Source organism: Salmonella sp. 32010601201800023SM (assembly GCF_017572235.1).
Lineage (GTDB): Bacteria > Pseudomonadota > Gammaproteobacteria > Enterobacterales > Enterobacteriaceae > Salmonella > Salmonella enterica.
In genome coordinates this window covers 288,358-330,409 of sequence record NZ_JAGEQS010000006.1, presented here as the reverse complement: position 1 = coordinate 330,409, position 42,052 = coordinate 288,358, and the positions used below count along the sequence as shown (strand labels likewise).

39 protein-coding genes, 2 tRNA genes, 1 rRNA gene and 2 pseudogenes (1 of these 44 cut by a window edge) are annotated in these 42,052 nt (G+C 54.0%); 34 read left to right on the top strand and 10 right to left on the bottom strand.

Annotation, left to right across the window (positions count from 1 at the left end; genetic code table 11):
• The first annotated feature begins 118 nt into the window (after positions 1-118).
• The 3 genes from rrf (at position 119) to dkgB (ending at position 1,333) form a co-directional block, all read left to right on the top strand.
• Positions 119-234 (top strand): 5S ribosomal RNA (rrf, locus tag J4617_RS18775).
• Between the two features lie 54 nt (positions 235-288).
• A tRNA-Asp gene (locus tag J4617_RS18770) sits at positions 289-365 on the top strand.
• Between the two features lie 164 nt (positions 366-529).
• The gene (gene dkgB, locus J4617_RS18765) at positions 530-1,333 is read left to right on the top strand and encodes a 2,5-didehydrogluconate reductase DkgB (protein ID WP_000154885.1); all 804 of its coding nucleotides are present in this window, start codon (positions 530-532) and stop codon (positions 1,331-1,333) included.
• A 20-nt stretch (positions 1,334-1,353) separates the two neighbouring features.
• Here dkgB and yafC read toward each other — a convergent pair whose 3' ends face one another.
• On the bottom strand, positions 1,354-2,268 hold the full coding sequence (yafC, locus tag J4617_RS18760; protein WP_000648534.1) for a DNA-binding transcriptional regulator YafC: 915 nt from the start codon (positions 2,266-2,268) through the stop codon (positions 1,354-1,356).
• Between the two features lie 104 nt (positions 2,269-2,372).
• Here yafC and J4617_RS18755 point away from each other — a divergent pair, with 104 nt between their 5' ends.
• The 3 genes from J4617_RS18755 (at position 2,373) to J4617_RS18745 (ending at position 5,328) form a co-directional block, all read left to right on the top strand.
• Entirely contained in the window at positions 2,373-3,548 is a 1,176-nt protein-coding gene (locus J4617_RS18755) for an MFS transporter (protein ID WP_001127538.1), read from the top strand.
• 131 nt (positions 3,549-3,679) lie between these two features.
• Complete coding sequence (locus tag J4617_RS18750; protein ID WP_001230970.1) at positions 3,680-4,480, top strand: endonuclease/exonuclease/phosphatase family protein; 801 nt, start codon at positions 3,680-3,682, stop codon at positions 4,478-4,480.
• Positions 4,481-4,557: 77 nt separating this feature from the next.
• A complete protein-coding gene (locus tag J4617_RS18745) occupies positions 4,558-5,328 on the top strand; it encodes a class I SAM-dependent methyltransferase (protein ID WP_017466165.1) in 771 nt (256 codons plus the stop codon).
• A gap of 55 nt (positions 5,329-5,383) precedes the next feature.
• Here J4617_RS18745 and mltD read toward each other — a convergent pair whose 3' ends face one another.
• Positions 5,384-6,751 (bottom strand): murein transglycosylase D, encoded by a 1,368-nt coding sequence (gene mltD / locus J4617_RS18740; protein WP_000644706.1) that lies wholly within the window; start codon positions 6,749-6,751, stop codon positions 5,384-5,386.
• Positions 6,752-6,822: 71 nt separating this feature from the next.
• The gene (gene gloB, locus J4617_RS18735) at positions 6,823-7,578 is read right to left on the bottom strand and encodes a hydroxyacylglutathione hydrolase (RefSeq protein ID WP_001052773.1); all 756 of its coding nucleotides are present in this window, start codon (positions 7,576-7,578) and stop codon (positions 6,823-6,825) included.
• 34 nt (positions 7,579-7,612) lie between these two features.
• Here gloB and J4617_RS18730 point away from each other — a divergent pair, with 34 nt between their 5' ends.
• A complete protein-coding gene (locus J4617_RS18730; RefSeq protein ID WP_000801238.1) occupies positions 7,613-8,335 on the top strand; it encodes a class I SAM-dependent methyltransferase in 723 nt (240 codons plus the stop codon).
• Here the strand turns inward: J4617_RS18730 and rnhA are convergent.
• Positions 8,332-8,799 (bottom strand): ribonuclease HI, encoded by a 468-nt coding sequence (rnhA, locus tag J4617_RS18725; RefSeq protein WP_000917872.1) that lies wholly within the window; start codon positions 8,797-8,799, stop codon positions 8,332-8,334. The genes J4617_RS18730 and rnhA overlap by 4 nt on opposite strands.
• A gap of 63 nt (positions 8,800-8,862) precedes the next feature.
• Between rnhA and dnaQ the strand changes: the two genes are divergently transcribed.
• Positions 8,863-9,594, top strand: a complete 732-nt coding sequence (dnaQ, locus tag J4617_RS18720) for a DNA polymerase III subunit epsilon (RefSeq protein ID WP_001670675.1) — start codon at positions 8,863-8,865, stop codon at positions 9,592-9,594.
• 133 nt (positions 9,595-9,727) lie between these two features.
• Positions 9,728-9,804: transfer RNA gene (locus tag J4617_RS18715), tRNA-Asp, on the top strand.
• 320 nt (positions 9,805-10,124) lie between these two features.
• On the opposite strand, the gene J4617_RS18710 is transcribed toward J4617_RS18715, so the two are convergent.
• From J4617_RS18710 to tagK, 6 genes are read right to left on the bottom strand one after another with little or no spacing between them, the layout of a single operon-like run.
• Positions 10,125-11,180 (bottom strand): ImpA family type VI secretion system protein, encoded by a 1,056-nt coding sequence (locus J4617_RS18710; RefSeq protein WP_017466164.1) that lies wholly within the window; start codon positions 11,178-11,180, stop codon positions 10,125-10,127.
• A gap of 10 nt (positions 11,181-11,190) precedes the next feature.
• On the bottom strand, positions 11,191-12,186 hold the full coding sequence (gene tssG / locus J4617_RS18705; RefSeq protein ID WP_000145239.1) for a type VI secretion system baseplate subunit TssG: 996 nt from the start codon (positions 12,184-12,186) through the stop codon (positions 11,191-11,193).
• Positions 12,183-14,066 carry a type VI secretion system baseplate subunit TssF gene (tssF, locus tag J4617_RS18700; RefSeq protein WP_000371506.1) on the bottom strand — a complete coding sequence of 628 codons (1,884 nt, stop codon included), beginning with the start codon at positions 14,064-14,066 and terminating at the stop codon, positions 12,183-12,185. The genes tssG and tssF overlap by 4 nt, the downstream gene beginning before the upstream one ends.
• A 15-nt stretch (positions 14,067-14,081) precedes the next feature.
• Positions 14,082-14,576, bottom strand: coding sequence for a type VI secretion system baseplate subunit TssE (gene tssE / locus J4617_RS18695; RefSeq protein ID WP_000108007.1), 495 nt, complete (start codon positions 14,574-14,576; stop codon positions 14,082-14,084).
• On the bottom strand, positions 14,573-15,397 hold the full coding sequence (locus tag J4617_RS18690) for a type VI secretion system accessory protein TagJ (RefSeq protein WP_000750548.1): 825 nt from the start codon (positions 15,395-15,397) through the stop codon (positions 14,573-14,575). The genes tssE and J4617_RS18690 overlap by 4 nt, the downstream gene beginning before the upstream one ends.
• Positions 15,384-16,286, bottom strand: a complete 903-nt coding sequence (tagK, locus tag J4617_RS18685) for a type VI secretion system-associated protein TagK (RefSeq protein ID WP_017465832.1) — start codon at positions 16,284-16,286, stop codon at positions 15,384-15,386. Before tagK ends, J4617_RS18690 begins: the two co-directional genes overlap by 14 nt.
• A 367-nt stretch (positions 16,287-16,653) precedes the next feature.
• On the opposite strand from tagK, the gene tssH reads away from it, so the two are divergent.
• The 25 genes and pseudogenes from tssH to J4617_RS18560 all read left to right on the top strand — a co-directional run.
• Complete coding sequence (gene tssH / locus J4617_RS18680; RefSeq protein WP_017465831.1) at positions 16,654-19,293, top strand: type VI secretion system ATPase TssH; 2,640 nt, start codon at positions 16,654-16,656, stop codon at positions 19,291-19,293.
• Between the two features lie 99 nt (positions 19,294-19,392).
• Positions 19,393-19,935, top strand: a complete 543-nt coding sequence (gene tssB, locus J4617_RS18675; RefSeq protein WP_000996817.1) for a type VI secretion system contractile sheath small subunit — start codon at positions 19,393-19,395, stop codon at positions 19,933-19,935.
• Positions 19,936-19,958: 23 nt separating this feature from the next.
• Complete coding sequence (tssC, locus tag J4617_RS18670) at positions 19,959-21,467, top strand: type VI secretion system contractile sheath large subunit (RefSeq protein ID WP_017465830.1); 1,509 nt, start codon at positions 19,959-19,961, stop codon at positions 21,465-21,467.
• Positions 21,468-21,481: 14 nt separating this feature from the next.
• Positions 21,482-21,640, top strand: a complete 159-nt coding sequence (locus J4617_RS18665; RefSeq protein WP_001584850.1) for a BPSL0067 family protein — start codon at positions 21,482-21,484, stop codon at positions 21,638-21,640.
• 12 nt (positions 21,641-21,652) lie between these two features.
• A complete protein-coding gene (locus J4617_RS23210) occupies positions 21,653-22,099 on the top strand; it encodes an STY0301 family protein (RefSeq protein WP_020437319.1) in 447 nt (148 codons plus the stop codon).
• A 253-nt stretch (positions 22,100-22,352) separates the two neighbouring features.
• On the top strand, positions 22,353-22,838 hold the full coding sequence (locus J4617_RS18655; protein WP_000312802.1) for an Hcp family type VI secretion system effector: 486 nt from the start codon (positions 22,353-22,355) through the stop codon (positions 22,836-22,838).
• A gap of 67 nt (positions 22,839-22,905) precedes the next feature.
• A pseudogene (locus J4617_RS23105) lies at positions 22,906-23,098 on the top strand (type VI secretion system lipoprotein TssJ); the annotation flags it as partial.
• Between the two features lie 42 nt (positions 23,099-23,140).
• Positions 23,141-23,626, top strand: a complete 486-nt coding sequence (locus J4617_RS18645; RefSeq protein ID WP_017465829.1) for a type VI secretion system amidase effector protein Tae4 — start codon at positions 23,141-23,143, stop codon at positions 23,624-23,626.
• Positions 23,611-23,994 carry a type VI secretion system amidase immunity protein Tai4 gene (locus J4617_RS18640; RefSeq protein ID WP_000379146.1) on the top strand — a complete coding sequence of 128 codons (384 nt, stop codon included), beginning with the start codon at positions 23,611-23,613 and terminating at the stop codon, positions 23,992-23,994. The genes J4617_RS18645 and J4617_RS18640 overlap by 16 nt, the downstream gene beginning before the upstream one ends.
• Before the next feature lie 142 nt (positions 23,995-24,136).
• Positions 24,137-24,622 (top strand): Hcp family type VI secretion system effector, encoded by a 486-nt coding sequence (locus tag J4617_RS18635; protein ID WP_000119443.1) that lies wholly within the window; start codon positions 24,137-24,139, stop codon positions 24,620-24,622.
• A gap of 66 nt (positions 24,623-24,688) precedes the next feature.
• On the top strand, positions 24,689-25,225 hold the full coding sequence (gene tssJ, locus J4617_RS18630) for a type VI secretion system lipoprotein TssJ (RefSeq protein ID WP_001007105.1): 537 nt from the start codon (positions 24,689-24,691) through the stop codon (positions 25,223-25,225).
• Positions 25,226-25,228: 3 nt separating this feature from the next.
• Positions 25,229-26,572 carry a type VI secretion system baseplate subunit TssK gene (tssK, locus tag J4617_RS18625; RefSeq protein ID WP_000118732.1) on the top strand — a complete coding sequence of 448 codons (1,344 nt, stop codon included), beginning with the start codon at positions 25,229-25,231 and terminating at the stop codon, positions 26,570-26,572.
• Complete coding sequence (tssL, locus tag J4617_RS18620; protein ID WP_000132483.1) at positions 26,569-27,873, top strand: type VI secretion system protein TssL, long form; 1,305 nt, start codon at positions 26,569-26,571, stop codon at positions 27,871-27,873. The genes tssK and tssL overlap by 4 nt, the downstream gene beginning before the upstream one ends.
• A gap of 4 nt (positions 27,874-27,877) precedes the next feature.
• Complete coding sequence (locus tag J4617_RS18615) at positions 27,878-28,651, top strand: Rap1a/Tai family immunity protein (RefSeq protein ID WP_017465828.1); 774 nt, start codon at positions 27,878-27,880, stop codon at positions 28,649-28,651.
• Positions 28,652-28,853: 202 nt separating this feature from the next.
• A complete protein-coding gene (locus J4617_RS18610; protein WP_000227044.1) occupies positions 28,854-29,285 on the top strand; it encodes a Shiga toxin A subunit in 432 nt (143 codons plus the stop codon).
• Positions 29,286-29,318: 33 nt separating this feature from the next.
• Positions 29,319-33,188 (top strand): type VI secretion system membrane subunit TssM, encoded by a 3,870-nt coding sequence (gene tssM / locus J4617_RS18605; RefSeq protein WP_017465826.1) that lies wholly within the window; start codon positions 29,319-29,321, stop codon positions 33,186-33,188.
• The gene (locus tag J4617_RS18600; RefSeq protein ID WP_001254127.1) at positions 33,188-33,955 is read left to right on the top strand and encodes a TagF domain-containing protein; all 768 of its coding nucleotides are present in this window, start codon (positions 33,188-33,190) and stop codon (positions 33,953-33,955) included. The genes tssM and J4617_RS18600 overlap by 1 nt, the downstream gene beginning before the upstream one ends.
• 42 nt (positions 33,956-33,997) lie before the next feature.
• Positions 33,998-34,468 carry a glucosaminidase domain-containing protein gene (locus tag J4617_RS18595; RefSeq protein ID WP_000528843.1) on the top strand — a complete coding sequence of 157 codons (471 nt, stop codon included), beginning with the start codon at positions 33,998-34,000 and terminating at the stop codon, positions 34,466-34,468.
• Positions 34,453-34,914 (top strand): hypothetical protein, encoded by a 462-nt coding sequence (locus tag J4617_RS18590; protein ID WP_001684272.1) that lies wholly within the window; start codon positions 34,453-34,455, stop codon positions 34,912-34,914. Before J4617_RS18595 ends, J4617_RS18590 begins: the two co-directional genes overlap by 16 nt.
• A 35-nt stretch (positions 34,915-34,949) precedes the next feature.
• A pseudogene (locus tag J4617_RS18585) lies at positions 34,950-35,044 on the top strand (cytoplasmic protein); the annotation flags it as partial.
• Positions 35,041-35,457, top strand: a complete 417-nt coding sequence (locus J4617_RS18580) for a DUF2195 family protein (protein WP_000759645.1) — start codon at positions 35,041-35,043, stop codon at positions 35,455-35,457. The pseudogene J4617_RS18585 and the gene J4617_RS18580, both read left to right, overlap by 4 nt.
• Positions 35,458-35,480: 23 nt before the next feature.
• Complete coding sequence (locus J4617_RS18575) at positions 35,481-36,002, top strand: DUF2778 domain-containing protein (RefSeq protein WP_000968384.1); 522 nt, start codon at positions 35,481-35,483, stop codon at positions 36,000-36,002.
• A gap of 396 nt (positions 36,003-36,398) precedes the next feature.
• Complete coding sequence (locus tag J4617_RS18570; RefSeq protein ID WP_017465824.1) at positions 36,399-38,588, top strand: type VI secretion system Vgr family protein; 2,190 nt, start codon at positions 36,399-36,401, stop codon at positions 38,586-38,588.
• A 23-nt stretch (positions 38,589-38,611) separates the two neighbouring features.
• The gene (locus J4617_RS18565) at positions 38,612-39,058 is read left to right on the top strand and encodes a DcrB-related protein (protein WP_000375832.1); all 447 of its coding nucleotides are present in this window, start codon (positions 38,612-38,614) and stop codon (positions 39,056-39,058) included.
• A gap of 18 nt (positions 39,059-39,076) precedes the next feature.
• A protein-coding gene (locus J4617_RS18560; RefSeq protein ID WP_017465823.1) for an RHS repeat-associated core domain-containing protein crosses the window boundary here: on the top strand, positions 39,077-42,052 show its 5' portion. The gene runs 1,113 nt beyond the window's last position; 2,976 of the gene's 4,089 nt are visible here — the first part of the coding sequence; the start codon lies at positions 39,077-39,079; its stop codon lies beyond the right edge, outside the window.

The following is a 42,052-nucleotide window of genomic DNA, read 5'->3' as shown; positions in this document are numbered from 1 at the left end:
CTAATGAACCGTGAGGCTTAACCTTACAACGCCGAAGATGTTTTGGCGGATGAGAGACGATTTTCAGCACTGATTCAGATTACATCAGAACGTAAAAACGGTCTGATAACAGAATTTGCCTGGCGGCCGTAGCGCGGTGGTCCCACCTGACCCCATGCCGAACTCAGAAGTGAAACGCCGTAGCGCCGATGGTAGTGTGGGGTCTCCCCATGCGAGAGTAGGGAACTGCCAGGCATCAATTTAAGCAGTAAACTGATGTAAAAATCAGTGATTGTAAAAGAATTCGGTGGAGCGGTAGTTCAGTTGGTTAGAATACCTGCCTGTCACGCAGGGGGTCGCGGGTTCGAGTCCCGTCCGTTCCGCCACTTATTAAGAGCCCTGAGCATTAGCTCAGGGCTTTTTCTTTGCCTGCGATTTAATTATTGCTCAATTCGCAAAAATCCTCTGCATTTCTCGCTCTTTTTCTACAAAGCGCTGAAGGTCATAATCCCCTCAGTTAACGAACATAGTGATTAAAAAGAGGAATTCTATGACTATCCCTGCATTCGGTTTAGGTACTTTTCGCCTGAAAGACGACGTGGTTATCGCTTCTGTGAAAACGGCGCTTGAACTGGGCTACCGTGCTGTCGACACTGCGCAAATCTATGATAATGAAGCGGCTGTTGGACAGGCGATTACTGAGAGCGGCGTACCACGTAGCGAGCTGTACATCACCACCAAGATCTGGATTGAAAACCTTAGCAAAGACAAGCTAATCCCAAGCCTGAAAGAGAGCCTGAAAAAACTGCGTACCGATTATGTCGATCTGACGCTGATCCACTGGCCATCTCCGGGTGATGCTGTGTCTGTCGAAGAATTTATGCTGGCATTGCTGGAAGCTAAAAAACAAGGGCTGACTCGCGAAATTGGCATTTCAAACTTCACCATTCCGTTGATGAAAAAGGCTATTGCCGCGGTGGGCGCAGACAATATCGCCACCAACCAGATTGAGCTATCTCCGTATCTGCAGAATCGTAAGGTGGTTGACTGGGCGAAAGCGCACGGTATCCACATCACCTCTTATATGACGCTGGCATACGGTAAGGCGCTGAAAGATGAAGTGATTGCGCGCATTGCGGCTAAACATAATGCGACCCCGGCGCAGGTTATTCTGGCATGGGCAATGGGTGAAGGTTACTCCGTGATCCCTTCATCCACCAGGCGTGAAAATCTGGCAAGCAACCTGCTGGCGCAGGATCTGCATCTGGATGCCGAAGATAAAAATGCGATCGCGGCACTGGACTGCAACGATCGTCTGGTTAGCCCGGAAGGACTGGCTCCTGCCTGGGATTAATTACCCGATCCTTTGTACCTTTACCCCTCTTTCACAGCTCCTGCGGGAGCTGTTCTTATATATTCGCTCAAAAAGTCGATAAATGCCCGAATGCGTGTGCTGACGGCGCGATCGCTGTAGTAAACGGCGCTGAAAGGCATTTCTACCGGCAGACGTTTATCGGCCAGCAGTTCCACCAGTTCTCCCCGCGCGATCTCTTTATCAATCATATAATCTGAAAGACATGCAATGCCGTTACCGTTCAGGCAAAGTTGTTTTAACGTTTCCCCGCTATTGGAAGAAATCCCACATTTGATCTCATGGAGCTGCCCGTCGCTACAGGCAATCGGCCAGGTATTGAGCGAAACAGGTTCTGAGAACCCCAGGCACAGATGCCGTTTTAACTCTTCAACGGTCTCTGGCTTGCCAAAACGGGCAATATAATCCGGTGAGGCGATAATCTTACGATAACTGGTAAATAACGGACGCGCGCGCAGACTTGAATCTGTCAACGTGCCTGCGCGTATCGCAACATCCACTTTTCGTTCAATAAGATTGATGAACGTTTCTGAGGAGACAAGAGACAACGTTATTTCCGGATACCGTTCACGAAAAGGTTTAATCAGCGGCATCAGGAAATGCAGCATTACCGGCGTTGCCGCATCGATACGCAGTAAGCCGCGCGGGGTATTACGCGACTCCATGATTTCCGTTTCTGCGGCGGCCATTTCTTGCAGTATCTGCTGCACGCGCCTGAAGTATCGCTCTCCTTCTTCAGTCAGGCTCAGCTGTCGGGTCGTACGATTAAGCAGACTGACGCCGAGCTTCATCTCCAGCTTTTTAACTGCCCGGCTGACAGCGGAATTGGCCTGTCCAAGCTGCTCTGCCGCCCGGCTGAAGCTGCCGCTTTCCACGACAGCGACAAAAATTGCGAGTTCTTCGGAGGTGGCTTTCATTTTTGCTCCTGAAGCAAAATTAAATTGATATTTTGGCTATTTTTGTCATTAAAACATCCAGGCATACTGCGTGTCATCTGATTACTGCTGTTATGGAGTTATGTATGCCTCTCGCTTTATTTGCACTGACAATAAGTGCTTTCGCTATCGGTACGACTGAGTTTGTGATTGTCGGCCTGGTGCCGACCATTGCTCAACAACTGGCTATCTCGTTACCTTCCGCCGGAATGCTGGTTTCAATCTATGCGCTGGGTGTGGCTATTGGCGCGCCGGTGCTAACCGCGCTGACCGGACGCCTGCCGCGTAAACAGTTACTGGTCGCGCTGATGGTCTTGTTTACGGCGGGGAATTTGCTGGCATGGCAGGCACCGGGCTATATGACATTAATCGTCGCCCGTCTGCTGACGGGCCTGGCGCACGGCGTGTTCTTCTCGATTGGATCTACCATCGCGACAAGTCTGGTGCCAAAAGAGAAAGCGGCTTCTGCGATCGCTATTATGTTTGGTGGTTTAACGGTAGCGCTGGTCACGGGCGTGCCGCTGGGAACATTTATCGGTCAGCATTTTGGCTGGCGTGAGACCTTCCTTGCGGTATCACTGTTAGGCGTGATTGCGCTGATGAGCAGTCAATTGCTGATTCCGGCCAATATTCCCGGTCGGGCGGCCGCCAGCATTCGTGACCAGGTGAAAGTACTGACTCATCCTCGTCTGTTGCTGATTTACGCCGTTACGGCGCTGGGCTACGGCGGGGTATTCACGGCATTTACCTTCCTGGCGCCAATGATGCAGGATCTGGCGGGATTCTCCCCGGCAGCGGTAAGCTGGATCTTACTGGGGTATGGCGTATCAGTGGCTATCGGCAATATCTGGGGCGGTAAACTGGCGGATAAGCATGGTGCCGTGCCGGCGCTGAAATTCATTTTCGCCGCGCTGTTTGTTCTGCTGATGGTCTTCCAGGTGACGGCCTCCACGCAGTATGCCGCGCTGGCTACCATCCTAGTGATGGGGGTCTTTGCCTTCGGTAACGTACCGGGGTTGCAGGTCTACGTGGTACAGAAAGCGGAACAATTCACGCCTAATGCGGTAGATGTGGCGTCAGGTCTGAACATTGCGGCGTTTAACATTGGTATTGCGCTGGGCTCCGTGATTGGCGGGCAAACGGTGGAGCATTACGGTTTGGCGCAGACGCCGTGGATTGGCGCCCTCATTGTTCTGGTGGCTTTCCTGCTGATGGGTGTCAGCGGACGTCTTGATAAACCTGTACGCATTGCTCTGGAGTAAATTATTGATGTAAGCGCCTACTTACAAAACAAACTGCAATTGTTCGTTGAAAGTGAGTGCTAAAATCCCTATAACAGAAGAACCAGTCCGGTTGAGGACTGGTTGACGTTACAGAGGTTTGAAAGTCAAAAGTGCGAAAAAATACCTATGCGATGCGCTATGTTGCCGGACAGCCCGCCGAGCGGATTTTGCCGCCAGGGTCGTTTGCGAGCATCGGCCAGGCATTGCCCGCCGGGGAACCGCTAAGCAGTGAAGAGCGGATCCGTATCCTCGTGTGGAATATATTCAAGCAGCAGCGAGCCGAATGGTTATCGGTGCTGAAGAACTACGGCAAAGATGCGCATCTGGTCCTGTTGCAGGAGGCACAGACGACGCCTGAACTGGTACAGTTTGCCACCGCTAACTATCTTGCCGCCGACCAGGTTCCCGCTTTTGTACTACCTCAGCATCCGTCTGGCGTCATGACGCTTTCTGCCGCCCATCCTGTTTACTGCTGCCCTTTACGGGAAAGAGAACCGATTTTACGTTTGGCGAAATCAGCCCTGGTGACGGTATATCCCTTGCCGGATACCCGTTTATTAATGGTAGTAAATGTTCATGCGGTAAATTTTAGTCTGGGCGTGGACGTATACAGTAAGCAGTTACTTCCGATCGGCGACCAGATTGCGCACCATAGCGGCCCTGTCATTATGGCGGGTGATTTTAATGCCTGGAGCCGTCCACGTATGAATGCGTTGTACCGCTTTGCACGTGAGATGTCGCTGCGCCAGGTGCGTTTCACTGACGATCAGCGCCGTCGTGCGTTTGGACGACCGCTGGATTTTGTTTTTTATCGTGGGTTAAACGTGAATGAAGCCTCCGTACTGGTGACGCGCGCTTCCGATCACAATCCGCTACTCGTTGAATTCAGTCCCGGCAAACCTGAGCAATAAAGGTGCGTCAGGTCTGCCGTGGGGCAGGCCTCTTCGGGTGCTGCCCTCTATTTTTCTCATAACAGAAGGGCACTACCATGACAACGCATTCCCATCATGACAATGTTGAAAAGCAGTTTGGTTCACAGGCGAACGCCTATTTACATAGCGCCGTTCACGCATCAGGTCGTGACTTAGCGCGGCTGGCGCAAAGGCTGTCTGATTTTTCCCACGCGAACGTACTGGATATGGGATGTGGGGCTGGACACGCGAGTTTTGTCGCTGCGCAACATGCCAACTCGGTCGTGGCATACGATTTATCCGCCAGCATGCTTGAGGTTGTCGCTGGAGCGGCGGAAGAAAGACATTTAAGTAATATTACTCTCCGGCAAGGCTATGCCGAAAAACTGCCCTTTGAAGATGCATCGTTTGAGGTGGTGATTAGCCGCTATTCCGCGCATCACTGGCACGACGTTGGTCTGGCATTGCGTGAGGTTAATCGTGTATTAAAGCCCGGTGGCGTGCTGATTATCATGGATGTCATGTCGCCTGGACATCCTGTACGCGATATCTGGCTGCAAACGGTGGAGGCGTTACGCGACACGTCGCATGTCCGTAACTATTCCAGTGGCGAATGGCTGGCGATGGTCAATAACGCGATGCTGGTAACGAATACCGTGATAACAGATCGTTTATCGCTGGAGTTTCGCTCATGGGTAACGCGGATGCGTACGCCAGCGCCGTTGGTTGAGGCGATTCGATTATATCAGGCGAGCGCCCCGGTAGAGGTGAAGCGTTATTTTGAGTTGCAGGATGACGGCTCGTTTAGCAGAGATACTATCATGCTGGAAGCGCATAAAGCGGTATAGCAATTTAAAAGGCGCCGGGGGAAGCGGCGCCTTTTGGCTTTTTCGTCGGACAATATCAGGAGTCTGGCGTGCTATTGTCCTTCACAAACAACGTAAGCTGATCGCCCGGTTGTAGATTATCCGTATCATGGTTCCAACGCATCACATCTTTGATATTCACCCCGTGACGTCTGGCGATACTGGAAAGCGAATCGCCTTTACGGACACGATAGGTAATGCTATCGCTATTGTTTGCCAGTCGTTGCGCGCTGCTGCCAGCGCCCACGGTCAGGCTTTGCCCGATTTTCAGGCGCGAACCACGCAGGTTGTTCCACTGCTGCAAGTCCTTCGTGCTTACGCCAAGCCGCGAAGCAATACCGGAAAGCGTATCGCCAGAGCGCACCTTATAGCTACGGCTATTCAACGGCGTATTGTCGGCGATCAGTTGGGACTGAACGGCGTCAATCTCACCGGAAGCCAGCGACTCACGCAACTGCTCGGCATGCTTTTTGGGCACCATAACATATTGCGGACCGCTTACGCCTAAGGTAGACCCTTTTACACCGGCATTAAACGTCTTCAGCTTGCTGATAGACATGCCCGCCATATCCGCAACCTGGGCCATTTCAACTGGACTGTTTAAACGAACTCGTGCCAGCGCTCGGCTTTCATCTGTTGTTGGCAGACGTACGCCGTAGCGTTTGCTGTTTTTGAGAATTTCACTCAATGCCAGCATCTTAGGTACGTAGAGTTTTGTTTCTCTGGGCAAAGAAAGCGACCAGAAATCCGTCGGTTTTCCACGCGCTTTGTTTGCTTTAATTGCCCGCATAACACGGCCTTCGCCGCTGTTATACGCTGCAACGGTTAACAGCCAGTCGCCGTCAAACATTTTGTTCAGACGCTGCATCATGTCTAACGCGGCGGTCGTAGAGGCTACAACATCGCGACGCGCGTCATAATTACGGGTCTGCTTTAAACCATAATTGCGCCCTGTGCTCGGTATGATCTGCCAGATGCCTGCGGCATTGGCGCCAGACGTTGCGTGAGGATCAAAAGCGCTCTCCACTATGGGTAGTAGTACCAGCTCCATAGGCATGTTACGTTTCTTAACCTGCCCCGCTATCCAGTACATATACGGCTCTGCCCGTAAAGTTACATCGTGGAGATAGCTCTTATTGCGTAAATACTTCTGTTTCTGTTCGCGAATCCGGCTGTTTTCCGGAATTCCCATCTTTAGCTCGTCGCCAATGAAAGCCCACAAGTCCTGATCTGGCGCGATAGACGTTCCGTCGTCCATCCATCGTGCCTGACTCGTAAACTTTCCTGCTTCCCCTTGACCAGCTGCAGAAAGGCTCTGTGCGTGCTGTTGGACGTTGCCAGTGTTCTGAGACGTCTGGCACCCCACAAGCAGGACAGAGGCGAGTAATATCGCTTTTGCCTTCATGTGTGTGTCAATAGTTGCTTAAAAGACGACCGATCATAACGGCGAAGTTAGCGAATGACAAGTAAGAATTATCAGAACGTGTCTTTCTTTGACCTTAACCATGCAAAACGCGCTTCTGGTTGTTGCAATATTGTTTCTTTGTTTATTTCGTTAATTAAATCAATATCTTCAGTTCTTAAAAAAAGATTAATCTTACGCTCATTTTTAAGAATAACGGGTAATGTCATTTGTTTTTTTACACGTAACTCTTTAACTTTACGATAATATTCATTTATGAACGAATCGTGCGGAAGTATGCTCAATGCGAACTTAATGTTAGCTAAAGTGTATTCGTGAGCGCAGCAAATGAGCGTGTCGTCAGGCAGAGAATTAATTTTCATAAGTGACTGATACATCTGTGATGGCGTGCCTTCAAACAGTCGACCACAGCCGCCAGAAAACAGCGTGTCGCCGCAGAATAAGTAAGGGTGGCTAAAGTAACAGACGTGTCCTAACGTGTGACCCGGCGTGGCAAAAAGAGTAAATTTCTCGCCTAAAACGCGAATAGTATCGCCATCGCCAACAAGATGGGTTGCTCCCTTGTCTTGCGTTTCCGCCGGTCCATAAACCGTCATTTGCGGGAAGTGTTGCAACAGCTCTTTGACTCCGCCAACATGGTCGTGATGGTGATGCGTCAGAAAAATCGCCTCCGGCATCCACTTATGTTCAGCAATGGCCTTTAAGACGGGTGCCGCTTCGCCGGGATCAACAATCACACAGCGGCCTTCATCATTGGTCAGCACCCAGATGTAATTGTCCTGAAACGCGGGAATACTGTTAAGATTCATATATTACCTCTCAAATAATTAGCGGAAGGTTGCGATGAAACCGGCAAGGCTCTCTCAAACTGTCGTTGCGCCCGGATGTTGGGGTGAGTTGCCCTGGGGCAATTACTACCGTGAGGCGCTGGAACAGCAGCTAAATCCGTGGTTTGCAAAAATGTATGGTTTCCATTTGCTTAAAATCGGTAATTTAAGCGCAGAAATCAATTCCGAAGCGTGCGCGGTCTCCCATCAAGTGAATGTTTCATCGCAGGGCTCACCGATGCAGGTTCTGGCCGATCCGCTACACCTTCCTTTTGCAGATAAATCCGTCGATGTTTGTCTGCTGGCGCATACTTTGCCGTGGTGTACCGACCCGCACCGTTTATTGCGGGAAGCCGACCGCGTATTGATTGATGACGGTTGGCTGGTCATCAGTGGATTTAACCCGCTGAGTTTGATGGGGTTACGTAAACTGGTACCCGTTTTACGTAAAACACCGCCCTATAATAGTCGGATGTTTACCCTTATGCGGCAACTGGACTGGCTGTCTTTACTCAATTTTGAAGTGCTACATTATAGCCGTTTTCATGTCTTACCCTGGAAAAAGCAGGGAGGGCGGCTTTTAAATACGCATATCCCGGCGCTGGGCTGTTTACAGCTTATTGTGGCCCGTAAGCGGACCATTCCGCTTACGCTTAATCCGCTGCGACATAATAAAAGTAAAACCCCTATCCGCCAGACCGTTGGCGCCACCCGGCAATATCGCAAACCGGATGGCTAAGCTTCCGCCTGGTAGCCACTATCTTCCTGCGTGGGATTCATTGCCGCGGCGCGCGCCAGTTCATCACAACGCTCGTTTTCGGGATGGCCTGCATGGCCTTTGACCCATACCCATTTGATCTGATGCTGGCCTAACGCAGCATCGAGACGTTTCCACAGATCGACATTTTTTACGGGTTTCTTTTCCGCTGTTTTCCAGCCGCGTTTCTTCCAGTTATGAATCCATTGGGTAATTCCTTGCCGCACATATTGGCTGTCGGTGCTCAATGTCACTTCGCAATGTTCTTTTAACGCTTCAAGCGCGACGATCGCCGCCATCAGTTCCATACGGTTATTGGTGGTCAGTGTGTAACCTTCACTAAACGTTTTTTCATGACCGCGATAGCGTAAGATAGCGCCATAACCACCAGGCCCTGGATTCCCCAGGCAAGAGCCATCGGTGAAAATTTCTACCTGTTTAAGCATCTCTGGTAGACTTCCTGTAATTGAAATCGATAACAAAACGCAAGTCTGACATAAATGACCGATATGAGCACTGCAATTACACGACAGATTGTCCTCGATACCGAAACCACCGGTATGAATCAGATAGGCGCGCACTATGAAGGTCACAAGATTATTGAGATCGGTGCGGTTGAGGTGATAAACCGTCGTCTGACCGGCAACAATTTTCATGTTTACCTGAAGCCGGATCGGCTGGTGGATCCGGAGGCGTTTGGCGTACACGGTATTGCCGATGAGTTTCTGCTGGATAAGCCGGTTTTTGCTGATGTGGTCGATGAGTTTCTTGATTATATCCGCGGCGCGGAGCTGGTCATCCATAACGCATCGTTCGATATCGGCTTTATGGATTATGAGTTTGGTCTGCTTAAACGCGATATTCCTAAAACCAATACTTTCTGCAAAGTTACCGACAGCCTGGCGTTGGCGCGGAAAATGTTCCCCGGCAAGCGTAACAGCCTTGATGCGCTGTGTTCGCGTTATGAGATAGATAATAGCAAACGTACTTTGCACGGCGCATTGCTCGATGCCCAGATCCTTGCCGAAGTGTATCTGGCGATGACGGGCGGGCAAACGTCCATGACGTTTGCGATGGAAGGAGAGACGCAACGGCAGCAAGGTGAAGCGACCATTCAGCGAATCGTTCGCCAGGCCAGCCGGTTACGGGTCGTTTTTGCCTCTGAGGAAGAGCTGGCTGCGCATGAATCGCGGCTTGATCTGGTGCAGAAAAAGGGCGGAAGTTGCCTTTGGCGGGCATAATTTATTCCTTTTTAGGCTATAAAAATCATCCTTCGGGCGATTTTTGCAGCAACTGATTCAAAAGGTGAGAAAAAGCGTTGACGGGCGACACCGCAAACCGTAATATTCGCCTCGTTCCCAGCGGGAACATCACGGAGCGGTAGTTCAGTTGGTTAGAATACCTGCCTGTCACGCAGGGGGTCGCGGGTTCGAGTCCCGTCCGTTCCGCCAGATACAAATCTCAGGGTGTTTTTATACATCCTGTGAAGTAAAAAAACCGTATCACTGTAAAAGGGATACGGTTTTTTTTCGTCTTCAAGAAGTTCCACCGTCTATCGTGGAATCTGACGCAAATGGGCCTACGCCTGGATGACGAACAGGATATTACCGCCACTTCTTTCACTGTCATGGCTATTTTGATCCCACTGACATTTAAGGCGCGGCCTCATGGCGGTGCTTAACCGGGATCGGGACATGTTCAGCGCAGAAGCAGACTGCGTAATGTTGATATCACTCAGATAATTACGGAGAACCGCCAGACATGCGCATCATCACTCCAGGGCATCCCACTTCTCCAGCAACTCCACCGGGATCTCATTGATCACCTCCGAGAACCGTTTTCCCACCAGTCTTTCAGCCTGGCGTAACAGTGGGATGGTCGGGCTACTGGGTTCACTGCTCTCAAACCAGCGACGAATACACCGCAGGCGTTCCAGCGCATCATTACGATCGCGAATTGGCCCCGGTTCAGCATTGTGTAGGAGGGATATACCGGGTGGCGCGTTGACAGGCGGCACATCCTCTGCCCGTGCCGGAACGGCATTATCCATAACCGTGCCTGCGGGGTCTGGCACTGGCGCTGGCGACGGAGGGATTTCCGGTGTGGTTGTCTGTACCACGTCAGGCAGCAGCGCCAACAACTGCCGCAGGCGTGAAAAATCTGGAGCCAGATCGCCTAATGTCTCACGCGCCCACACTTGCAGGCGTTCTGCGCTTTCCTGCGCTTCGCGAAACGCCGCCAGCGGTAATGCCCCACGGGCTTCGAGGTCGGCCAGTTGCTGGCGGACGGATTCGGGGGCCAGCGCATCAGCCGGGCGAGGGGCGGATAACGCGCGCTCCACATCCCGTACCTGTAGGCGCAGGGCGGCACTGTTTGACAGCGTAATACCGCGAATGTCCGCCATCACGCCTTCGTGATCCAGCAGCGCCGCCAGGGCATTACTGCGCGCCAGCGCCGCATCTTCAATAGATTCTGCGGATGCGCCTTCGCCGGTAAGCAGCTGTGGATGGAGTGCATCAGACCAGATTACGCTCAGTTCTGCCAGTTGTGTGAGCATTTCCGCCAGTCCCTGTGCGCCAGCCTGCTGGATGCGACTGCGCAGCAGCAGGATCAACACCCGGATATCCTTACTGCGCGTGAGCAGACGGCGCGCATCACGCTCAATTTCCGGCCAGTTCACGGCTTCCGGCGTACTGACAAAATCACCATATTGCGCCTCCGCCTGGGGGGCGGCGCGACTGAACAGCAGCAGGTATTCCGGGTCGTACTCCGGATCGGGGCCGCAGGGTTGTTCCGCGCTTACCGGTTTAGTCAGGGACATGTCCATATCATTACTCTCAGTGGGTTAAGCCGTGTTCAGGTTCAAAAATCATGCCGGTCACCGGACGGTCATGCATGGCTTTACCTGCCCAGGCCGTCCAGCCAAGCCGCTGCGCACCGCCGATCACCGCAGGCGGTGCGGCATGAGGCTTCAACTGCAGCTCAATTTCCCAGCAATATTCAAAACCGATGAACGTACGCACCAGTTCTGTCAGCACGGGCAGATTGTTGCCGCCGGGCAGAAAACGCAGGTAATCCTCCAGCGTGAGCGGGCCGATAATTAGCCGGAATTTGTACTGCATATCCGGTACGGCCTGGCCGATAAGCGCCCCGTTGCCCAGCACCGAAGACTGCGCGGGCGTGCCCAGACGGGTGATTTCATCGTTCGCCACCGTTATCCAGTGCAGGGCGAATTCTTTCACCGCAAAAGGTACGCTGAAATAGTGCGCCAGCGTGGCGGCCAGCCCGTCAGGATTGCGCGATTCGCGTACCAGATGGGCGGAGGCTGCCAGGCGAACATGATCTGACAGCGGGCTTTCGGCGCTTTCCCGTAGATCCTGCCCGCTGAGACTGGCGATATAAAACGCAAAACGGTCGTGTTCCGGTTTGTCCAGCCCGCCACCAGCGGACTGGGCGCTGCGCCATGCCTGCCAGAACTGCGTCAGCCAGCGGTGGTGAAAAATATTGGAAAAATGAACCAGCGTCGGATCGTGACGACTCTCTGAGCGGTTTAGCGCCAGCTCGGTATAGTGCAGCGGCAACGGGCCGTTTGGCCCCCATAGTCCGAGGCTGTACAGGCTCAGGTGCAGGCGTCCATCCTGCCAGCTGACCTGGGCGATTTCCCGTGGCGCAAAGGTCATCGTCGGCGTCTGTCCCAGACGGAATTTTTCCATCCGTGGCTGCCAGATACTGCCTGCCGGAGTATCACAGAGCTGGGCATCCACGCGCCGCATCAGGTTCAGGAATCCGTAACGCCAGGGGGTTTTCTGCGCCTGGTCGAGAGCGCCGGTCATACGCTCCCCCGTTGCCCGGTTCTGACCGGCCAGGTCATGACATGCCCGCGTTGCATCGAGTGCAGCGTCATCTGCGAGAAGGTATTAATGGAAACATGGCGGGCAATATAGTGTTCCAGCACCAGACCGAACAGGTAAGGACTGATACCGGAAAATCCCTCTTCGTCCACGGTCAGTTCGCAACTGACGCCCCGGCCATAGACCAACAGGCCGGAGCCGGGCAGGCGGCGGGTCACCGGGGTGGTTTTGCAGCCAATCAGGCTGCGCACCTGGCGCGACTGCGGGCTGTCGTGAGCCGGAATAAACAGATTCAGCAGATCGCGCAGCGCCTGGCCGCCGGTGCGGTGATCCAGATCGGCCAGCGGCAGATAATTAAACGACAACTGCCGGATCAGCCGCCAGGCCATTTCGCGTTCAGCCAGCGGCGGCTGCGGCGGGCGCGGCGGTTTGATAAGACCTACGCCCGCCACCGGAATCGCCGCATCTACGGTCAGATCATCCCGGCCATTACGTGGAATAAGGCAGGGCAGATCGCGGTTAGTCACCATTGCCGTGACGGTGATATGGCGCAGATTTTCCGGGTAGGGCGCTTCATGCTGATCAACCAGCGACAGGAAGACTTCCGAGCCGGTATAGGGGGTTCGGGTGCCATAGCGGCGGGCGTTTTCTGACGAGCGGCGCGGCTCACGACGCAGTGAAAAATAACGCCCGTGGTTGCCTTCGTCATTATTACGGGTGTGATACAGCGGACGAAAAATCATCTTCCGTGTGGTTTCCGCTTCCAGGCCTTCGACTTCCTGAACAGAAAACACCTCGTAATCCAGCGGACGGGTACGATCCACCACCAGATGCTGTTCCGTCACGCTGTGAGTAACTTCAATCCGGGTGGTGGTGCGGGGAAACAGGTTGATCACCGGCGTACAGAACAGGCTGAACTGTGCAGCGTCCGTCTGATGAATCAGCCAGTCCGGCGGCAGGCGGTTAAGCAGTATGACAATTTCCGCCACATTGCCCTGCACCTTTTGTAACCCGGCAGACAATCCGGTCGGGGTGAAGAAGTAAAACCGTTCCGGACAGGCGAAAAATTCATGCAGCAGATTATGGCCGTGAAACACGTTCCAGGCGAGCGGCAGCAGCCCCTGCCCTGGCTCCAGCCCTTCGTGCGCCACCGGGTGTTGAAGATTCACATTCAGTTCGCCGTCAAAGTGTCCGGGCTCACCGGCCAGTGTGGCGACGGCGCTGGTATGCAGCAGCTCAAACAGGTGTGACGCAATGCGTTCTTCGCCGCAGAGGTAAAAGGGCAGCCGTGCCGGACCGGCCAGCTCGCTGAAAGTCAGTTCCCCGAAGGTTCGCAGGGTGATGCGCAATGCCCCGGCGACATGAATATTAGGCGGCAGATAGCGGTGCAGGGCGGGCATATCCGGCGGCGCGGCGGTCAGGCGTACCTCCTCGATGGACAGCGGCCACAGAGTGACGTCCTGGCTGCTGCGAAACTGGCAGGCGGTATTTTCACCTTCCGGGATAGGGGAAACGAACGCGGTATCGCGCGGCACGGTGACCCCTTTCGCCAGGTCGCCTTCCTGCGTATCGGGATACAGCTTTACCACTGCCATCGATGGCGTGGGGGTGACGTAATTGGGGCTGACGACTTCCAGTAACCGCTGTGTGAAGCGGGGAAACTCGGCGTCAATTTTTAGCTGAGTGCGGGCGCTCAGAAAGCTGAACGCCTCGATCATGCGTTCCACATACGGGTCGGCAATATCGGTTCCCTGCATCCCCAGCCGGGCGGCAATTTTGGGATGGAGGGTGGCGAACTCAGCACCGGTCTCCCGCAGGTAGCTCAGTTCGCGGTTGTAATACTCCAGTAGCCGTGGATCCATGAATAATGCCCTGTATTAAAAGAACGTAATGCGGCTCAGCTCCATATCCAGCGCGCTGCGTACCAGAAACTCCGTGGGATACGGCTGCGTCAGAATTTGTCCGCGAATTTCAAACTGTAGCGTGTTATAGCTACCCTGCCGGGTTTTATCGAGCAAGGGCGTGACCCTGAGTGTGGCGGCGTTCAGCCGGGGTTCGAAACGGATAATGGCGCGCCGGATCGCCTCGCTGATATCGTCCCACTTGTGCTCATACATAAAGCTGCCCGCCAGCGGCGGCAGGCCATAGTTGAGCACTGACGCCGCCGCCTGCGGATAGCGCCGGGCGTCGATGTCACCCTCGTGGCTAATGGTATTGAGCAAAAAGGAGAGATCCCGACGAATGATCTCCTTCAGTTGTACCGGCGTGACGCTGATATCCCGGTCAATTTTCTGATACGGAGCATTGTCACACAGCCGATCAAACAGCGTAGGCAGCAGGTGGTTAGCGGGTGTAAAACGAGACGTGCTCATGCGCCATCGTTTTCCTGAGCATGAAAGGTACAATGGGCCATGTCCAGCAGGCTGATATCGCCGTGGCTGGTCAGCCACACTTTCTGCCCCAGCGCTCGCACGGTGGTTTCGCCGGGGCCGTCCTGCCAGGCGGTTTCCCGGCACAGACGCAGGGCGTCAGATGCACTTTCCGAACCGCTGTAACGGGTAAAGAGCCAGGCGCCGTGCGTATCGCCATTCACAAGGGTGATATTAACGGGTTTCCACAGCAGATCGGTCAGGCGCGTCGGTTGCGGCGATTCCAGCGAGCGTATTTGCGAAAACGGCAGCCAGATATACACGCCGCCGGTGACTAGCTCAAGTACCGGGCCAAGGCGGGAATCGCTGTCGCTCGCCCAGTCAAATGCGCCGCCGTTCCACTGTCCGCCAGTATCTGTTATGGCTTCCAGTGCGGTATTACGGTGTTTATCAACCTCACCGGTATCGTCATGACAGGCGAGTGCCGCCAGCAGTGACTCCACCCAAACGGGCTGCGGCAGAAGAAAACCGGGTCGTTGTTCACCCTGAAAAACGGTGTGGCGGAACATTTCGCAGCGAACCAGCTCCCGGTACAGCCGGGCCTCCTGGGTATAATTGGCCTCCATCCTGGCGCATAGCTGAAGCTGGTGCAGCGCCCGCGACCAGTCTCCGGCCACACACAGCAACTGAAACAGGCTATGGCGGCAGAGCGCCTTCGCCGGATTTTCCCGAACCTGCTGCTCCGCCATCTGAATCCCCTCCGCAATAGAGTATTCCTGTAGCAGCGCGGACAGGGTAGCAGGAAGCGTGTCAGTTTTTTTCATGGGCGGTATTTCCATTTTTCTGTGTCGGAGTGATTCGGTAGTGGCTATCGATGCCAATAATACGATGCTCGCGGCGGGTCAGATCGGGCAGTATCTCGCTATGTGCGGTTTTCCCCGCCAGTTCCGGTGAGAGCAGTTGCAGGATATCGGGCATTGATTCCATCGCCAGCCAGTGCATTTCACCCTCACCGGTCGTGTCCAGCGTATCCAGAATGGCATCAATACCGGGCGCGCCTGCCACCATATCCTGTAACGTGTCGGTGTCGCCCTTTTTATCGTATAACGACGTCAAATCCTGGGTGACAGCGTCTTCATTTCGGGGAAACGGTTTATCACGGAGGGGCTTTTCCTGCCCGGAGGGCCGCAATGCCTGCTGATATTCCTGGTAAAGCTGGTGTAGCGTGCTATCCGCTTCATGGCCGGTGTAAGAGGATGCGGTTTCCCGGACGGGAATAATATCGAACGGGTTCTGCGGATTGAGCTGTTGTTGTTTAAACCAGTCCAGATCCAGGTACTCAGCAACGGATTCAGATGACTGAACCAACTGAGGAAACGAAACATCGGGACGGGACTCATCATTGGTGCGGGCAAGGCACCAGGATGACAGACCCCATTCAATCGTATCTCCATCATTCAGCCGCATACGGTGATGAGGTTCCATCACCTGCTCATTGACGGCACAGCACAGTTCATCAGAGTGATTAACAATCCACCACGCCTCTTCGTGGCGAACAAGACTGAGCGCGATATCGTCTTTCCCATGTTGCTCAAAAAGCGGAATGTAGGGGGCGGCGGCAGTAAATACGATGTATGTCCCTGCGGGATACTGTGCGTTATCCGTTATACCCTGCGACTGTATTTTCCGTAATTCCCACATGTCTTGTTTCATTATGTCCCTTAAATGTATTTATTTTTCTGGAGGAAACGTTTAGGGAGTTTTAATTCATAAATAATTTTAACTAAATTTATAGGGAGTCATTATTGATGACACCCTTTTTATTATTTTCGTCGTGAATGCATTGTTGTATGCATAGATGTCTTTTTTGAAATATTATTTCTTTTAATTCTGCAATTGCGATTTTTATCTTGCTGTTCATTGATTATTTAATATTAACGGCTTAGTTGCTAATTAGTCCCTGATCTGTATCATTGTTTTGTTTCGATATTTTTTCGAGGCTATCAATAAAGAATTGTTTATATATTTATATGCATTGATGCATTATTTTTATGAATTTTTATGTCACAAGGCATAACACATGGAAACTCCTGTTTCACGCAGTGCGTTGTATGGAAAACTGGCCGGCCCACTATTCCGGTCGCTGGAATCGGCAACGGCATTTTGCAAACTACGCTCTAATCCCTGGGTTGAGCTGACTCACTGGCTGCACCAGTTAACACAGCAGCCCGATAACGATATTCTCCACGTTCTTCGGCATTACCAGATCCCTCTTTCTGATGTGGAGAAAGCGTTACTCCGGCAACTGGATATGCTGCCCGCCGGGGCCAGCGCCATTAGTGATTTTTCTCACCATATCGATCTCAGCGTTGAAAAGGCCTGGATGCTGGCGAGCGTCCGTTACGGCGATAACAAAATTCGCAGCGGCTGGTTGCTGCTGGCCTTGTTGACCACGCCAGAACTGCGTCGGGTACTGAGCAGTATCTGCGCGCCGCTGGCCACGCTTCCGGTTGATGAACTGACGGAAATACTGCCCTCGTTGATCGAAACATCGCCGGAAGCGCAGGAGCGCCCTTACGACGGCTCCGGCCTGGCGTCAGCCATTCCCGGCGAAAGCAGCCAGGCGATTCCCGGCGGCGTGCAGGACGGTAAATCCGCGCTGGCGAAATACTGTCAGGACATGACGGCACAGGCGCGCGACGGCAAAATCGACCCGGTGACGGGGCGTGAGCATGAAATCCGCACCATGACGGATATTCTGCTGCGCCGTCGCCAGAATAATCCACTACTGACTGGTGAGGCGGGCGTCGGGAAAACGGCGGTCGTCGAAGGTTTTGCCCTCGCGATTGCGCAGGGGGAAGTGCCGCCCGCGCTGCGGGAAGTACGGCTGCTGGCGCTGGACGTTGGCGCTCTGTTGGCCGGAGCCAGCATGAAAGGCGAGTTTGAATCGCGTCTGAAAGGGTTACTGGAAGAGGCCGGGCGCTCGCCGCAGCCGGTTATTCTGTTTGTCGATGAAGTTCACACTCTGGTGGGCGCGGGCGGCGCATCCGGCACGGGCGATGCCGCTAACCTGCTGAAACCGGCGCTGGCGCGCGGCACCCTGCGGACTATCGGCGCCACCACCTGGAGCGAATACAAGCGCCATATTGAGAAAGATCCGGCGCTGACCCGTCGTTTTCAGGTGTTGCAGATTGCCGAACCGGAAGAGATCCCCGCAATGGAAATGGTGCGTGGTCTGGTGGATACGCTGGAAAAACACCATAACGTACTGATTCTGGATGAGGCGGTACGTGCGGCGGTACAGCTTTCTCACCGCTACATTCCCGCCCGGCAGTTGCCGGATAAGGCCATCAGCCTGCTGGATACCGCCGCGGCCCGCGTGGCGCTGACGCTGCACACGCCGCCTGCCAGCGTACAGTTCCTGCGCCAGCAGCTAAAAGCGGCGGAAATGGAACGGTCGCTGTTGCAGAAGCAGGAAAAAATGGGGATTCAGTCAGATGAGCGGCGCGATGCGCTGACGGCGCGAATTTTCTCGCTCAACGATGAACTGACTGCATCCGAATCCCGCTGGCAGCGGGAGCTGGAACTGGTACATACGTTGCAGGAACTGCGTCTCGCAGAGTCAGATGCTGATGACAAAACCACGCTGCAACAGGCCGAAACGGCGCTAAGGGAGTGGCAGGGCGACGCGCCGGTGGTGTTCCCGGAAGTCAGCGCGGCGGTGGTCGCGGCGATTGTCGCCGACTGGACCGGTATTCCTGCCGGGCGCATGGTGAAAGATGAGGCCAGTCAGGTGCTGGAACTGCCTGCCCGACTGGCGCAACGCGTTACCGGGCAAGACGGCGCGCTGGCGCAGATTGGTGAACGTATTCAGACCGCCAGGGCGGGACTGGGCGATCCACGCAAACCGGTGGGCGTGTTTATGCTGGCCGGGCCATCCGGTGTCGGTAAAACCGAAACCGCGCTGGCGCTGGCGGAGGCTATCTACGGCGGTGAGCAGAACCTGGTAACCATCAATATGAGCGAGTTCCAGGAGGCTCACACCGTTTCCACGCTGAAAGGCGCGCCGCCCGGCTATGTGGGCTATGGCGAGGGTGGTGTGCTGACGGAAGCGGTGCGTCGCCACCCCTGGAGCGTAGTGCTGCTCGACGAGATCGAAAAAGCGCACCATGACGTCCACGAACTCTTCTATCAGGTGTTTGACAAGGGTGGGATGGAGGACGGCGAGGGTACACATGTCGATTTCAAAAACACCACGCTATTACTCACCACCAACGTGGGTTCCGACCTCATCAGCCAGATGTGTGAAGATCCGGCCTTAATGCCCGATGCTACGGGGCTTAAAGAGGCGCTAATGCCGGAATTGCGCAAGCATTTCCCGGCGGCATTTCTGGGCCGCGTGACGGTGATCCCTTACCTGCCGCTGGACGAAACGTCGCGTGGCGTGATTGCCCGTCTGCACCTTGACCGGCTGGTGGCGCGGATGAGTGAACAGCACGGCGTGACGCTGACGTATAGCGAGGAACTGGTCGCACATATTGTGGCGTGCTGTCCAATGCATGAAACGGGCGCGCGGTTGCTGATTGGCTACATCGAACAGCACATTCTGCCACGACTGTCGCGCTACTGGTTGCAGGCCATGACGGAAAAAGCCGCGATCAGGCAGATTGATATCGGCGTTAATGGTGATGAGCAGATTGTTTTTGAGATCGTTTGCTGAAACCGGCCGTTCGAAGTGTCCGTAGTGCGATTTTAAAAACTGTACCGGTATACCGCTCCCCTTGCGGCAACCAGTTGACTAAAAAGGAAATGAAGGATTATGGCTATCAACAATAGCGCGCAGAAATTCATCGCGCGCAACCGCGCGCCGCGCGTGCAGATTGAATATGACGTAGAGATTTACGGTTCCGAGAAAAAAATCGAGCTGCCGTTCGTGATGGCGGTGCTGGCCGATCTGGCCGGGAAACCGCGTGAAGAACTGCCGCCGGTGACGGATCGCAAATTCCTCGATATTGATATTGATAACTTCAATGAGCGCATGAAAGCCATTGCGCCGCGCGTGGCGTTCGCTGTGCCGAATACGCTGACGGGTGAAGGTCAGTTGATGGTCGATATCACGCTGGAAAATATGGACGACTTTTCGCCGGCACAGATTGCCCGCAAGGTGGACGCCCTGAACCAGTTACTGGAAGCCCGCACTCAACTGGCGAACCTCCAGACCTACATGGATGGCAAGGCGGGGGCGGAAAATCTGGTCAATAAACTGTTGCAGGACCCGACTCTGCTGAAAACGCTGGCGAATGCGCCGAAATCGGCCGCTACCCAGCAAGATGTGTCAGCGGATAATGAATCAGCGGAATAACGTCGAATTTTTAAGGAATTTTCATGGCAAACAGTAATATGCAGGCAACCGACGCGGTTGCTCAGGATACCGCCTCCGCATCCGGTGAATTTGATGCGTTGCTGAATCAGGCCTTCCGACCCAAGACTACCCAGGCGGCAAAAGCCGTGGAAGCCGCGGTGCAGACGCTGGCGCAACAGGCGCTGGCGAACACGATCACCGTCAGCGATGACGCCTATAAAAGCATCAGCGCTATTATTGCGCAGATCGACTTTAAACTGACCGAACAGATCAAACTGATCCTGCAACATCCCGACTGGCAGAAGCTGGAATCCTCGTGGCGCGGTATGGAGCATCTGGTTTACAACACCGAGACCGACGAAAAGCTGAAAATTCGCTTCATGAATCTGTCAAAAGATGAATTGCGGCGCAACATGAAGCGTTACAAGGGCATCGCCTGGGATCAAAGCCCGATGTTCAAGAAACTGTATGAAGCCGAATACGGCCAGTTAGGTGGCGAACCTTATGGCTGTATCATTGCGGATTACTACTTCGACCATACACCGCCCGATGTGGATCTGCTTGGCTCTATCGCCAAAGTCGCCGCGTCGGCCCATGCGCCGTTTATTGCCGGGGCTTCCCCCTCGGTACTGCAAATGGACTCCTGGCAGGAGCTGGCGAATCCCCGCGACCTGACCAAAATCGTCACCCAGAACCTGGAATATGCGCCGTGGAACTCGCTGCGGGCTAGCGAAGACTCCCGTTATATTGGCCTGACGATGCCGCGTTTTCTTGCCCGCCTGCCGTATGGCGCAAAAACCAACCCGGTGGACGAGTTTGATTTTGAAGAAGATGCGAATGGTTCTGACCATACCAAATACGTCTGGAGCAACGCGGCCTACGCGATGGGCGTAAACATCAACCGTTCCTTCAAACACTACGGCTGGTGTACGTTGATTCGCGGTGTGGAATCAGGCGGTGCGGTGGAAAATCTTCCCTGCCATACCTTCCCGACTGACGATGGCGGCGTGGACATGAAATGCCCGACCGAAATCGCCATCTCTGACCGCCGCGAGGCTGAACTGGCGAAAAACGGTTTTATCCCGTTGATCCACCGTAAAAACTCAGACTATGCCGCCTTTATCGGCGCACAATCGCTGCAAAAACCACAGGAATACTACGATCCGGACGCGACGGCCAACGCCAACCTGTCCGCCCGTCTGCCGTACCTGTTCGCCTGCTCGCGCTTCGCTCACTTCCTCAAATGTATCGTCCGCGACAAAATCGGTTCCTTTAAAGAGCGTGAGGATATGCAGCGCTGGCTAAATGAATGGATTATGAATTACGTCGACGCCGATCCGGTGAACTCCTCGCAAGAAACTAAAGCCCGTCGTCCGCTGGCTGCCGCTGAAGTAGTGGTGGAAGAGGTCGAAGGCAATCCAGGTTATTACGACGCGAAATTCTTCCTGCGTCCGCATTTCCAGCTTGAAGGGCTGACGGGATCGCTGCGCCTGGTGACAAAACTGCCGTCAGTGAAGCAGGGCAATGCCTGATATATATTTTGTGAATGTTTAAGCGAGTGAAGTCAGAGAAGATAGAGAATATAAAGAGGGATATGAAGAAAAGAATTTCGTCTCGCCCACGGTCTCGTAAAGGTGGGGTACGTAATGATGACACATATCCGAATGCCAGTAACAATGCCGAAGCTTTTTATATCATTGAGTAGGAAATACATATTATGACCATAAGCTCAACTTTTCATCTGTTACCTGGTATTGTTCTGCTCTTTTCACAATATGCTGTAGCCTGGGAAGTCAGTTGTCCGGCTGTTATTGATACTCAGTCTTCTGCTGTGAGCCTGAAGTCTGATGTCCCAGCGCCGTGGCAGCTTTCTCCTCGATATATGTCGCGTTTATGGTTAAGTAGTATTGGGGTAACGCAGGGTAAACCTGAAAACCTGATGGATCTCAAACCAGAGACTAAAAAAGTAAACGGTGAAAATTGGTCTGTATGGGAAACAGAACGTGTTAGCGATAAAGAAACCGATCGCTATTGGGTTTCGTGTATTTATGGTCATGAACAGATATGGTTGACGCAACCAATACCTGCTTCTTCTACTCGCTGTAAGACTCATAATTTTGAGGGATCGCCAGAAGACCAGTCTATATCTTTTATCTGTAATTAGCGATTTGAGACGTGAAAATTTCAGTACAGGTTATGGTTTTTATTATCGGAAGTTATGAAGCATTATTCATATGCATTAAATAATGCAAATTCATAAAATAACTAAATACATTATCGGTACCGGAAAAATATACAGTCTTCTGTTCTCCTGAAGTTATTGGAGAAGGATTCTGTACGGCAATGATTTATCTATAAACAAAAAGATATAGATAAAATCAGGTTTATTTTAAGTAAAACTTAATAAGGATATAAAAATGGCTTATGACATTTTTTTAAAAATTGACGGCATTGATGGCGAGTCAATGGATGACAAACACAAAAATGAAATTGAAGTACTGAGCTGGCGCTGGAATATTCATCAGGAATCCACCATGCACGCCGGTAGCGGCCTCGGCTCCGGTAAGGTCTCCGTCACCAACCTGGATTTTGATCACTATATCGATCGCGCCAGCCCGAACCTGTTCAAATACTGCGCCTCCGGCAAGCACATTCCGCAGGCCATTCTGGTTATGCGTAAGGCTGGCGGCAATCCGCTGGAGTACCTCAAGTATACCTTCACCGACCTGATTGTCGCCGTGGTTTCTCCGAGCGGCAGCCACGATGGTGAAATCGCCTCCCGTGAAACGGTGGAGCTCTCCTTCAGCACCGTGAAGCAGGAATACGTGGTGCAGAACCAGCAGGGCGGCAGCGGCGGCACCATCACCGCAGGCTACGACTTCAAGGCCAACAAAGAAATTTAACGGCTGTTTTTCCGGCCAGATGTTATGTCTGGCTGGTTTTATTGTTTTGATTTTAAAGGAATTTACAGTGAATAAATGGCGTAACCCCCTGGGTGGTTATGTGCGGTAGCTATGCCTTTTGCCTGCTCCTGCTTTCCGGATGCGGCAGTAGCGATGCGCTACCTGACCCCTAATCGCAGCGGCCTGGCCTGAGCGTGAAAGCGTTTTACAAGGTGAATTCTGACAATCAGAAGAAAGCGGCGTCCATGAAGATACGTGTTGAGAATTAATGACCTACACAGAATTTTTAGAGGGTAAGCAAAATGAACAGACCTTCATTCAATGAAGCGTGGTTAGCTTTTAGGAAGGTGAATCATTCCGTCGCTGATGTGGGTAGCATTATTGGTGGAAACGTTGGGAAAAATATAACTGGTGGTTATTTTCAAAATGCCTGCCCTATTCGAATGAGCTATGTTTTGAATGCGACAGGATTCCCAATAGCCCGTAACTCTCCGTATGCAAAGGTTAGTGGTGCCGATAATAAATTCTATATTTATCGCGTGAATGATATGATTGATTATCTTACTCATACTATGAGCAAGCCTGATCTTATTGTTAATAATCCGAAACAGAGTGACTTTATAGGGAAGAAAGGAATTATCGTAGTAAAAGGGCATGGCTGGAGCAATGCCAGAGGACACGTTACATTATGGAATGGCAGTATCTGTTCAGATCAGTGCCACTTATTAAATGATCCAGATAATGGACCATTTGTTCCTGAAGTTGGGACTCTGTGGATACTGCCGTGAAATGGTTAATATTAGTTACTTTCAGCATAAGTGGAATGCTGGTATGGCAGCCATCCTTTGCACAAGAAGCATTGACCACACAATATTCACAGTCGGAACTCTTAAAAAACTGGGCGCTGAGTCATTGTCTGGCATTAGTATACAAAGATGATGTCGTTAAAAACGATGCCAGAGCTACGGCCAGTGCTTACCTTGAATATGGTAAACAATCTGTGGAGATTTACCATGAAATTGATGAGATTGCGAAAAAATATTCAGGGTTGAAATATAACGGCTCGATATCATCAGATTTTAATACCATGAAGTGCATAGATTTTATCCACGACAGGGAATTAAATGAATTAATTAAAAGGCGTGTCGAGAAGTAAAATTCAAAGATATTAAAAGCATACGTTCTCTTGCTCTGATGAATTTATGGGTAAGAAAGAGCTGTACAGGAATAGTTAATCTGTTCACCTAATAAAGCAGATAAATCAGGGCTTAATTTAGGTAGTTAAAAGGATAGTAGATATGTCTTATGACATTTTTCTGAAAATTGACGGCATTGACGGCGAGTCAATGGATGACAAACACAAAAATGAAATTGAAGTACTGAGCTGGCGCTGGAATATTCATCAGGAATCCACCATGCACGCCGGTAGCGGTCTCGGTTCCGGTAAGGTCTCCGTCACTAATCTTTCATTTGAACATTACATCGATCGCGCCAGCCCGAACCTGTTCAAATACTGCTCTTCCGGTAAGCACATTCCGCAGGCCATTCTGGTTATGCGTAAGGCTGGCGGCAATCCGCTGGAGTACCTCAAGTACACTTTCACAGATCTGATTATTGCAATGGTATCGCCCAGCGGAAGCCAGGGAGGGGAAATTGCGTCTCGCGAATCAATTGAACTCTCCTTCAGCACCGTGAAGCAGGAATACGTGGTGCAGAACCAGCAGGGTGGCAGCGGCGGCACCATCACCGCAGGCTACGACTTCAAGGCCAACAAAGAAATTTAACGGCTGTTTTTCCGGCCAGATTTATATCTGGCCGGATTTATTATTTTGATTTTAAAGGAATTTACAGTGAATGAATGGCGTAACCCCACTCGGTGGTTATGTGCGGTAGCTATGCCTTTTGCACTGCTCCTGCTTTCCGGATGCGGCAGTAGCGATGCGTTACCTGACCTCGAATCACAGCGACTCGACCTGAGCGTGAAAGCCTCCGATAAGGTGAATCCTGACAATCAGAAGAAGGCCGCGCCCATTGAGATACGTGTTTATGAACTAAAAAATGACGCCGCTTTCACGACAGCTGATTACTGGTCGCTCCATGACAACGACAAATCCGTCCTTACCGACGATTTAGTGCGTCGCGACAGCTTTATTTTGCGTCCCGGCGAAGAGAAAAAACTGCGTCGCCCGCTGAATGCGCAGACCACGGCAATCGGCGTACTGGCCGGATACCGTAACCTGGCCAAATCGGTCTGGCGGGTAACCTACAAAATCCCGGAAGCCCCGGAAAAAGCCTGGTACAGCAGCTTCATACCGGGGAAAGGAAAAGTGCAGTTGGAGGCGGAACTGGAACAAAGCGCCATTGTAATTACGGAACGGGATAAATGAATTATGAGCTGGAATGACCGCGTAGTCTGGAGTGAAGGACAATTTTTACTGCCGCAGATGTTTCAGCAGCAAGAGCGTTATCTGGAACACGTCATGCATTACCGCAGCCTGCCGCTGACCCCCTTTTTCTGGGGATTCAGCCACTACAATATTGATGGCGAAGCGCTGAACATCGGTAAACTGATACTGAAAGAGGCATCAGGGATTTTTCCTGACGGCACGCCGTTTAACGCACCGGACCACACCCCGCTGCCGCCGCCGCTGACCATCCTGCCGGAGCACCTGAACCAGCAGATTTGTCTGGCGGTACCGGTACGCGCGCCGAACAGCGAAGAAACTACGTTTGACAATAACCCGGAATCACTGGCGCGTTTCTCGGTACATGAACACGACATCCGCGACGCCAACTCGCTGGGACGTGGCGCGCAGTTATTACAGCTCAGTCATCTGCGCCTGCGGCTGCTGCCGGAAAAGGCGGTGACGGGCGCCTGGATTGGCCTGCCGTTGACCCGCATCACCGGGTTGAACCCTGACGGGCGGATAGATATCGACCACGACCTGATCCCGCCCATCATTAATTATCAGGCCAGTTCACTGATGTGTACCTGGCTGTCGTGGATCAACGATCTCATCCGGATGCGGGCCGATTCGCTGGCGGAACGGCTGACAGGCAGCGACAACCACGGCCATGAAGCAGCGGAGGTCTCCGATTACCTGCTGCTGCAAATTCTCAATCGCTTTGAGCCGCTGCTGACTCACCTGGCGAAAACCCCGCTGGCCCCGGAAGTGTTGTATCGCTACCTGTCCGAACTGGCCGGGGAACTCTCCACCTATGTGCGTCCACAAACGCGACGGCCCGCTGAATACAAAGAGTACAAACACCTGACGCCCTATGCCGGGTTGAAATCGCTGGTTGATGAGGTGCAGTTCCTGCTGAATGCGGTACTGATCCGGGGCGCGCAGCGCATCGAACTGAAAGAGGGGACTTACGGCATCCTGAATGCGGTGGTGGCTCCTTCCGATCTTGCCGATTTCAGCACGCTGGTACTGGCGATAAAGGCTTCAATGCCGACCGATGTGCTACTGCAACATTTTGCCGCCCAGACCAAAATCGGGCCATCCGATCGCCTGCCGGAACTGATCCGCTCGCATCTGCCGGGGCTGGCTTTGCAGGTTCTGCCTGTACCACCGCGCCAAATCCCGTTTCAGGCCGGATACATCTATTACGACATCCGCCGCGAGGGAGCATTGTGGGAACACATTGCCCGTTACGGCGGGATGGCCATGCATACCGCCGGGGAATTTCCGGGGCTGGAGACAGAACTGTGGGGAGTGCGCGATAAATGACAGACAGTACCCTGACGCCGCCAGCGGCGGACATGATGTCCTTTTTGTCCACCACGCCGGAGCATAAGGACAGTGAATATGAAACGCCGGTACACACCAGCCAGCGCACGGAACTCAATGTCATCGTTGAAGACGGTCCGGACAGCAAACTTCGGCTGGCTGAAATCAGCGCGGCGGCTAACCCGTTGCTCGCCGCTGCCCGGCCTTTATTGTGCGCTCTCGCAGCCATGCCCGCTAAACTGGATGCGGCCCTGGTAGAGCCTTACCGTAATCTGCTGGTACGCGAGATGCATCTGTACCAGACATTATGCGATCAGGCGAACCTGCGGCGCGAGCACGTACTGGCGGTACGTTACTGCCTGTGTACGGCGCTTGATGAAGCCGCCAATAACACAACCTGGGGACGGCGCGGCGTCTGGGCCGGAAAAAGCCTGCTGGTAACATTTCATGGTGAAAGCGAAGGCGGGATAAAACTTTTCCAGATCATCGGGCGTCTGGCGGCCAGCTTCCAGGAACATGGCAACGTACTGGAGGTTATCTACCACCTGCTGGGGCTGGGATTTGAAGGCCGCTACAGCGTGCAGCCAGACGGGCGTAAGCAACTGGACAATATTCGTCAGCAACTGCTGACACAGCTTTCACAGCGTCGCGATCCGGTCATGCCCGCGCTCTCGCCTGACTTTCAGGGGGCGATAAGCGGACGACTGCGGCGGATGCGCCGGGTGCCGGTCTGGCTGAGCGCCGGGATAGCCCTGTTGGCGATGCTGACGCTGTTTGGCCTTTACAGCCACCGGATGGATGTGCAGACCGTCACCGTACAACAGCATATTGATGCGATTGGTATAAAACTGCCGCCGCCGCCCGTGCCGGTTCATAAGCTGCGGCTGAAAATCCTGCTGGCAAACGAAATCGCCCGTGGCCTGCTGACCGTGGACGAAGATGACCAGCACAGTAGGGTGGTCTTCCGTGGCGACGCCATGTTTGTACCGGGACAAAAAACGGTGAGTGACGCAATCCGGCCAGTGATTAACAAAGCGGCGCGGGAAATCGCCCGCGTGGGCGGCGCAGTCACTGTAACGGGTCACACTGACAGCCAGCCCATTCATTCGGCTGAATTCCCATCCAACCTGGTGCTGTCGGAAAAACGGGCGGCGGAAGTTGCGGCGTTGCTGACCTCCGGCGGCGTACCTGCCGGACGGGTACATATCGTCGGCAAGGGCGATACGGTGCCGGTGGCGGATAACGGCAGTAAAGCCGGGCGGGCGAAAAACCGTCGGGTGGAAATTCTGGTAGTGGAGTGAATGAATGATAAAAAAATCGACCTATGATGTGTCTCATCATTCGGCAATATGTGGCGTGACGGGGGATTATTATCGGATCTCAGCGACATATCACATAACACGATCTGTTCGTGTTTTTTTGATCATCTTATGTTGCCTGTTATCCGGTGGCGCTTTTGCCGGATCCCCGATTAACGCAGGCTTCATTTCCCCCGATAATGTCAACCTCAGTATACGGGATTTTCTGGGATTTTATGCCAGTGATAACTTACAGGAAAAAGATAATACACTGATGTATGTGTTGGGGGTAGCGGATGCCACAGAAGGTAAGACGTGGTGTGGATATGGTCAGGTTGACAGTATAACAATAAACCATACTGTGCTGACCTGGTTTGAACAGCACGCAGTGAAAAAGCCTGATGTAAGGGCTTCAATACTAATAGAGGAAGCATTAGTTAAAAATTTTCCCTGTCAGAGGACAGACTCCTCCATAAAAATTGCTTCCCGGTCATCTCCCATTTTATCCCTGACGCCGGATGCGCTTAATCTTTCAGGTAATGACTTTTTTAAATTTTGGGTGTCTGGTAATCAACGGGATAAACTCAGGGCGGGTATCTATCTGCTCGGCGTGGAGGATGCGACAGAGAACAAACTGTGGTGTGGATACGCTTTATTTAAGACGCTAACATTAAATGAATTAGTCTATGTTTCTCTTAAAAATAAAACCAATGAGGAACTGAATTCTCGCGCGGCTGAACTTATCATAAATAAATTAATAGAGTATCCCTGTAAGATATAAAATCATTCAAGTTGCATCAAGGCGGCAAGGGAGTGAATCCCCGGGAGCGTACATTAGTTCGTGACTGGGGTGAGCGAGGAAAGCCAACGCACATGCAGCCTGAAGTATGACAGGTATACCCTGTGATAATGTTATCGCTGCCAGTTCAGATAAAGTCTTGGTGGTAAAGTCTTGGTGGTAAGATATTGATATGTTTAAGGTAATTGTCTGTCTGTTGGTGGGTGTTCCTGCCATTTCTTATGCGCACGATTATGGGTGTGCTACGGTTGGAGCATCAATGGAGTCATCATTATTTGATGCCATAAAAAATGACCTGAATATAGATGTCGCTACTATTATAAAGGATAAAACAAAGGTAGAGATTCTTGATATCTCACCTGTATCTAAGGTCTATGCAGAATCTCTGGCCAGGATGGATTATGAAAAAGATAAGGCCAAAAATAAAGTGGCAATATTAGATAAAAAATCCTATTTCGATAGTTATTATGAAAATCAGGTTAAATCTATCGTGGCAAAATATACCTATATTAACAAAGATAAAGAAAAAGATATTTTCATTGCATCCAGCTTCATGAATGCTGATGAGTGTTCTGTAAGATTTAATGGTTATATTACTTTATCCAGGGAATTTTAAAATATTGATTATTGGGTGGCGAGTCGAAATATAATGCAAAAATTTCTTAGTCTGCTTTTTTCCCGGCGCGCGCTGGCAGTTGTGGGCGTTCTGGTTCTGGCGCTGCTGGTCTGGTTTGTCGGGCCGCTGGTGTCATTTGATACCCTGCGCCCGCTGGCCTCCGTGGGTAGCCGGGTAGTGACCATTGCCCTGTTGCTGATGCTGCTGGTACTGTGGCTGGTCAACTGGTCGATGAGTATCATCGGCATCAGTGTCCTGTGCCTGGCGATTGGCTTCGTCACACCGCTGCTGGCCCTGGGCGATGTCCATCCGTTTGCGCCGCTGTGGGTCCGCCTGACATTAATTGGTTTCATCCTGCTGATGTACGCGCTGTACGGCCTGTACCGGCTGTGGCGTGCGCTGCGTATGGATGAACAACTGCTGCGTCGCTTCCTGCATCCGCGCGGGGAAGAGGTACCGGTGGCTGGCGAGATCAAAGCCGACCTGCGCACCGTCAACCATATTGTCACGCAGGCCATCCGGCAACTGCGGCAGTTGCGGGTGGACATGCCCGGCTGGCGTAAAATCTTCGAGGGAAAACGCTTTCTGTATGAGCTGCCGTGGTTCATGGTGGTCGGCAGTCCCGGCGATGGCAAAACCACGGCCCTGCTGAACACCGGATTGCAGTTCCCGCTGGCGGAGCAAATGGAGCAGACCTCGCGTATCCTGACAGTACCGGGTGGCGGCACGCTACACTGCGACTGGTGGTTTACCAACGAAGCGGTGTTGATTGATACCGCCGGACGCTACGCCCGCCACGATGACGGCGGCGAAGCGAGCGCCGCGCAGCGTAACGCCGGAGAGTGGCAGGGCTTTCTCGGTCTGCTGCGTAAACATCGCCCCGGCGCGCCGCTTAACGGCGTGATCCTGACGCTAAACGTGGCGGATTTAACCGCACAGTCACCGGCGGAACGCCTGGCGGCCTGCGCCGCTCTGCGGGCGCGACTGGCAGAACTGCGCGAGACCCTGGGGATTCGCTTTCCGGTCTATCTGGTGGTCACCAAAATGGATTTGTTGCCGGGGTTCAGCGAATATTTTCGCACGCTGACCAGCCATCTTCGTGCACAAATCTGGGGCTTCACGTTGCCGTACAGCCGCAGGCGAAAAGCGGGCGACCCGCAGGCGCTGCACGCCGCCTGCGCGCAGGAGCTGGCGCGCCTGACGCTGCGGTTGGATCAGGGACTGGATACCCGGTTACAGGAAGAGTACGACCTTAAAAGCCGCCAGCGGCTGTATACCTTCCCGCGTGAGTTCGCCGCCCTCGGCGAGCCGTTGCTGGAGGCTATTGAACAGATCTTCCTCGATTCAAAATTCGATGCCACGCAACTGAATAACACGCTGCGCGGGGTGTTTTTCACCAGCGCCGCGCAGGCGCAGGCCGACGCCGTGGCCGACCAGTTGAGTATCTGGCAGCGCTTTGTCCGGGCGATAAAAACCGCCCGTGGCGAATCCTCCGCCTCTCTCCCACACGCTCTGCCGGACGGCAACCGCAGCTACTTCCTGCATGACCTGCTGACACAGTTTATTTTTCGTGAAGCGCACCTGGTGGAGCCAAACCTCCAGTGGGCCTGGCGTTACCGCCTGCTGCGCCTCGGCGGGCACCTGCTGGTACTGGTGCTGGCATTCCTGTTGTGGCAGGGGATGCAGACCAGCCAGCAGACCAACGGCGACTATCTGAATGAAATCAGCGCCCGCGCGACCCGGCTGGACGGTGATGTGAAAGCCTACACCGGTAAACCGGCGATGGCTCCCGTCCCGGCACTGCTGGACAGCGCAAGGGAACTGTCCGCCTGGCCGGAACTGGACCCGGACGCGCCGCCGCTGACCTGGCGCTACGGCCTGTACAGCGTACCGCCGGTAACCGACAGCGTGGCGTCGCTGTACAACCGCCTGCTGGATCAACTGCTGCTGCCGCCGCTGGTGAAACGGATGGAGTATGTGCTGGCGGACGCCATTGCCCGTCAGGATAGTAAAGCGGCCTACGATGCCCTGCGCATCTATCTGCTACTGAATCTGGATAAAGATCACGAAGATAAATACAACGCGGCGGAGATCCAGTCGTGGGTGATTAACGATCTGGGGAACAGCGACAGCGTGGCCGGGTTCGGCGGGCGCGCCGCCGTGCTGACGCATATCGAAGCGCTGTTTGACGGCAGCCGGGTGGTGCATTCACCGTATGAGAAAGATGAGGCGCTGATCCGCCAGGCGCGGGCATTCCTCGACGGTCACACCAGTACCGAGCGTATCTACGCGCGGGCGCTGGCGGCGATGGAGAGCGAAGCGCCGCAGGAGTTCACGCTGGTACGCGCCGTCGGCGCGGATGCGGGAACGGTGTTTGTGCGTAGCAACGGCGCGCCGCTGGATCGGGGCGTGCCGGGTATTTTTACCCGTGAAGGATACCGGGAGCTGTTCGACAAACGATTACCGGAATTTGTGGCGGCGGCGACGGCGAACGATGGCTGGGTGATGGGCCGGGAGAGTACGCCAAAAAAGCTGACTGACAGCCTGCGCAGCCAGATACCGGGGCAGGAGCAGTCTGTCGCCCGCGAAGTCCGCCGTTTGTACCTGACGGAATATGCCCGCCGCTGGCAGGATTTTCTGGACAGTATCCATAGTATCAACAGTGCCGGGGAAGAGGGCAGTTCCGGCCTGGCTTATGATTTACAGGTGCTGCGCACCCTGGCGTCGCCGGACTCACCGCTGATGCGGCTGGGAAAAGCGGTGGTGGAGCAGACCACGCTGGTGCCGCCGCCGGACCCGCAGGCCAGACAGAAACAACTGGCGCAGCGCGCATCCGGTAACGCGGGGAAAGTGGTACAGACGGCAAAACTGTTCCAGGATATTCACCCGGAAGAACGGCTGGAAAAAACGCTGGTGGATGATCGTTTCGCCGCGCTGCGCGAGGTCATTGCCGGGCGGACGGACGGCGGACAGAGCGGCGGTGGGACGATGCAGATCGCTTCGCTGCTGACCATGCTCAACGAGTATTACACCCAACTGACCATTGCTGATAGCGCGCTGGCGGCGGGGACGTTGCCAGCGCGCATTACTGCCGCAGACAAGTTGCAACTGGAGGCGGCGAAACTGCCTGCGCCGCTGAAAAACATCCTGCTGGATCTGACGAAGCAGGGAACGCGCAAAATCAACGCCGGGACCGGCGACGTGCTGAACACCCAGATGGAGGCGATGATGGGCGACGACTGCCGTGACGCCATCGACGGGCGTTATCCGTTCGCCGACAGCCCGCAGGAGGTCAGCGCCGAGGACTTTAACCGCATCTTCGCCAGCGGCGGCGTACTGGATGCTTTCTGGAGCAAACAACTGGCTCCGCTGGCGGACACCGCCAGCGACCCGTGGCGCTACAAACCGACCGAAGGCAACATGACATTGCAGGGGCCGGATTTAACGCCGTTTCAGCAGGCGAAGCAGATCCGCAGCGTGTTTTTTAACAGCGAGGGCGGGAAAAAATTTTCCTGGTCGATGCAGATTAGCGTGGTGGATATGGACCCGGCCATCACGGAACTGGTGATTGATATCGACGGCCAGGTGCTGCGCTACGCCCATGGTCCGGACCGGCCCCTGAAAGTGACGTGGCCGGGACCGCGCAACGGCTCGATGGCGGAAATCACCGCCAGCCCGCGTATTCGCCAGGACACCTCAACGCTACTGACCGGCGGGCCGTGGGCGCTGTTTCATCTGCTGGACGCCGGAATGGTACAGGAAACGGCGGTGCGGGGGCGCCAATTGGTGGAATATGATTTTGACGGTCGCCGGGTGGTGCTGGAAATCACTGCCGGGCGGGATTTTAACCCGGTCAGCCGGGAGCTGTTGCAGAACTTCAGTTGCCCGGCGAGGGCGCTGTAATGCGCCGGCCAGCGGTGGTATCAGCCCCGGCGATGTTCGGCAGGCTGCCGGACCAGCGCGACTATGTGCGCTGGCGGGTGGGCGCTGAAGAGGGACGAATATGGCAGGACTGGCTGAACCGCCAGACATGGGTGGGCAGCGGGCGGCATATCGTGTTGCCGGAAGGCCAGACGACCGATGAAGAGCGTGACGGCTGGATGCACCTGTCGCCGCGTGGCGAACATGATATGCCCGCGCCGGAACACCATCCGCTGCCGTGGAGCTTTGTGATGTCGCCGGGATTTTTGCCGATGGGTGGGACGACTGACTGGCTGACCGGAGTGCTGATGGCGTCACGGGATAGCGTGGGACGCCCGTGGCCGCTGGTGATTTACCAGCGTTGCGGTCGGGAGTGGCTGGACGAGAGTTTGCAGGAGACGCAGGGCTGGCTGTACTGGCTGGCGAGGCTGGCGGCGCAGCATATCACGCCGGACACGATGCGGCGCGGGCGGCTGACGGAGCAGGTGGACCAGCTATGGGCGATGTGGCAGCCGGGGCCGTGGTGGGCGCAGTGGCTGCGTGGGTTACGACGTACATCGCAGCGCAGCCGGGAACTGACCGGGCTGCCGGATGAAGCACCGGTAGTAGAACTGCCGGGCGTGCGTTATCTGCCGTGGCCGGGCTGGCCGGGTAAGACGTTGGGGCAGGCAACACCGGGGCAAGGCTGGTTCTGGCAGCAGAACAGTGAAGGGCGGTATGTGGATGCGCTGCGACTGGCGGAGAAATAATGAACATGGTGGTTTTAAAAACACCTGCTAAGGAATGAAGAAATGGGTAATTATGATAAAGCGTGTAATAACGTGGGTGCGGTAAGATTTGTCCAGGAGCACATGAAGGTTTGTGAGATAATTGCAAAAGAGCTTGACGTACCGGTAGAGAATATACTGGGTCTTGCTGCTGCCGAAAGTCAATATGGTACAGGTCGTATTGCCAGGGAATATAATAATTACTTTTCTCTCCAGGCTCCTGCATCATTTCAGTCAGGTCGGGTTCATCCAAAGGATAGTAACAAAACTTGGGTGGCTATTTTTTCTTCGTTTTCAGTTTGTGCGCGATCTTTTGCTGTCAAGTATGGTGACGCTGTTCGGGGGAAAAAAGATGCTCTGGCCTTCTCTGAAGCTCTGGTAGCTGCTGGGTTTAATTCAGGATCTCATATTACTGGTGGTACGGATAATTACGCCAGGATAACTGCTGGAATAATTATTATGGTGGGTCGGAGAATAGCATGCCCCGTAAAATAATGCTTGTTTTTTTTCTCTTTATATCTGAGGTCTGTTATGCCCAAGTGGTTGTATCTGAATTTAATTTGTCAGATATAAATCGCGGTGGAATGACGAAAGTACAGGCAGAAAAACTACTCATTATTGCACTTAAATATCAAAAATATGATTTATCGCTGGATGGCGTTTTTGTTGACGGTGATTTGCAGGATAAACACGGAAATCCTCCCCATCCGGGATATTATGATTTTAGCCTTGGCTATGATACACCGACTGCCGGAGCAATAGATTATTGGGGACTGTTTTCAGTAAGTTCTCAAACTGGTGATATATGGGAAATAAATAAATGTGAGAGAATTATATTTCCGCAGTTGCAAAAAATACAACAAGAAATAATGAAAAAAACTGGCGCGACATTTGCCAGTGAAGTGGTACAGCGCCGGGGGCTGGGCTGTACAGATGAATAGTGGGATAGTTGGATCTACCGGGCATACGTTACCTGCCAGGGCAAGGCTGGTTCTGGCAGCAGAACAGTGAAGGGCGGTATGTGGATGCACTGCGGCTGGTGGATGAAAAAATAGAGGTCAGATGCTGTGAAAAAGTACGCTGTAGAGGTTCTGTTTATGTCTGCCTGTGCAGGAATGTTCCTGCCCGTATTTGCCTGGGGCGGAACAGATGTAAACATTGATAACCCGCTGGCGGAGTGTGTGGATATCCATCCCGTTCATCGTCAGGAAATGGATAACCTTACCATTCTGAAAACAACGGTCACACTGAAAAAAAGTACCGGTGAATGTGGCTGTTTCTCAGCATTAATCAGCTATACCAGCTTACTGGCGCAGGATGTTGAGGGTTACGGACGCGGAAGTGCATATTCCCTTCAGGAGGGGAATATCTCACTGGCGAAGATGCAGGGACGTTATCCTTTCAGCTTTGTATTATCGGTGGATAACCAGTCTGTACGGGATCAGAAGCTGGCGCTAATGATACGTTGTACACCACCGCTGTAATACACAGAATAGTCAGGGAGAAGATGATGGCAGTAAGACTGACTTTTGACGGGCAAAAGCTAACATGGCCTGGTATCGGGATATTTAAGGCGACCACGGGGTTACCGGATTTACAGTGGCCAGATAAACAGTGTGTGCCGGATGCGGCGATACCGGAAGGGAATTATAAATTGTTTATTCAGTTTCAGGGGGAGGCACCGATAAGAAATGCTGCGGATTGTGATCTGGGACCATCATGGGGCTGGAGTACCATTCCGCGAGGCCAGGCTGCCGGAACATGTGAGATATACTGGGCGAACTGGGGATATAACCGTATCCGGCTGGAATCAGCGGATGAGAAGACCCGAAAAGCCTGTGGGGGCAAGCGGGGTGGTTTTTATATCCATGATTCCACCAAAGGTTACAGTCATGGTTGTATTGAAGTGGAACCGGTGTTTTTCCGTATTCTGAAACAGGAGACGGAAAAAGAAAATGGTGAAAAGACATTTACGGTTAATGTTAAGTATGTTTCTGGTCAGCAAACGAATGGTGGAACAAAACAATAATACCGTTAAAACCGGATGAAATTATCGTGTCTGGACGTGCTGTGGTGGTCAATGATTACAATGGTGGCCAGATAAGTAATGAGCACCAATGATAAAGTATATGACTGGCGGTGTGCTGGTTATTAATCAAATTTCTATAAAATGCAATGCGAATCTGGTAAGCGTAATAAAAATAAAATCATAATATTGTTATGTCCATTTCCTTATTTATGTAATTCAGTATTTATGTTATGTGCTAATTTTTGTGTTTTTATTTTCATGGCTCTTGTCAGCAATATACCCTGTTCTTCTGGTAAATATTTAAATATAACAGGCTGGTTGCATTATAAAGTGCGGGGCACTGTTTCCTGACGGTGAGTCTATTTATTTTAATCCGGTATTAAAGGAGTCACTACCATGAGTTTTGTATCCACAAATAATAAATCCGGTATGGGAGGGCTGACGACAACCACGCCGCCGATAACCGGAGAAAGTGGCGGTGTCACCGCAGATTCAGTCGCCGGAAGCGTGGCAGATGCGGCGGAAGCCGCTGTGGAACAGGCTGCGGGATCGCTGTTTGGCGCATTGCCGGAGCCATCAGGACTGGTGAAAGCCGCGGTAGCAGCGGCGCAGGCTGCCGCCGCCGCAGGTATGGCGCAGGATGCGGTATCGGCCATCGTCTCTGCTGTTGCAGGCGGGCCGGGGGCGCATAATGTGACGGTCAGCGGCAGCGCCGTACCGCCGGGCGCATTACTGTTCGCCAGCCTGGACGGCGGCGAAACATTAAGTGAACTGTTCAGCTATGTGGTACAGCTAAAAACGCCCGACACCCTGAATCTGGGCTATGTCTCCCCGGCGGCCAACCTGCCGCTCAAACCGATGGTGGGCAAAGATCTGTGCGTCAACATCGAACTGGATGGTGGCGGTAAACGACATATCAGCGGGCTGGTCACGGCGGCGCGGGTGGTGGGCCATGAAGGGCGTTCGGTTACCTATGAGCTGCGTATGGAGCCGTGGCTGAAACTGCTGACCCATACCAGCGACTACAAAGCATTCCAGAATAAAACCGTGGTGGATATTCTGGATGAGGTTCTGGCGGAATATCCCTACCCGGTGGAAAAGCGGCTGGTGGAAAGCTACCCGGTACGCACCTGGCAGGTGCAGTACGGTGAAACTGATTTTGATTTTCTTCAGCGACTGATGCAGGAGTGGGGCATCTACTGGTGGTTTGAGCACAGCGAGGACAGCCACACGCTGGTGCTGGCGGATGCCATCAGCGCCCACAAAGCATGTCCGGACTCGCCGCTGGTCGAGTGGCACCAGGAAGGGCTGAAGCTGGACAAGGAGTTTATCCACACTATCACGGCAAACGAGAGTCTGCGGACTGGACAGTGGGTGCTGGATGATTTCGATTTTACGAAGCCACGTTCATTGCTGGCAAACACCGTGGCAAACCCGCGTGAAACCGGTCATGCCACCTACGAGCATTATGAGTGGCCGGGAGACTACTTCGACAAGAGTGAAGGCGAGATGCTGACGCGCATTCGTATGGAAGCGCAGCGCAGCCCCGGCAGTCGGGTGCTGGGGGGAGGGAATATCCGCACACTCATGACCGGTTATACCTTCACGTTGGAAAACTATCCCACTGCCGAAGTCAATCAGGAATACCTGCTGATGCAGACCTTGCTGTTTGTGCAGGACAACGCGCAGCACAGCGGGCAGGACCAGCACTTTACCTTTTCCACCCGTTTTGAACTGCACCCGACCTGCGAGGTGTTCCGCCCGCAGCGGACGGTGAGCAAACCCCACACCAAAGGGCCGCAGAGCGCCATTGTCACCGGCCCGTCGGGCCAGGAAATCTGGACGGATCAGTACGGGCGGGTAAAGGTGCAGTTTGGCTGGGATCGCTACGGCAAAATGGATGAAAACAGCTCCTGCTGGATACGCGTCAGCTACCCGTGGGCGGGCAAAGGCTTCGGGATGATCCAGATCCCGCGTATCGGCCAGGAAGTGCTGGTGGATTTCAAAAACGGCGATCCGGATCTGCCGATCATCGTGGGGCGTACCTACAACCAAGACACCATGCCGCCGTGGGGACTGCCGGGAATGGCGTCGCAGAGCGGGATCTTCAGCCACTCGCTGTATGGCGGGCCAACGAATGGCAACATGCTGCGTTTTGACGACAAAACGGGCGCGGAGGAAGTGAAGTTCCACGCGGAAAAAGATCTCAACACCACGGTGAAGAATAATGAAACGCATACGGTTATGGTGGATCGCACTAAAACCATTATTAAAAATGAAACCAACAGTATTGGTGAGGACAGAAACACCACGGTAACGAAGAATGACGGCCTTTCCGTAAAACTGGCGCAGACGATCAATATCGGCACCACTTATCGTTTAGATGTTGGCGATCAATTCACGCTTCGCTGCGGCAATGCGGCGCTTGTTTTACATAAGGACGGCTCCATTGAGTTTTGTGGCAAGCAACTGATGTTACATACCAGCGATGTCATGCAACTGATTGGTAAAGGTATTGATATGAACCCGGATGGCGGCACAGCCGTAACCGCCGATGATATTGCCCCCCTTCCCACCTCTGAGTGATCTGAATTAAACCTGGAGTTCTCATGGATCGACCATACCGCATACAGGAAGGGTGTTTTGTCCTGCCTGAAACATTTACGGATCGCAGCGTCAATATTTTTATCCTGGAGGGCAATGAACGAACATCGCCCAGCCTGAATATTTCCCGCGATACGCTAAAACCTGATGAAGACCTGCCCGCCTATATTGACCGCCAGATTGCGCTGATGAAAAAAAATCTCGGTCAGCACCGGGTATTGTCGCGAGCGCCTGCACAGGCAGGAACGGGCAATGATGCCCTGATGGGGGAACAAATTGCCGCCACCCATAAATCCGGGAAAACGGAAGTGTACCAGCGTCAGGCCGGGTTTATTGCAACCCCTGGCAAGGTACTGGTCTTCACCCTGACCAGTCCCCGTCCTTTTGATGATAAAGCAGACCTACTCTGGAACACCTGGCTGGCAGGCTTTCAGCCGGATAAAAACGAATAATCACACGGAGGTGTGACCATGTATGAAGCAGCCCGTGTGGATGATCCTATCTACCACACCAGCGCGCTCGCCGGGTTTCTTATCGGCGCTATCATCGGCATCGCCATTATCGCGCTTGCCGCCTTTGCCTTCTTTAGCTGCGGTTTTCTTGCCGGGCTGATTCTGGGTTTTATGGCCGATCAAATAGCCTCCGGGGTATTGCAACTGGGCGAGGCCATCGGGCGCTCCATCCACCACACGGCAGGAAAAATCCTCACCGGTTCGGAGAATGTCAGCACCAACAGTCGCCCGGCGGCGCGCGCGGTACTGAGTACGGTGAAATGCGATAACCATATCGCAGAAAAACGCATCGCCCAGGGGTCGGAAAATATCTACATCAACAGCCAGCCCGCCGCCCGTAAGGATGACCACACCGAATGCGACGCGGTGATTGAAGACGGTTCGCCGAATGTGTTTCTCGGCGGCGGCACACAGACGGTACTGGAAATCAGTTCTGAAATTCCGGACTGGCTGCGCAAGGTGGTGGATGTATTGTTTGTCGTGGCGAGTCTGCTCGGTGGGCTGGCCGGGGCGTGGCGGCAGGCGGCAAAGCTGGGGACGAAATTTGGCACTAAATGTGCCGCTAAGTTTATCGGCGGGGAGCTTACCGGGATGGCCGTGAGTGAGGCTATCAGCGGGCTGTTCAGCAATCCGGTGGATGTGACCACCGGGCAGAAAATCCTGCTGCCGGAAACGGACTTCACCCTGCCCGGTCGCCTGCCGGTCACCTGCTCGCGTTTTTACGCCAGCCACCTGGAAACCGTGGGACTGTTGGGACGGGGCTGGCGGCTGAACTGGGAAACCAGCCTGCGCGAGGACGATGAACACATCACGCTGACCGGCGTACAGGGGCGGGAACTGCGTTACCCGAAAACGATGCTGACGCCCGGCCACCAGATATTTGACCCGAAAGAACAGTTATACCTCAGCCGCCTGCATGACGGGCGTTACGTGCTGCATTACACCGATCGCAGCTATTACGTATTTGGTGATTTTGACAGTGACGGCATGGCATACCTGCTGTTTATGGAGACGCCGCACCGCCAGCGCATTGTCTTCGGGCACGAAGGAGGCAGACTGGTACGGATAGCCTCCAGCAGCGGGCATCACCTGTTACTGCACCGCACACAGACCCCGGCAGGGGAGCGGCTGTCGCGAATTGAACTGGTGCAGGGCGGCACCCGTGGCAATCTGGTGGAGTACCGGTATGACGATAACGGTCAACTGACCGGCGTGGTGAACCGGGCGGGAACGCAGGTGCGTCAGTTTGCTTATGAAAACGGGCTGATGACGGCGCACAGCAATGCGACGGGGTTCACCTGCCGCTACCGCTGGCAGGAACTCGACGGCGCGCCGCGCGTGACGGAGCACGACACCAGTGACGGCGAACATTACCGCTTTGACTATGATTTTGCCGCAGGCACCACCACCGTCACCGGCAGGCAGGGGGAGACATGGCAGTGGTGGTACGACAGGGAAACGTATATCACCGCGCACCGGACGCCGGGCGGTGGAATGTACCGCTTCACGTACAACGAAGACCACTTCCCTGTCAACATTGAGCTGCCCGGCGGTCGCACGGTGGCGTATGAATATGACATCCAGAACCGGGTGGTGAAGACGACAGATCCGGAAGGCCGGGTGACGCAGACGCAGTGGAACGGCGAGTTCGACGAAATCACGCGCACGGCGCTGGACGATGACGCTGTCTGGAAAACGCAGTACAACGCCCACGGCCAGCCAGTGCAGGAGACGGACCCGGAAGGGCGGGTGACGCAGTACGCTTACGATGAACAGGGGCAGATGTGCAGCCGGACGGATGCGGCGGGCGGCACGGTGGTGACGGCGTTCGACAGCCGGGGGCAGATGACGCGGTACACCGACTGTTCAGGGCGCAGCACAGGATATGACCACGATGAGGACGGCAACCTGACGCGGGTGACGGACGCGGAAGGGAAGGTGGTACGCATCAGCTACAACCGACTTGGGTTGCCGGAGACGGTGAACTCACCGGGGAAACAGCAGGACAGGTATACCTGGAATGCGCTGGGGCTGATGAGCAGCCACCGGCGCATCACGGGGAGCGTGGAGAGCTGGCGGTATACGCCGCGCGGTCTGCTGGCGGCGCACACGGATGAGGAGAAGCGCGAGACGCGCTGGCAGTACACGCCGGAAGGCCGGGTGGCAGCGCTGACCAACGGCAACGGGGCGCAGTACCGGTTCAGTCACGATGCGGACGGCAGGCTGGTGCGTGAGGTGCGCCCGGACGGACTGAGCCGTACTTTTATCCTGGACGACAGCGGTTATCTGACGGCGATACAGACCACGGGCACGCAGGGCGGCGTGCGGCGGGAGACGCAGCAGCGGGATGCGCTGGGCCGTCTGTTACGGACGGAGAATGAACACGGCCAGCGGACGTTCAGCTACAACCGGCTGGACCAGATAACGGCAGTGACGCTCACGCCCACGGAGGCGGGGCAACAGCAGCACCGGATGCAGGCCGACACGGTGCGTTTTGAGTATGACCGCAGCGGCTGGCTGACGGCGGAGCACGCGGGGAACGGCAGCATACGTTATCAGCGCGACGCGCTGGGCAACCCGACGGACATCACGCTGCCGGACGGGCAGCACCTGACGCATCTGTATTACGGGAGCGGGCATCTGTTACAGACGGCGCTGGATGGCCTGACGGTGAGCGAGTATGAGCGCGACAGCCTGCACCGTCAGATAATGCGCACGCAGGGGCAGCTTGCGACGTACAGCGGCTATGACGACGACGGGCTGCTGAGCTGGCAGCGCAGTCTGGCGTCCGGCAGTGCCCCTGTTCTTCCCGGCCAGCGCCCGGCGCGGCAGGGCTGCGTGACGTCGAGGGACTATTACTGGAACAACCACGGCGAGGTGGGCACGATTGACGACGGCCTGCGTGGCAGCGTGGTGTACAGCTATGACAGAAGC

What these genes read in the sequence shown, in the direction of transcription:
- dkgB (WP_000154885.1), top strand. Translation starts at nt 530, where the DNA reads ATGACTATCCCTGCATTCGGTTTAGGTACTTTTCGCCTGAAAGACGAC.
- yafC (WP_000648534.1), bottom strand. Translation starts at nt 2,268, where the DNA reads ATGAAAGCCACCTCCGAAGAACTCGCAATTTTTGTCGCTGTCGTGGAA.
- J4617_RS18755 (WP_001127538.1), top strand. Translation starts at nt 2,373, where the DNA reads ATGCCTCTCGCTTTATTTGCACTGACAATAAGTGCTTTCGCTATCGGT.
- J4617_RS18745 (WP_017466165.1), top strand. Translation starts at nt 4,558, where the DNA reads ATGACAACGCATTCCCATCATGACAATGTTGAAAAGCAGTTTGGTTCA.
- mltD (WP_000644706.1), bottom strand. Translation starts at nt 6,751, where the DNA reads ATGAAGGCAAAAGCGATATTACTCGCCTCTGTCCTGCTTGTGGGGTGC.
- gloB (WP_001052773.1), bottom strand. Translation starts at nt 7,578, where the DNA reads ATGAATCTTAACAGTATTCCCGCGTTTCAGGACAATTACATCTGGGTG.
- J4617_RS18730 (WP_000801238.1), top strand. Translation starts at nt 7,613, where the DNA reads ATGAAACCGGCAAGGCTCTCTCAAACTGTCGTTGCGCCCGGATGTTGG.
- rnhA (WP_000917872.1), bottom strand. Translation starts at nt 8,799, where the DNA reads ATGCTTAAACAGGTAGAAATTTTCACCGATGGCTCTTGCCTGGGGAAT.
- dnaQ (WP_001670675.1), top strand. Translation starts at nt 8,863, where the DNA reads ATGAGCACTGCAATTACACGACAGATTGTCCTCGATACCGAAACCACC.
- J4617_RS18710 (WP_017466164.1), bottom strand. Translation starts at nt 11,180, where the DNA reads ATGGACATGTCCCTGACTAAACCGGTAAGCGCGGAACAACCCTGCGGC.
- tssG (WP_000145239.1), bottom strand. Translation starts at nt 12,186, where the DNA reads ATGACCGGCGCTCTCGACCAGGCGCAGAAAACCCCCTGGCGTTACGGA.
- tssF (WP_000371506.1), bottom strand. Translation starts at nt 14,066, where the DNA reads ATGGATCCACGGCTACTGGAGTATTACAACCGCGAACTGAGCTACCTG.
- tssE (WP_000108007.1), bottom strand. Translation starts at nt 14,576, where the DNA reads ATGAGCACGTCTCGTTTTACACCCGCTAACCACCTGCTGCCTACGCTG.
- J4617_RS18690 (WP_000750548.1), bottom strand. Translation starts at nt 15,397, where the DNA reads ATGAAAAAAACTGACACGCTTCCTGCTACCCTGTCCGCGCTGCTACAG.
- tagK (WP_017465832.1), bottom strand. Translation starts at nt 16,286, where the DNA reads ATGAAACAAGACATGTGGGAATTACGGAAAATACAGTCGCAGGGTATA.
- tssH (WP_017465831.1), top strand. Translation starts at nt 16,654, where the DNA reads ATGGAAACTCCTGTTTCACGCAGTGCGTTGTATGGAAAACTGGCCGGC.
- tssB (WP_000996817.1), top strand. Translation starts at nt 19,393, where the DNA reads ATGGCTATCAACAATAGCGCGCAGAAATTCATCGCGCGCAACCGCGCG.
- tssC (WP_017465830.1), top strand. Translation starts at nt 19,959, where the DNA reads ATGGCAAACAGTAATATGCAGGCAACCGACGCGGTTGCTCAGGATACC.
- J4617_RS18665 (WP_001584850.1), top strand. Translation starts at nt 21,482, where the DNA reads ATGTTTAAGCGAGTGAAGTCAGAGAAGATAGAGAATATAAAGAGGGAT.
- J4617_RS23210 (WP_020437319.1), top strand. Translation starts at nt 21,653, where the DNA reads ATGACCATAAGCTCAACTTTTCATCTGTTACCTGGTATTGTTCTGCTC.
- J4617_RS18655 (WP_000312802.1), top strand. Translation starts at nt 22,353, where the DNA reads ATGGCTTATGACATTTTTTTAAAAATTGACGGCATTGATGGCGAGTCA.
- J4617_RS18645 (WP_017465829.1), top strand. Translation starts at nt 23,141, where the DNA reads ATGAACAGACCTTCATTCAATGAAGCGTGGTTAGCTTTTAGGAAGGTG.
- J4617_RS18635 (WP_000119443.1), top strand. Translation starts at nt 24,137, where the DNA reads ATGTCTTATGACATTTTTCTGAAAATTGACGGCATTGACGGCGAGTCA.
- tssK (WP_000118732.1), top strand. Translation starts at nt 25,229, where the DNA reads ATGAGCTGGAATGACCGCGTAGTCTGGAGTGAAGGACAATTTTTACTG.
- tssL (WP_000132483.1), top strand. Translation starts at nt 26,569, where the DNA reads ATGACAGACAGTACCCTGACGCCGCCAGCGGCGGACATGATGTCCTTT.
- J4617_RS18615 (WP_017465828.1), top strand. Translation starts at nt 27,878, where the DNA reads ATGATAAAAAAATCGACCTATGATGTGTCTCATCATTCGGCAATATGT.
- tssM (WP_017465826.1), top strand. Translation starts at nt 29,319, where the DNA reads ATGCAAAAATTTCTTAGTCTGCTTTTTTCCCGGCGCGCGCTGGCAGTT.
- J4617_RS18600 (WP_001254127.1), top strand. Translation starts at nt 33,188, where the DNA reads ATGCGCCGGCCAGCGGTGGTATCAGCCCCGGCGATGTTCGGCAGGCTG.
- J4617_RS18595 (WP_000528843.1), top strand. Translation starts at nt 33,998, where the DNA reads ATGGGTAATTATGATAAAGCGTGTAATAACGTGGGTGCGGTAAGATTT.
- J4617_RS18590 (WP_001684272.1), top strand. Translation starts at nt 34,453, where the DNA reads ATGCCCCGTAAAATAATGCTTGTTTTTTTTCTCTTTATATCTGAGGTC.
- J4617_RS18575 (WP_000968384.1), top strand. Translation starts at nt 35,481, where the DNA reads ATGATGGCAGTAAGACTGACTTTTGACGGGCAAAAGCTAACATGGCCT.
- J4617_RS18570 (WP_017465824.1), top strand. Translation starts at nt 36,399, where the DNA reads ATGAGTTTTGTATCCACAAATAATAAATCCGGTATGGGAGGGCTGACG.
- J4617_RS18565 (WP_000375832.1), top strand. Translation starts at nt 38,612, where the DNA reads ATGGATCGACCATACCGCATACAGGAAGGGTGTTTTGTCCTGCCTGAA.